The 47,471-nt window shown below is 47.5% G+C and carries 47 protein-coding genes, 2 tRNA genes and 2 pseudogenes (1 of these 51 only partly in view); 26 read left to right on the top strand and 25 right to left on the bottom strand.

From position 1 onward, the window contains the following. Positions 1-468 precede the first annotated feature (468 nt). From menH to NDA03_RS20110, 3 genes are all read left to right on the top strand, one after another. Complete coding sequence (gene menH, locus NDA03_RS20120; RefSeq protein WP_190430316.1) at positions 469-1,281, top strand: 2-succinyl-6-hydroxy-2,4-cyclohexadiene-1-carboxylate synthase; 813 nt, start codon at positions 469-471, stop codon at positions 1,279-1,281. A 314-nt stretch (positions 1,282-1,595) separates the two neighbouring features. After that, positions 1,596-1,982: a VOC family protein gene (locus NDA03_RS20115; protein ID WP_190413965.1), complete on the top strand. Its 387-nt coding sequence runs from the start codon at positions 1,596-1,598 to the stop codon at positions 1,980-1,982. Positions 1,983-2,274: 292 nt separating this feature from the next. Then, entirely contained in the window at positions 2,275-2,481 is a 207-nt protein-coding gene (locus NDA03_RS20110) for a hypothetical protein (RefSeq protein WP_190413967.1), read from the top strand. A 118-nt stretch (positions 2,482-2,599) separates the two neighbouring features. Here the strand turns inward: NDA03_RS20110 and NDA03_RS20105 are convergent, their stop codons facing one another. Together NDA03_RS20105 and NDA03_RS20100 are read right to left on the bottom strand one after the other, a co-directional pair. Continuing rightward, complete coding sequence (locus tag NDA03_RS20105) at positions 2,600-3,304, bottom strand: glycoside hydrolase family protein (protein ID WP_348238948.1); 705 nt, start codon at positions 3,302-3,304, stop codon at positions 2,600-2,602. A 2-nt stretch (positions 3,305-3,306) separates the two neighbouring features. Beyond that, positions 3,307-3,969 (bottom strand): NAD(P)H-binding protein, encoded by a 663-nt coding sequence (locus NDA03_RS20100; protein WP_348238947.1) that lies wholly within the window; start codon positions 3,967-3,969, stop codon positions 3,307-3,309. A 305-nt stretch (positions 3,970-4,274) separates the two neighbouring features. Between NDA03_RS20100 and NDA03_RS20095 the strand changes: the two genes are divergently transcribed. Beyond that, the gene (locus NDA03_RS20095) at positions 4,275-4,898 is read left to right on the top strand and encodes a DUF1997 domain-containing protein (RefSeq protein ID WP_348238955.1); all 624 of its coding nucleotides are present in this window, start codon (positions 4,275-4,277) and stop codon (positions 4,896-4,898) included. Positions 4,899-4,951: 53 nt separating this feature from the next. Here the strand turns inward: NDA03_RS20095 and NDA03_RS20090 are convergent, their stop codons facing one another. Further along, on the bottom strand, positions 4,952-5,422 hold the full coding sequence (locus tag NDA03_RS20090) for a DUF4079 domain-containing protein (RefSeq protein WP_190438099.1): 471 nt from the start codon (positions 5,420-5,422) through the stop codon (positions 4,952-4,954). Positions 5,423-5,574: 152 nt separating this feature from the next. Between NDA03_RS20090 and NDA03_RS20085 the strand changes: the two are divergent. Both NDA03_RS20085 and NDA03_RS20080 read left to right on the top strand, forming a co-directional pair. Beyond that, positions 5,575-6,334, top strand: a pseudogene (locus tag NDA03_RS20085) (ZIP family zinc transporter). Between the two features lie 72 nt (positions 6,335-6,406). After that, positions 6,407-7,885: an ankyrin repeat domain-containing protein gene (locus NDA03_RS20080; protein WP_348238946.1), complete on the top strand. Its 1,479-nt coding sequence runs from the start codon at positions 6,407-6,409 to the stop codon at positions 7,883-7,885. A 137-nt stretch (positions 7,886-8,022) separates the two neighbouring features. Here the strand turns inward: NDA03_RS20080 and NDA03_RS20075 are convergent, their stop codons facing one another. After that, positions 8,023-8,193 carry a hypothetical protein gene (locus NDA03_RS20075; protein WP_348232069.1) on the bottom strand — a complete coding sequence of 57 codons (171 nt, stop codon included), beginning with the start codon at positions 8,191-8,193 and terminating at the stop codon, positions 8,023-8,025. 707 nt (positions 8,194-8,900) lie between these two features. Between NDA03_RS20075 and NDA03_RS20070 the strand changes: the two genes are divergently transcribed. Both NDA03_RS20070 and NDA03_RS20065 read left to right on the top strand, forming a co-directional pair. Then, positions 8,901-9,902 carry a PEP-CTERM sorting domain-containing protein gene (locus tag NDA03_RS20070; RefSeq protein WP_348238945.1) on the top strand — a complete coding sequence of 334 codons (1,002 nt, stop codon included), beginning with the start codon at positions 8,901-8,903 and terminating at the stop codon, positions 9,900-9,902. A gap of 193 nt (positions 9,903-10,095) precedes the next feature. Then, entirely contained in the window at positions 10,096-11,916 is a 1,821-nt protein-coding gene (locus NDA03_RS20065) for an HTTM domain-containing protein (RefSeq protein WP_348238944.1), read from the top strand. 219 nt (positions 11,917-12,135) lie between these two features. Here NDA03_RS20065 and NDA03_RS20060 read toward each other — a convergent pair whose 3' ends face one another. Next, positions 12,136-13,056: a 2OG-Fe(II) oxygenase gene (locus NDA03_RS20060; RefSeq protein ID WP_348238943.1), complete on the bottom strand. Its 921-nt coding sequence runs from the start codon at positions 13,054-13,056 to the stop codon at positions 12,136-12,138. Between the two features lie 233 nt (positions 13,057-13,289). On the opposite strand from NDA03_RS20060, the pseudogene NDA03_RS20055 reads away from it, so the two are divergent. Continuing rightward, a pseudogene (locus NDA03_RS20055) lies at positions 13,290-13,802 on the top strand (GHMP kinase); the annotation flags it as partial. 534 nt (positions 13,803-14,336) lie between these two features. Further along, positions 14,337-15,254: a UTP--glucose-1-phosphate uridylyltransferase gene (locus tag NDA03_RS20050; RefSeq protein ID WP_348238954.1), complete on the top strand. Its 918-nt coding sequence runs from the start codon at positions 14,337-14,339 to the stop codon at positions 15,252-15,254. Between the two features lie 57 nt (positions 15,255-15,311). Here NDA03_RS20050 and NDA03_RS20045 read toward each other — a convergent pair whose 3' ends face one another. From NDA03_RS20045 to NDA03_RS20025, 5 genes are all read right to left on the bottom strand, one after another. Further along, on the bottom strand, positions 15,312-16,016 hold the full coding sequence (locus tag NDA03_RS20045) for a hypothetical protein (protein ID WP_190676877.1): 705 nt from the start codon (positions 16,014-16,016) through the stop codon (positions 15,312-15,314). Between the two features lie 62 nt (positions 16,017-16,078). Then, complete coding sequence (purH, locus tag NDA03_RS20040) at positions 16,079-17,638, bottom strand: bifunctional phosphoribosylaminoimidazolecarboxamide formyltransferase/IMP cyclohydrolase (protein WP_348238942.1); 1,560 nt, start codon at positions 17,636-17,638, stop codon at positions 16,079-16,081. Positions 17,639-17,933: 295 nt separating this feature from the next. Then, positions 17,934-18,458, bottom strand: a complete 525-nt coding sequence (locus NDA03_RS20035) for a photosystem I reaction center subunit XI (protein ID WP_190413986.1) — start codon at positions 18,456-18,458, stop codon at positions 17,934-17,936. 114 nt (positions 18,459-18,572) lie between these two features. Then, a complete protein-coding gene (locus NDA03_RS20030) occupies positions 18,573-18,701 on the bottom strand; it encodes a photosystem I reaction center subunit IX (RefSeq protein WP_190413988.1) in 129 nt (42 codons plus the stop codon). A gap of 36 nt (positions 18,702-18,737) precedes the next feature. After that, positions 18,738-19,235, bottom strand: a complete 498-nt coding sequence (locus tag NDA03_RS20025; RefSeq protein ID WP_190413990.1) for a Photosystem I reaction center subunit III — start codon at positions 19,233-19,235, stop codon at positions 18,738-18,740. A gap of 102 nt (positions 19,236-19,337) precedes the next feature. Between NDA03_RS20025 and tsaD the strand changes: the two genes are divergently transcribed. Continuing rightward, positions 19,338-20,390 carry a tRNA (adenosine(37)-N6)-threonylcarbamoyltransferase complex transferase subunit TsaD gene (gene tsaD / locus NDA03_RS20020; protein WP_348238941.1) on the top strand — a complete coding sequence of 351 codons (1,053 nt, stop codon included), beginning with the start codon at positions 19,338-19,340 and terminating at the stop codon, positions 20,388-20,390. 98 nt (positions 20,391-20,488) lie between these two features. Here tsaD and NDA03_RS20015 read toward each other — a convergent pair whose 3' ends face one another. Beyond that, positions 20,489-20,860: a hypothetical protein gene (locus tag NDA03_RS20015; protein WP_190413995.1), complete on the bottom strand. Its 372-nt coding sequence runs from the start codon at positions 20,858-20,860 to the stop codon at positions 20,489-20,491. A gap of 202 nt (positions 20,861-21,062) precedes the next feature. Continuing rightward, on the bottom strand, positions 21,063-22,031 hold the full coding sequence (locus NDA03_RS20010; RefSeq protein WP_348238940.1) for an alpha/beta hydrolase: 969 nt from the start codon (positions 22,029-22,031) through the stop codon (positions 21,063-21,065). Here NDA03_RS20010 and NDA03_RS20005 point away from each other — a divergent pair. Beyond that, a complete protein-coding gene (locus tag NDA03_RS20005; RefSeq protein ID WP_190683429.1) occupies positions 22,025-22,198 on the top strand; it encodes a hypothetical protein in 174 nt (57 codons plus the stop codon). The two genes, NDA03_RS20010 and NDA03_RS20005, sit on opposite strands and share 7 nt — an antisense overlap. Here NDA03_RS20005 and NDA03_RS20000 read toward each other — a convergent pair. Next, positions 22,195-22,920 (bottom strand): hypothetical protein, encoded by a 726-nt coding sequence (locus NDA03_RS20000; protein ID WP_190414000.1) that lies wholly within the window; start codon positions 22,918-22,920, stop codon positions 22,195-22,197. The two genes, NDA03_RS20005 and NDA03_RS20000, sit on opposite strands and share 4 nt — an antisense overlap. 929 nt (positions 22,921-23,849) lie before the next feature. Here NDA03_RS20000 and NDA03_RS19995 point away from each other — a divergent pair. The 6 genes from NDA03_RS19995 to NDA03_RS19970 all read left to right on the top strand — a co-directional run bounded on the left by NDA03_RS19995 (position 23,850) and on the right by NDA03_RS19970 (position 28,379). Next, entirely contained in the window at positions 23,850-24,377 is a 528-nt protein-coding gene (locus NDA03_RS19995; RefSeq protein WP_190414148.1) for a GNAT family N-acetyltransferase, read from the top strand. A 125-nt stretch (positions 24,378-24,502) separates the two neighbouring features. After that, positions 24,503-24,576, top strand: a tRNA-Pro gene (locus NDA03_RS19990). A 510-nt stretch (positions 24,577-25,086) separates the two neighbouring features. Continuing rightward, a complete protein-coding gene (locus NDA03_RS19985; RefSeq protein WP_190414006.1) occupies positions 25,087-25,860 on the top strand; it encodes a Tic22 family protein in 774 nt (257 codons plus the stop codon). Positions 25,861-25,966: 106 nt separating this feature from the next. After that, complete coding sequence (gene prmC / locus NDA03_RS19980; RefSeq protein WP_348238939.1) at positions 25,967-26,869, top strand: peptide chain release factor N(5)-glutamine methyltransferase; 903 nt, start codon at positions 25,967-25,969, stop codon at positions 26,867-26,869. Positions 26,870-26,911: 42 nt separating this feature from the next. Continuing rightward, positions 26,912-27,499, top strand: coding sequence for an L-threonylcarbamoyladenylate synthase (locus tag NDA03_RS19975; RefSeq protein WP_190527311.1), 588 nt, complete (start codon positions 26,912-26,914; stop codon positions 27,497-27,499). A gap of 37 nt (positions 27,500-27,536) precedes the next feature. After that, a complete protein-coding gene (locus NDA03_RS19970; protein ID WP_348238938.1) occupies positions 27,537-28,379 on the top strand; it encodes a HAMP domain-containing sensor histidine kinase in 843 nt (280 codons plus the stop codon). On the opposite strand, the gene NDA03_RS19965 is transcribed toward NDA03_RS19970, so the two are convergent. The 4 genes from NDA03_RS19965 to rplU form a co-directional block, all read right to left on the bottom strand. Beyond that, positions 28,363-28,824 carry a GNAT family N-acetyltransferase gene (locus NDA03_RS19965; RefSeq protein WP_348238953.1) on the bottom strand — a complete coding sequence of 154 codons (462 nt, stop codon included), beginning with the start codon at positions 28,822-28,824 and terminating at the stop codon, positions 28,363-28,365. The genes NDA03_RS19970 and NDA03_RS19965 overlap by 17 nt on opposite strands. A 270-nt stretch (positions 28,825-29,094) precedes the next feature. After that, complete coding sequence (hemB, locus tag NDA03_RS19960) at positions 29,095-30,072, bottom strand: porphobilinogen synthase (protein WP_348238937.1); 978 nt, start codon at positions 30,070-30,072, stop codon at positions 29,095-29,097. 236 nt (positions 30,073-30,308) lie between these two features. Further along, positions 30,309-30,614 carry a 50S ribosomal protein L27 gene (rpmA, locus tag NDA03_RS19955; protein WP_348238936.1) on the bottom strand — a complete coding sequence of 102 codons (306 nt, stop codon included), beginning with the start codon at positions 30,612-30,614 and terminating at the stop codon, positions 30,309-30,311. A gap of 51 nt (positions 30,615-30,665) precedes the next feature. Next, the gene (rplU, locus tag NDA03_RS19950; RefSeq protein WP_348238935.1) at positions 30,666-31,109 is read right to left on the bottom strand and encodes a 50S ribosomal protein L21; all 444 of its coding nucleotides are present in this window, start codon (positions 31,107-31,109) and stop codon (positions 30,666-30,668) included. A 264-nt stretch (positions 31,110-31,373) separates the two neighbouring features. Between rplU and NDA03_RS19945 the strand changes: the two genes are divergently transcribed. Beyond that, positions 31,374-34,058, top strand: a complete 2,685-nt coding sequence (locus tag NDA03_RS19945; RefSeq protein WP_348238934.1) for a pentapeptide repeat-containing protein — start codon at positions 31,374-31,376, stop codon at positions 34,056-34,058. Between the two features lie 314 nt (positions 34,059-34,372). Here NDA03_RS19945 and NDA03_RS19940 read toward each other — a convergent pair whose 3' ends face one another. Together NDA03_RS19940 and NDA03_RS19935 are read right to left on the bottom strand one after the other, a co-directional pair. Continuing rightward, the gene (locus NDA03_RS19940) at positions 34,373-34,966 is read right to left on the bottom strand and encodes a MarC family protein (RefSeq protein ID WP_190414150.1); all 594 of its coding nucleotides are present in this window, start codon (positions 34,964-34,966) and stop codon (positions 34,373-34,375) included. Positions 34,967-35,327: 361 nt separating this feature from the next. After that, the gene (locus NDA03_RS19935) at positions 35,328-35,540 is read right to left on the bottom strand and encodes a hypothetical protein (protein WP_190527550.1); all 213 of its coding nucleotides are present in this window, start codon (positions 35,538-35,540) and stop codon (positions 35,328-35,330) included. Positions 35,541-35,799: 259 nt separating this feature from the next. Here NDA03_RS19935 and NDA03_RS19930 point away from each other — a divergent pair, with 259 nt between their 5' ends. After that, positions 35,800-36,612 carry a carbon-nitrogen hydrolase family protein gene (locus tag NDA03_RS19930; RefSeq protein ID WP_190414025.1) on the top strand — a complete coding sequence of 271 codons (813 nt, stop codon included), beginning with the start codon at positions 35,800-35,802 and terminating at the stop codon, positions 36,610-36,612. A 211-nt stretch (positions 36,613-36,823) separates the two neighbouring features. On the opposite strand, the gene NDA03_RS19925 is transcribed toward NDA03_RS19930, so the two are convergent. The 4 genes from NDA03_RS19925 to NDA03_RS19910 form a co-directional block, all read right to left on the bottom strand. Then, entirely contained in the window at positions 36,824-36,949 is a 126-nt protein-coding gene (locus NDA03_RS19925) for a hypothetical protein (RefSeq protein ID WP_277878300.1), read from the bottom strand. A 178-nt stretch (positions 36,950-37,127) separates the two neighbouring features. Continuing rightward, a complete protein-coding gene (gene fba, locus NDA03_RS19920; protein ID WP_190414027.1) occupies positions 37,128-38,207 on the bottom strand; it encodes a class II fructose-bisphosphate aldolase in 1,080 nt (359 codons plus the stop codon). 367 nt (positions 38,208-38,574) lie between these two features. After that, a tRNA-Lys gene (locus tag NDA03_RS19915) sits at positions 38,575-38,646 on the bottom strand. Between the two features lie 82 nt (positions 38,647-38,728). Further along, entirely contained in the window at positions 38,729-39,598 is an 870-nt protein-coding gene (locus NDA03_RS19910) for an aldose epimerase (RefSeq protein ID WP_190682042.1), read from the bottom strand. Positions 39,599-39,948: 350 nt separating this feature from the next. On the opposite strand from NDA03_RS19910, the gene NDA03_RS19905 reads away from it, so the two are divergent. Together NDA03_RS19905 and NDA03_RS19900 are read left to right on the top strand one after the other, a co-directional pair. Continuing rightward, positions 39,949-40,191, top strand: coding sequence for a hypothetical protein (locus tag NDA03_RS19905; RefSeq protein ID WP_190414030.1), 243 nt, complete (start codon positions 39,949-39,951; stop codon positions 40,189-40,191). 727 nt (positions 40,192-40,918) lie between these two features. Then, positions 40,919-41,230, top strand: coding sequence for a DUF6679 family protein (locus NDA03_RS19900; protein WP_190414032.1), 312 nt, complete (start codon positions 40,919-40,921; stop codon positions 41,228-41,230). A gap of 78 nt (positions 41,231-41,308) precedes the next feature. On the opposite strand, the gene NDA03_RS19895 is transcribed toward NDA03_RS19900, so the two are convergent. Further along, positions 41,309-42,970, bottom strand: coding sequence for an MBL fold metallo-hydrolase (locus NDA03_RS19895; protein WP_348238933.1), 1,662 nt, complete (start codon positions 42,968-42,970; stop codon positions 41,309-41,311). 289 nt (positions 42,971-43,259) lie between these two features. Here NDA03_RS19895 and NDA03_RS19890 point away from each other — a divergent pair, with 289 nt between their 5' ends. Continuing rightward, on the top strand, positions 43,260-43,856 hold the full coding sequence (locus NDA03_RS19890) for a DNA-3-methyladenine glycosylase (RefSeq protein WP_190527321.1): 597 nt from the start codon (positions 43,260-43,262) through the stop codon (positions 43,854-43,856). Between the two features lie 8 nt (positions 43,857-43,864). Here NDA03_RS19890 and NDA03_RS19885 read toward each other — a convergent pair whose 3' ends face one another. After that, positions 43,865-44,437, bottom strand: a complete 573-nt coding sequence (locus NDA03_RS19885; RefSeq protein WP_348238932.1) for a sporulation/spore germination protein — start codon at positions 44,435-44,437, stop codon at positions 43,865-43,867. Positions 44,438-44,655: 218 nt separating this feature from the next. Here NDA03_RS19885 and mgtE point away from each other — a divergent pair, with 218 nt between their 5' ends. The 3 genes from mgtE to NDA03_RS19870 form a co-directional block, all read left to right on the top strand. Beyond that, positions 44,656-46,005 (top strand): magnesium transporter, encoded by a 1,350-nt coding sequence (gene mgtE / locus NDA03_RS19880; RefSeq protein ID WP_190425893.1) that lies wholly within the window; start codon positions 44,656-44,658, stop codon positions 46,003-46,005. Positions 46,006-46,053: 48 nt separating this feature from the next. Then, positions 46,054-47,100, top strand: a complete 1,047-nt coding sequence (locus tag NDA03_RS19875) for an aspartate carbamoyltransferase catalytic subunit (protein WP_348238931.1) — start codon at positions 46,054-46,056, stop codon at positions 47,098-47,100. 150 nt (positions 47,101-47,250) lie between these two features. Further along, positions 47,251-47,471: the 5' portion of a molybdenum cofactor biosynthesis protein MoaE gene (locus NDA03_RS19870; protein WP_190414042.1), read on the top strand. 274 nt of this gene lie beyond the right edge of the window; the window shows 221 of its 495 coding nt (coding positions 1-221); its start codon is at positions 47,251-47,253; its stop codon lies off the right edge, out of view.

Below are 47,471 nucleotides of genomic sequence, written 5' to 3'. Positions count from 1 at the left end.
CTCTTGCTAAATGTTTCAGAATTTGTAATTCTACATCCATTGCCCTACTTACCTTCCAGAGTTTTTTCTTTTAATCCTTTTATTCAGAATACTCGGAAAGTGACAGAAGAGGGATACTTTAGAAACGTAGCATAATTCCCAATAAAAACAATAAGACAATTTAATGTTTAAGTAAGAAAGAATAAAATATATTAATGTTTTTAGTGATGGCACTATGTTGGGGAAGTTGGAGGAAGCGATCGCACGGTTAACCTGGTTCGATTGCCTCTGTACACAGGGATAGCAAAACCTTCCTAATTCCGGAGTCGGAATTGCCAACGAATAGAGCAGCATAAATTCTACTGCATTGCTTGCAGCTCCAGTCAGGATAGCGATCGCAACTGATAGTGTTGGTGACAGAGGATGCGATCGCTATCCTGACGTGCATTACGATTAAGCAAATCAGATTTGAGTAAACAGTTGTAGAGGATGACGTTTGATTATCAATTTCACTATTCTTTGAGCGGTAGCGCAGATAAACCGATAATCCTGTTTTTACATGGCTTTATGGGTGACTGCAACGAATTTAATCAAGTTATCTCATTTTTGTCTGACCAATTTTGTTGTCTTGCTGTTGACCTTCCAGGTCATGGACAAACTAAGGTTATGGGTGGAGACGAGTGCTATGAAATGGCAAATACTGCCCAGGCTTTGCTCAACCTGCTAGAACAGTTAAGCATTGAAAAATGTTTTTTGGTTGGCTATTCGATGGGTGGACGATTGGCTTTATATTTGACCCTTCATTTCCCCGAACGTTTTCCTAAAGTTGTCTTGGAATCGGCATCTCCTGGGTTGAAGACCGAAGAGGAACGATGGAAGCGACTCCAGCGGGATCTAGAATTATCGCAGGAATTAGTAACGATTGATTTTTCAGAATTTTTAACAAATTGGTATCATCAGCCGCTTTTTGTTTCTCTCAAAAAACATCCGAAATTTGAGCAGATAATAGAGTCTCGGCTACAAAATAATCCCTTTGAATTGGCTAAGTCCCTAAGTAATTTGAGTACTGGATGCCAACCTTCTTTATGGGAAGCGCTCAAACAAAACCAAAACCCTATGCTTTTGCTAGTGGGTGAATATGATAACAAGTTTAGAATCATTAACTCAGAAATGGCGAAACTGTGTAAAGCAGCTAAGGTTAATTTAATTAGTAATTGTGGGCATAATATTCATGTAGAAAATCCAAGAGTATTTTTTGACAAAGTTAGCCAGTTTTTAGCTAAACCTGTATCAATTCAATAATATTTGTTAAGGTAATGCTTACCCTAAATACCATTTGGGTTTTGAGGCGCTGCCTTAACGCTCGCTCAATCGGGCTTAAAAAGGAAAGCTAAGAAATTTATATGTTACAAACAAAATGATAAATACCCCGCCTCCGCTTTTAGGTAGGAGGCTGGGGCGAGATTCTAAATGATAGCTATTTAAACCAATTTTATATTATAAAAAATACGGTAACTTCCACCTTTAATTAGTTTAAATTATTAATTTGACTTTTCCGAAGTAAAGTATTATCAGAAATGTAGTTTATTGGTTGCCGTTGTGCGGAATTTCATTTTATGGAAACAATAGGAATTCATCATGCCGCGATTATTTGCTCTAACTATGAAAAATCTAAAAAGTTTTATGTAGAGGTTTTAGGATTCTCAATTATCCAAGAAACCTTTAGAGAAGAAAGAAATTCTTACAAATTAGATTTGAGAGTTGGTCGCGGCGATCAAATTGAGCTTTTTTCATTTCCTAATCCTCCTCAAAGATTAAGTCACCCTGAAGCTTGCGGATTGAGGCATTTAGCGTTTGCTGTCAAAAATATAGATGAAGCTGTTTACTATTTAAAAAACCAAGGAGTGCAGGTAGAAGATATTAGACTTGATGAGATGACTGGCAAGCGGTTTACATTCTTTAGCGATCCAGACGGATTACCTTTAGAAATCTATGAAAAATAGCTTTATAGGCGCTTAAACTTATGTTGGCTAATCAATACTTGGTTTTTCTCTGACATCAAGCTCTTAAGGAGCTTTTAAGCTTAAGAAAATTATCACTGCTTTGGCAAACGTTGTTAAGTTTTTTTCTTAAAAACTTAACAACGTCCGGAAAAAAAGGAGCAAAAGCAAGGGTTTCTACGGAGAAAGGCGATCGCATTCCTCAAAAGTCCCTTAAAAAAACGGTGGGAACAGTCTATGAATTCAACTATCTATAGTAATAGATTGTTCGACCTCACCTCCTTTGGAGTCCGCCATGAATCTCCACCGCCCAGCTTTGTGCTTACTACCCGGTTTCAAAAAAAGTACAAGCAAAGGTTTCACAACCTTTGACTTAATCGCTCATATTTTTCTAATTGGGCTGGTGGTAATGGCTATGCCGATTTTTTTCAACACGTCAGCTCCAGAAGGAGGTGTTGCCTCTTCTAACCGCAAAACGTTGCTGATTCGGATGAATTTCTAGGAAGTCTACGTTACAAACAATGAGGGGAAAGATATCTTAGAGCAAGCTGAAGAGTGTGATGGATACTAAAGTTCACTGAACTAGATTAAATTTGGAAACCCGCACTCGCGTCGGTTTTTTATCCATAAGTTTGTAGCTCTTCTTTTAGCATTTGCTCATAAATTTCTGGCAACTTCCCACTCATAGAGTTGGTTTCTATCCCATAGCCCAGACTTGTCCAAGTGCCAGATAGCAGCCGCAACACCTTTTTTAGTTTCCCTTGACGCAGCAACTTGGAAATGTCTACTTTCCAGGCTTTCCGGTCACTCAGCCACGCATAAACTACAGCGTCCTGAAATTGTGGCTCAAAGCTATAAGAGTGCCAAAACATAAATTCTGAAGGCTGCGGGTGATAGCGCTGAGCCTTCTCAAGCCACGTCGTGTTGAGCATCTGATAGCGACCAGCAGCAGTAGAACATTTTCCCGTATTAGGGCCAACACCAATCGGGATGCACATCTGGGGATGCTGGCTGAGGTCTTGGACATACTGACCGCCATAGATGACCCGATAAGGCTGGGCAACATTTGCTTCACTAGCAGAAATTGTCCGCATCAAGGCACGGATATAAGGATCGCCCCCTTGCATTGCCAAGGGAGCGGTACCGTTTCCGTTCAGTGGAGCCACCGACGAGTTTCCGTAGGAGAAGCCGCGATCGCGTAGCTCCTCCCAGTCCTTCAAATAAAGCAACAAGCACAGCACCGCCGTCATGCTCAGCATTCCGATGAGAAAACTCCCGATCGCTGAAAACATACCGGCGAGAAAACGCCCGATGGCTGAGAACATAATCAGGCCACACTGGCAAACATCTGCTCCCAGCTTTTTTCCGGAGCCTCTGCCTTGGTAATGACTTCAACAATTTTATTGCGAGCCGATGGTTGAAATAGCGCTTCTACACACACCTTCGCGACCTTAGTACGGGGAATGCTGCCACTTAAAGACAGAGTGTCAGCCTTGTACATAGCGATTGGCTCTGAGTTCTCTTCGTTTTTAAGACCTCCAGGTCGCACAATTGTGTACGTCAACCCGCTTTTCTGAATATATTCCTCTGCTTGCTTCTTCCACACCAGAATCAGCCAGAACACATTCAGCGGATGCAAAAATTGAGAAGCTCCAATTGAAGAAACCAGCACAAAATGCTCGATTCCCTTTACCTTGGCGGCATCCACTAGATTTTTAGTGCCTTCGTAGTCCACCTTGTAGGGTCCAGTCGGGTCAAAGCCGGGGCTAGCACCTGTGGCGCACAGTAGAACCGTACTATCACCTAGGGCAGAAGAGAGGCTTTCTGGCTGTAAAACATCGCCAACTACCAATTCAGCGGCATCTGGTAGAATCTGTCTAGCTTTTTCGATGTCTCGAACCAACGCTCGAACAGGTATATTCCGCTGCACTAGCTCTTGTACAATCCGACGACCTGTCTCCCCCGTTGCCCCTGCTACAAATGCTTTCATTAATTTCTCCGTAAATTACCCGTGTCCAGTCTTTAGAATCGCAAGCTATGCTGAGTGGACAGAGAATTTTTTTTGGTTGGCAGTAAACTCTAACTTTTTAATTGTAGAAACTCAAAGGCGTTGTCGTCTTTTGTTGAAGAATTAGAATTTATGGAAACAATTCAGCCCATTGTGGGAATCCTGTATATAGAAAAACGGCAACCAGCGCAGGAGAGCAGGTGATGCAGTCGCAATTCTACGATCGTCAACCGTTTGAGGTACCGTTTGAGGTTAACTCAGGAATGTTGAATCCAGTATCCAGTCTCATGGATGCCGACAACGCAGCCCTAGAAGCCGCGAGTACAAATGAAACGACTCGATTTCATACTCACTTTGAGAGCTGCATGGAGATGTATGCCGATGCCGAAACGGTTGCTAAGTATCTAGATACTCACCACGGTTGGTTCTGCCGCTGCGCTCACCCCATGCAAGTAGAACCCCTAGGAGAGAATGGTTACGCTTTGGTAATCGGGCGTTTTGGTGCATTTGGTTATGAGGTGGAGCCAAAAATTGGCTTAGAACTGTTGCCACGGGATCAAGGTGTTTATCGAGTTCGGACAGTACCCGTTCCGAATTACGTGACTCCAGGCTATGACGTTGACTATGAGTCGGCGATGACATTAGTGGAAGTACCGGCAGATAGATTCGCCCCACATCAGGTATCTGCGATCACCTATGTTGAGTGGCATCTGGACTTGTCCGTTTATATTCAGTTTCCCAAGTTTATTCACAAGTTGCCTAAGTCTGTGATTCAAAATACGGGCGATCGCCTCTTGGCTCAAATTGTGCGACAAGTTTCTAAGTCTCTCACCCCCAAAGTCCAGGAAGACTTTCATACCAGTCTGGGCTTGCCCGTGCCTAAAAAAGCCAAGAAAAGGGCTAATGGCTAAATCCCTAATGGCTAATGGCTAATAGCAATTAGCCATTAGCATCCTCCCAAAGGCTACATCTTGCTGATGATTCTCTGCAAAATTTCTACACCGCTCACAGCTTGCCAGCCAAACAGCCCCAGAAGAACAATATTTAAAAAAATGTGGCTGTAACGTGCCCAATCGTGCCCCTTTTGCATATACGGAGAGAGTGCAGCAGAAACTGCAATCATCCCCGTCATGCCTAAACCTGCCAGCAGGTGAGGCCCGAAAAAGAGTTTTCCATTGTTGATATAGGTAACGCCCATGCCGATAAGCGTGCCTATCACCATCAACGCCAACAGCAATGAACCAACTTGGTAATGCCGGACGTTAAACCTGCCTTTGATTAGCTCTTTTTTGGCGTCCCCTTCAGCACTGCGAGTGCGTCGAACTAGAATCCCCAGATATAGGGCATAGAGGGATGTGCCCAGTAGCACCCACATCAAGGCGGGGTGAATAAAATTAAGCCAGGGTTTAATCGATACGGGGATTTCCAAGCTCATAAGATTCGGCTCATTAAGGAACTTTATAAAACTTATCATAATGGCTGTCTACCTTTGGGTAGTCGTCATGACTGCACCATAACCTCTGATGATTGAGTAGTAGAAAGTCTGCTGAACATTGCAGGGCTGGGATTTGCTAGGGAGGGCGTCTGATGTTGCCAGTCTGGTTACAGGCAGGTTTCTGGGGTTTGGTGGGGGGATCGGCGCTGCTATTGGGAGCCGGGTTGGGATATTTTGTGCAAATTTCCCCACGAGCGATCGCAGCCGTGATGGCTTTCGGTGCCGGGGTGCTAATTTCGACGCTATCTTTTGAGCTAATGGATGAGGCTTATCAGCGGGGTGGCTTCGATTCAACAGCAATTGGTTTCGTAAGCGGTGCTGCTGTCTACACAGGAGCAAACTGGTATCTGAATTATCAGGGTGCCAAGCATCGCAAGCGCTCTGGCAACCAACAAAAATCTCTTATAGGAGGCGAGTGGGAGCGGTTTAGCGATCGCTATCGGTGCCCTGCTTGATGGCATTCCGGAATCAATTGCGATTGGCGTCAGCATGATTCAAGGAGGAGTTGTTAGCTGGGTGACGGTAGCAGCCGTTTTTCTCTCGAATCTTCCCGAAGGACTCTCCAGCGCCGCTAGCATGAAGAAAGCAGGTCGTTCAGCTTGCTATATCTTTGGCGTGTGGGCAGCGATCGCGATTCTTTCCGGTATCGCCGCGCTTTTGGGCGATGTCATCTTCAGTCACTTCTCTGAAGAAATTATCGCCGCAACTATCGCCGTGGCAGCCGGCGCAATTCTGGCAATGATATCAGACACCATGATTCCAGAAGCTTTCGAGCAAGCCCATGATTTTGCTGGACTAATCACCGTTGTTGGCTTCCTCGTTGCCTTTGTCCTCTCCAAGCTTGGGGGTTAAGCGACACCCTCCTCTCAAAAGTATAATTTGAGGTGAAGTTGGCAATGCTGCGGAGGGGATCGGGCAACAGCGGTGAGTGCAAATCAAGACTTAATTAGGGCGGCGAAGCGGGGAGAAATTCAGCGGGTAAAAGCGCTAATCACCGCTGGCGCTGATGTCAGTGCGACAGACCGGGAGGGCACCACTGCTTTGATGTTTGCCGCCCAGAACGGCTACACCGAGATTGTCAGACTTTTACTGGACGCTGGTGCAAACGTCAATCAACTTAGACAACGATATCGTCTGACGGCTTTGATGATAGCGGCGGCAGCGAATCAGATTGACGTAGTTAGAATGTTAGCTGCCAAAGAAGCTGATGTGAATGCCGCTAACGAGGATGGCAGCACAGCGCTGATGGTGGCGGCGCTGAAAGGTTATGTTGACGTGGTGCAAATCTTGCTGGATGTGGGTGCCCAAGTCAATGTCAAAGACAACGTTGAGGATACAGCTTTGATGTTGGCGGCGCAGGAGGGCAAAACTAGGGTGGTGCAAGCCTTATTAGATGCCGGTGCTGAGGTGAATGGGAGAAGAGAGAATGATGGTGTCTCTCCCTTATTTCTCGCTGCTGGACTCGGACACGCTGAGACGGTGCAGGTTTTGTTAGAGCGAGGGGCAGATGCGAATGCCGAAACCAAGGACGGCAGAAGCCCCCTGATACAAGCTGCTGAGTTTGGTCGTTTAGAAGTGATTCAGCGGTTGTTAGCGAATGGCGCTGATGTGAATGCGAAAGATAAAGAAGGTGAAACCCCTTTAACTCTCGCAATCGATCGAGTTCATACGGATGTGGTGAGAGCATTGCTCGAGGGCGGTGCTGATGTGAATGCTCAAAACTCGGATGGCTCAACGGCGCTGATGGCTGCGGCAGCGATCGCTAACACTGATATTGTGACAGCGCTACTCGATCGCGGCGCGGATATTAATGCCAAAGATAAAGATGATGAGACCGCTTTAAACTTTGCCGTTGTCGAAGGTCATGCTGATGTGGTAGAAATTCTCCTCAGCCGAGGAGCAGATGTCCAGTCGCGAAATAAGTTGGGCGATACCGCTTTGATGGTGGCAGCATTGCATGGTCAGGGGGCGATTGTGGAAGCTCTGTTAAGAAAGGGCGCGAATTCTAACGCGGGGAATCTGGGTGAGACAGCGTTAACCGTGGCAGCATCGCAGGGACACGCTGACACGGTGAAAGTGCTGCTGGAGGGTGGATCTAAGCCCAATACACGAGTCAACGACGGGAAATGTGCCCTCATCAAGGCAGCTGAGCAGGGGCACGCGGGGGTGATGCAAGGGCTACTCTCGTCGGGAGCGGATATCAATCTTCAAGATGATGCGGGTGCAACTGCTTTAATGTGGGCTGTTCAGCGGGGTCATGCGAATGCCGTGCAGGTATTGCTGAAAGCTGGTGCGGATGTGAATTTGAAAAACCGGGGTGGCTACACGGCTTTGGCGATCGCCCAAATGAATCGATACAGAGAGATCGCGCGATCGCTCAAAGCATCTGGGGCTGTAGATTAACGCTTAAAAGCCTGTAGATGGTGCCAAGGAGTAAGGAAGTAGAGTGCAAGGCGGCGACACGCGATCGCGTGCCCAGCACTCTTACAGCATTTGTTGTAGAAATCTCTGCGAATCAATATTAAGCGGTAAATCGCTAATCAATTAGTGTGGAATGCTACTTTTCCATAACGGCTTCCCCTGCAATGCCGCTGAATCAAGACGACACTCCCTGTAGCAAGCTGAGGGATCGTTTTAGCACCCGGATCGGTGTGAGCGATCGCGCGATCTTCGTGTAGTTGTAGGTTGGGTTGAGGAACGAAACCCAACACATAGAAGCATTTGTTAAGCTTCGCTCCTTAATTCAACCTACCTTTGCTTTGAATTTTTAGCTTCTTCGTGAACCGTATTAGAAACTGCCTCGGCAACCGATTGTAAGTAGCCAGAACTGGCTACGCAAGAATCATCTGGGCTTAAATACACAACATGAGTGGGAACTCAAACGAGTCTGCGGTGTTCTATCTGTTTGAGGATGGCGTAAGCGATGAAAACGCTTTAAATCTCGCAGTGAAAAACAGCGATCGCCTTCTTAAAAAGCATCAATCATTTACGTGGAATCCTCATAGATTGTAAAGTAACGATAAAGAAAAATGCCTATTTATTTAAAGCTATCAATAAGTTACGTATAAACCCTGATATTTAATTTTAAGAAACTATAAACTTAATCTATTTTTATATAAATTTATTATAAAGCCTCAGTATAAACACCTTGCTTTAAATTAGAAGCTAACAAACTGCTTCGTTTTAACTAGGTAAATAAACTAAGTAAGATCTTCATCAGTAGAATCATGAAGTAGCGATAAAGAGCGTTGCCATTTTATTTAAAGATATCGAGAAACTACTGAGAATCTATTGTGGCTTAGAGGAGCCACTGATATATTGCGTACATTAGCTGAGCGTGAAATATGCAGGGCTAAAGAAAAAGCATTATCTACAAACGCCAATTTAATCTTGTGTCTTAACCAAGGAGATTTCATCGATGAAAGTAACTTCATTTTTACCTTCCGTTTTAGCAGCAGCTGGCATTGCTATTACATCCTCTTTTCTAGTACCAAGCTCGGCACAAGCCTTCGGCATATCTTTTGGTTCCACCAGTCAATCTTCTAATAACCCTGCCACTGGCGCATCAGCTTTTGTAGACTTCAGTTTTATTCAGGAAGGAAACAACGTTCGGCTTGGGCTGGATATCACCAACACTACTGGTCAAAGTATTTTCGGCGCTGGAGCCACTCAGTCTAAACTGACAGGTGTTGCGTTCGATCTCCTGGAAGGTTTGTCCGTAGTTAGCAACTCCTACATAGGCAGCAGTTTCTTCCCTACACTGTTACAAAACGTTAATTTTACCCCTTTTAGTAATCAAGTCGGTGACTTTAGCGTTGGTGTTGCTGATAACGGTAACTTTGAAGGTGGCAATGCTAATGGTGCCCTTCCTCAGGGCGGCAATACGTTTGTCAGCTTTTTATTAAGTGGTACAAACCTTGTTGCTGCCACACTTGAAAGCCAATTCCTGGCTGGATTCCAAAATAACACCCTTCAGGCGGCAGTTCGCTTCCAGCAGGTAAATGCTGGCGCTGGGAGTGACAAATTGCTAGGTGGTACTATTGTCGGCGGCACCACCGGCGGCGATACCACCGGCGGCGATACCACTGGCGGCGATACCACTGGCGGCGATACCACTGGCGGCGATACCACTGGCGGCGATACCACTGGCGGCGATACCACTGGCGGCGATACCACTGGCGGCGATACCACCGGCGGCGATACCACCGGCGGCGATACCACCGGCGGCGATACCACTGGCGGCGATACCACTGGCGGCGATACCACTGGCGGCGATACCACTGGCGGCGATACCACTGGCGGCGACACCACTGGCGGCGACAACGGTGGTTCAACAAAGGTACCAGAACCAGGCACTGTGGCAGCTCTAGCTTTAATGGTTGGAGGACTGAGAGTAGTGCGCCGTCGGAAATCTAACTAAACCATTCATTGATTAGTCATTGTTTCAATAAGCGATGGGGGTTGGAAGTTTAGTTGAACTTCCAACCCTAATTTTTGCTAACAAGGTGCCTTTGTATCGGTGGCACTGTAATTCGGATAATGAATGGCGATTTTGGCGACTTTTATAGAGATTTTAGTTATAACCGAATTGTCAATTAAGGGGCTAACGTTCTATGTTCTCCAAGGAGAAAAAATTTAAAAGTGGCTTTGAGAGGAAGCTGGAGCAACTATTTGGGTTGGATTTGCGATCGCTCGCGTTGTTTCGCATCGGTCTAGCGTTGCTCGTCGTTACCGATCTGATTAATCGTTCTAAGGATCTCAAAGCTCACTACACTGATTTTGGCATCCTTCCCCGCGCCCCACTGGTTGAACAATTCTTAAATCCTTGGTTCTGGTCAGTACATTTATTCAGCGGACAAGCTTTATTTCAAAGTTTTCTATTCTTATTGGCTGGATTTATTGCCTTTGCACTGTTAATCGGTTATCGGACAAGATTTGTCACCATCGTATCCTGGGCACTCTTGGTTTCTCTTCATAGTCGAAACCCAATGGTACTCAGTGCTGGAGACATCGAATTTCGCTTGTTGCTATTTTGGGCAATGTTTTTGCCGTTAGGGGCGTGTTATTCCGTGGATAGCGCCCTTAATTCATCCTCAAAAGCTTTGCCAGAGCGTATTTTGTCCGGTGCAACGGTCGCCTTGACACTACAAATCTGTTTTGTCTACTGGTTTACATGGGCGCTGAAGTCCGATCCGATCTGGTGGAAAGAAGGCAGCGCCGTTTATTATGCCTTGAGCATCGATCAGTTTGCGACCCCCATCGGTCAATTTTTCTTAGGATTTCCGCCGCCACTGCTCGTCTTTTTAACCTACACCACGCTGGGGATTGAGTTATTAGGGCCATTTTTACTGTTCATCCCCATCCGTACCAGCTTTTTCCGCTTGTGTGCGGTGGCGACATTTATCCTGTTACATCTCGGTTTTGGACTAGGACTAACCCTCGGTCTTTTTCCCTTTATCAGCGCGATCGCTTGGCTGGTTTTCATCCCTAGCGAGTTTTGGAATGGGATCTCCCAGCGCCTGCAAACTCCGCAACGTCAGGGACTAAAAATCTACTATGACGGAGAGTGTGGTTTCTGTAAAAAGACGGTATACCTGCTCCGCACCTTCTTAGTATTGCCAGGAACGCCACTGCTTTTAGCTCAGGATGACCCGGAAATTTTCGCGGACATGAAAACGCACAATTCCTGGGTAGTGGTCGATTGGGAAGGATACAAACATTTCAAATTTAAAGCGATCGCCTACGTCTGTCACCTATCACCCTTACTTCGACCTCTGACTCCCTTGTTGGAATGGCGTCCTGTGTTGTCTGTGGGTACGAAAGCCTACGAAATCATTGCCAACAATCGCCGCGCCGCCTCTAAAGTCACGACTCCTTTAAAGTTTCGTCCTCTGGAAGTGCGTTCTTCGTTGTTAACAGATATTATCGCCTTCCTCTTATTGCTTTGCGTCTCTTTGTGGAATCTCAGGACGATTGCTCCCTCTATCTTTAAGCTGCCAAGCGTGGTTAATTGGGTGACGCTTGTGTTGAGATTAGACCAAAAATGGAGTATGTTTGCTCCCTATCCACTTAAAGATGATGGCTGGTATGTCATTCCAGGTCAGCTTAAAAATGGCACCGAAATAGATGTTTTTAAAAATGGCATACCTGTAAGCTGGGAAAAACCACGTCTTGTGTCTGCGACTTATCCAAACGAGCGTTGGCGCAAATACATGATGAATCTTTGGAGCAAGGACAATTCCAAATATCGTCTTTACTATGGGCGATATCTTTGCCGAAATTGGAATTCTCAGCACCAAGGGTCACAGCAGCTTGATACCTTTTCTATTTATTTTATGCGTGAAAATACCCTGCCAAATTATCAAACCCCAACGGTAAAAAAGGTTCGCATTTGGAAGCATTCCTGCTTTAATCCATCCCCAGAAGATAACTAAGCTGATGTGCATTTCCAAATGCACATCAGCTTTATAATATGCGTTTTTTCGTTGCGTATACACTGGAAGCACTCTACATTTGTGTAGCTACACCCTTCCTTCAGGGTAAAGCTACACAAATATAGCCTGACGCAAACAAGCTAATTATTTGACGGTCAATGAGCCGGACTTGATATTAGACCGCCTTTGCGGTCTAAGTTTGTGTAACCAAGATAGCCGTTAGACATTATTTACTTGACGACGCACCCAGCCATTAATGGTGAATCGACTGTCTGCGAAAGCTTTAGAAGGACAAACCACAGGCAACACTTCGTGTAAATAGCGGCTCAGGAAAAACACAATGCTGTTGTTTTTCGGTTCAACTGTTTTAAACGAGTCTGATTGTACGTAAAAATTGTTTTCCACCTTACTGTCGTAAATCAGTAACTCTCCACCAGAAAAGGGTTTTGGCTCGCGATAAAAGTAATAAACATAAGTTAATTCTCTAGTGATAGTTTCAGGGCTGCCATTATCGTTATGAATTTTGAAATAATTCCCGTCATTATGGGAAGTTAACTGACTTTCAATATCGGAAACTTTAAAAGAAGGTATCCTTAGCTTTCTGAAGACATTTGGGAGAATCGCTTTAATTCGATTGACTACCAATTCAGAAAATTCAGGGAAGTAATAGAGAACCATTGAGCGACGATAGTCAGCCTCGTTTGTTGAAGTGCTAGTAGAAACAAAGTTTGACTCTTGTTCCCAAACGTAATTAAGTAAGCGGTTCTTTTCCTCCAAGGTTAAGAAATTATCAATTTGCACATATTCAGAAGGTAAAATATTTGGTAAAAAATCTACAGATTGAGGTGGTGGCTCTTCTATTGGCGGCAAGTTTTGTTGCACGTACAGGGGCGGTTCCGTAACGATGCCAACCAAGCGATCGCTCGGAAAAGACAGAGCCGCATGACCCTCATTGATGGGAATCTGAAATAAACAAGAAAATACCGCTTCCTGTTTTTGGGATTGAGCCACAATTGTTTTCAGCAGACTGTGGAGTACGGGTGAATCTGACTTGAGATAAATGGTGTACTCATGTCCTCCTGTTAGGAGAAGCTGAACTTTTACATCCTGTATGTTAGGCTGCTGTAGAGCCGATTGCATAAACGTTTCCTCTTCGATGTTGAAAAATTGAAGAAACTATCCTTGGGCTTTCTCCCTAGCTTCAGAGCAATTTTAACCAGTCGGTGCGATGTATTGACTGGTACCGAGACCCAACGGGGTGCAAAAAGCCGAATCATTGCGGTAGATAAATCGCGTAGATAAAAAGAGCGATCGCTTCAACGCTTGCTCACCACCCAGAGTAGTTTATTACTAGAGGGTGCGAAGATAGCAGCATGAAATTTATGAAAATTTTTGTTCCAGGTCGCCTGTGTCTGTTTGGCGAACACAGCGATTGGGCGGGAGACTATCGCCGCATCAATCCGAATTTAGAAAAAGGCTATACGCTGATCGTCGGGACTAATCAGGGGCTTTATGCCGAGGTTAAGCCTCATCCCACTCATCTGATTTTTCACGCTTCCCTGAGTGACGGCACCCGGAAAACGCTGACTCTGCCGATGGACGCCGAGGTTTTGCTTGCCGAAGCTGAAAAAGGTGATTTCTTTAGTTATGCCGCTGGCGTTGCCTACCAATTTGTGGCTCGTTACCGAGTGGACGGACTGGAAATCGACAATTATCTGACAGATTTGCCAGTTAAAAAAGGTCTTTCCTCCAGTGCTGCGCTGTGCGTCCTCGTAGCTCGTGCTTTCAATCGCGTGTATGACTTAAAGATGACCCTCCGAGACGAAATGGAGTTGGCTTATCTGGGGGAGATTACCACGCCTTCTCGCTGCGGACGAATGGATCAAGCGTGTGCTTATGGCGATCGCCCGATCCTGATGGTTTTTGATGGCGATTCGCCTAGCGGCGATAGCTTCGCTTCACGCTTGGATATTATTGAACTAAAAGTACCCAAAAACCTGTTCTTTGTAATTGTCGATCTCGGTGCTGGGAAAAATACTCAAGAAATACTCAGTAACTTGAATCAGTGTTATCCTTTCGCCAGTAACGAATCCCAAGAGAATGTCCAAAAATATCTTGGCTCCATCAGTTCTCAAATTACTCAAGAAGCAGTAGACGCCTTGCAAAAAGGAGATGCTGAACAAATTGGTATCTTGATGAAAAAGGCACAAATCGAATTTGACAAGCATCTGATTCCCGTCTGTCCTGAGCAATTAACAGCTCCCATCCTGCATAAAATCCTTGATTATGAACCCATTCAGCCCTACATTTGGGGAGGGAAAGGTGTTGGTTCCCAAGGGGATGGTACAGCACAATTTATCGTTAAAGACGAAGAAAGCCAGCAAAAAGTTATTGAAATTATTGAGCGGGATTTTCCTCAAATGCAAGGTTTAAAGCTAACACTTCATGCACGCAAAGTTCGCAAAGCTATAATTCCAGCCGGAGGTTTCGGAACTCGTTTATTTCCAGCTACCAAGGCGGTGAAAAAGGAATTTTTCCCGATTATCGATCGAGAGGGTCGTGCCAAGCCGGTAATTCTAGCAATTGTGGAAGAAGCCATCAGCGCTGGTATAGAAGAAATCGGGATTGTAGTGCAACCAGGCGATCGCGCACTTTTTGAGGAGTTCTTTAAAGCTCCACCTCCAGGCGAACTTTTCAAAAAATTATCGCCGCAAAATCAGGAATATAGCCAGTATCTACAAGATTTAGGCAGCAAAATTAAATTTTTGAATCAAGACAAACCAGAAGGCTATGGTTATGCTGTATTCTGTGCCAAAGAATGGGTGAAAGATGAGCCATTTCTGCTGATGCTGGGCGATCATGTTTACTCATCGGACACTGGAACATCATGTGCAGATCAACTTTTAGATGCTTACAAACAAGTTAATCAAAGTGTTGTTAGTTTAACGACACTTCCAGCAGAAAGCCTTCATAAATCTGGCTGTGTTACCGGAATTTGGCAGGAATCAAACTCAATCCTTTCAGTAACTCAACTTGCAGAAAAGCCCACAATTGAGTATGCACGCCAGCATCTTCGTGTAGAGGGAATGGCAGAAGATCAATTCTTATGTATATTCGGTTTATATGTACTCACACCGAAAATATTTGAATTTCTCGAAAATAATATTCAAAACAACTTCCGGGACGAAAAAGGCGAATTTCAGTTAACATCCTGTCTCGATCAATTGCAACAGCAAGAGGGAATGACCGGATATATTGTCAACGGTAAGTGTTATGACACCGGATTGCCAGATCCCTATCGCCAGACAATGATTGATTTTAGAAATGCACAGCAGTAGTTAAAAGGGTGAGCGATCGCGATAAAGCATCTGAACCCCGGCGATCACGATCGCTTATCAGCCGCTCCTCGCTCCCGTTAGATTACAGACTATCTCTGAGGCTAGTGCTGCTGGCGTCAACTTCTGTACTACTGAGAGTAAACGCTGTCTAAACAGTTCTACTTCTGCCTTAGCTGCTCTTATAGCAACCTCAAGTACGGAAGGTTTGACTGTGTATCGGGTAGCGGAGTTTGGGAGCTTTGAGCTAGACGTTTCGTGGTATCCGCTAATGCACAGATTCCCCGAAGCAAACCGAACAGAAACCCAAGGATGACCAATCCACAGCTCATCCCACTGCTCTCCACGATAGGTCATTGCCCCTTCCCACGCTGCTATGTCCTCTAAACCACTACAGCAGGTCGGCTCTATGACGATATCGTCGTTGCAACACAGGACATAGCCTCCAGAAAAGGAACCGATGCACTCTAGATCCGGACTCGAAGTGGCGATCTCTAGCTTCTCAAAATATGTTTCCACCAGATGTCTTAGGACAAATGGCTCAACTAATTGAGAAATTGGCACCAGCCAAGAACCAGGACGAATCGGTTCTATACTTTCGAGTTCCGAATCGGCAAGGCTCTCCTTCCAGTATCGATACCAAGCATGAGGATTTTCTACTACCCTACCGAGAGGAAGACTCCGTTCGCTATGACAATAGTCGCTTGGCGCGAACTCAATCACTGGTATTAAAGCAACCTGACCGCTAAGAGCAACGAATGGCATCACTTGAAAAGCCGCAAGCAATAGGTGAATTTACACAACTCAGATGCTCTCCATCTGACTGCTTAATGCAAGAAGTGACGGATACCTGTTAACACCATCACTAAACCAAGCTCATTAGCAGCCCTAATCGAATCTTGATCGCGCAGGCTGCCTCCCGGCTGAACAATCGCTACAATTCCCGCCGCCGCTGCTGTCCGCACCGAGTCATCGAAGGGGAAAAAACCATCGCTGGCAAGCGTGGCACCTGAGGATTTTTCTCCAGCTTGTTCTAAGGCAATTTTGACCGAACCGACGCGATTCATTTGCCCAGCACCCACACCTAAAGTAGTGCGATCGCGCGTTACAACAATCGCGTTAGACTTAACGTGTTTGCAAACTTTCCAGGCGAATAGTAATTCTTCCAGTTGTTCTGGGGTTGGTTGCTTTTCTGTGACGACTTGCCACTGGCTGGCGTTTTCCACCACGTCATCAGAAGCTTGGACGAGGAAACCACCGGCAATAACCTTAACTGTATTTTCTGGCCCAGCCGCCAAGTCTGGCAAAGTCAAAACCCGCACCTTAGACTTAGCCGCCAGAATTTCCTGTGCCTCTGGTTCGCATCCCGGTGCCACGACGCATTCTAAAAATGTTTTGGTCAGTGCTGTCGCTGTGGAGGCGTCAATCGGCTGATTTAGCGCCACAATCCCACCGAAAGCCGAAACCGAATCAGCATTAAAAGCTTTTTCATAAGCCTCCGACAAGCTATTTCCCAAACCTACGCCGCAGGGATTATTGTGCTTGATAATCGTCGCTGCTGGGGTATCGGGAAACTCGGCAATAATCCGCCGCGCTGCTTCCAAATCCACTAAGTTGTTATAACTCAGTTCTTTTCCCTGAAGTTTAGTCGCCGCCGCCCATCCAGACGCAACTGCCCCCGTTTGATACCATGCGGCAGGTTGATGGGGATTTTCCCCATATCGTAGAGATTGCAACTGTTGCCCAGAAAGTTCAAATTGGGTGGGTAGGGGCGATGTATGCGCCTCCGCCTCTACAGGGGATTGATGGGTAAGATAGGTTGCGATCGCCCTGTCATACCCCGCCGTATGCTCAAAAGCCTCTCGTGCCCTAGCCAGACGGAACTCAAAGGACACCTCCCCGCCCTGTTGCTGCAATTCCTGCAAGTAGGCATCGTACTGAGCTGGGTTAGACAAAACTGTTAGATGTTGGAAGTTTTTTGCAGAAGCCCGTATCATCGCTGGGCCACCAATGTCAATCTGCTCAATCGCTTCCGGCAACGTTACTCCCTCTTTCGCAATCGTCTGCTCAAAAGGATAAAGATTCACTACCACTAAATCAATCGGGCGAATTTGGTTCGCCTCCAAATCTGCCAAATCTTGGGGCACATCCCGACGCGCCAAAATGCCGCCATGAATCCGGGGATGCAGCGTTTTGACTCGCCCTCCCAAAATCTCCGGAGAACCCGTGTAATCGGAAACTTTCGTCACGGGTAGCCCAGCATCTTTAAGGGCTTTAGCCGTTCCACCACTGCTGATTAAATCAAACTCAAATTTTTCAACCAACTGACGGGCAAAGTCGATTAGCCCAGTTTTATCAGATACACTCAGCAGTGCTAGACGCGCCATAACTTCTAAAGTCCCTCTTTTTCCATTACTTAGGATAAATGCGATCGCCCTCATGCACAAACAGAGAACCCTGCCCTCACGGCATGGGCAGGGTTCTTGATTCAAAACAAAGTGAGGAGTTTAAGATAACCGCTTGCCTGGTGGCAAGAAAACGGTTGGTCAGTGGTTTGCCTCAGCCACGACGCCACGCATTTCTGGTTAAACAGATGGGTGGACGCGCAGTGGTAAGCCAGTCGTAACGAACGCTAGAAGACTTGTATAACAGGTGTTTCCAAGCTAGCGATCGCTACTGCTACTACCCAATTTTGAACAGACCTTGAAGCAGTTCCAAATTGGAAATCAGCAGGTAGGCGATTCCCGCACCACCAACTCCACCAATCAGAAAATTACTCGCAAACTCGTTCCAGCCTTCCTGACTATTGAGGGCGTCTGGAGGACGGGGCGTGGTAATCGTTTTAGTGGGGTTGGGGGGATTGCTAGAAGCGTAGAGGGATAGCCCAATCGTCAAAATGATAATCAAGCCAACCGTTGACAGCAAACCTGCCAGGTTCGCGACATCTGTATCGCGCAGAGGACCCAGTTTGGCGAAGGGACCAATCAACCAATAACCATGAGCCATACCAATTTCTAATGCTCGGCGTCCGGGTGACAGCCCTTTGCGATAGGCTGGCAAGTTATTGATGTAAGCCTCTGTGAAACCGGAAGAATTAATCGGCGTTGCTAAATTGCCAATTTGCGGATCGCCAGCTTCATGGACAACTTCCCGATTTCTGGGGTCGTTACGACGATCTTTCGAGTCGCTTATTGCTTGCACTTGCATAATTTCTTCACCTTTTGATGAGCTAGTGCCACTAATTATCGTTGGGTTAAAACTGGAGATGCTTCTATCGTTTGATACAGCATTTTTTAACCAGTCTTGAAAATCCTGCGATCTTTACGGCATTGGATGGAAAAGCAGGTCGGGGAAAATGTAGATAAAGACAGCCAAGAGACTAGCCTGAAGGGATAGCCACACAATAGCCAGAACCGGAGCTAGGGAAAGATACTTGAGGAAATACTGCATGAATCATTCTCCAAAACAGTCAATAATTCAACGTAACTAGCGAATTGAGACAGGAATCTCATCTTCTTTTGCAGTCAATTCACCCGTGAGCAATTCTTTGACTGCTGCCAAAGGCCAAGTGAAGCCACTTAGCATAAAACCAACAGCCCGGGGAACATCCAGTTGGATTTCTTTATACTCTGGGTTTGCCTCTTTTTTCACCGATTGAATATAGGCACGACCAACCCAACCAATCCAACCCGCAATATACAGGAACAGAATGCTGGGAATGATAAAGTCACCGGCACGATCCAGGCGACCATCTACAACCAAGTGGGGTAAACCCTCTGGGCCACACATTGCCTGAGAATAACGTTCAAAACGCTTGCGCCCTGAATCGGGGTCGAAGTTGGTATTGCGGGCGGTTGCAGCACGTTGCTGAAAAGCCTTGGACTGGCTGCATGGCACCAGACCTGATACGTTATCAGCCGATGCCGTTGGGGCAACGCTAAACCAAATACAAAGGGCAAAAATCAAAGCCAACAATCGTTTCATGGGATTGTTTCCTTTTGTTACAAAACGAAAACTTTTATGTACAAAACAAGGTCATTGTTTGTACGGAAGCAATCATGTATCGATATATTAAAGTACCAGTGAATGTCAACAGTATTAGCGATTGAAACAAGTTGTGACGAAACGGCGGTAGCGATCGTAAAGAATCGTCAAATTTGCAGTAGCATCGTCGCCTCACAAATCCCTGTTCATCGGCAGTATGGCGGGGTTGTGCCAGAAATTGCTTCCCGTCAACACGTCGAAATAATTAACAATTGTTTAGACAAAGCACTCGAAGAAGCGCAGATGGAGTGGGCGTCAATTGATGGTATTGCGGCAACCTGCGCCCCTGGTTTGGTGGGGGCATTGTTGGTGGGGCTGACGGCTGCCAAAACTCTTGCGATTGTCCATCGGAAACCGTTTGTCGGAGTCCATCATCTGGAAGGCCACATATACGCTACTTATTTGAGCGAACCTTCTTTACAGCCGCCTTTTTTATGTCTGCTGGTTTCGGGCGGACACACCAGCTTGATTTATGTAAAAGATTGTGGTGTGTACGAGACACTAGGAGAAACCCGCGATGATGCCGCTGGTGAAGCCTTCGATAAGGTGGCGCGGTTGTTAAATCTGGGTTATCCGGGTGGGCCGGTGATTGACCAACTCGCCCAAGTGGGGAATCCGCAAGCCTATCCTTTGCCGGAAGGGAATGTCGGGGTGCCAGGGGGCGGCTATCATCCCTATGACTCTAGTTTTAGTGGCTTAAAAACAGCTGTGCTGAGACTGGTGCAAAAGTTGCAGCAGGAAGCGTCTCCGTCGCTGCCGGTGAATGACATTGCGGCAAGTTTCCAAGAAAGCGTAGCGCGAAGTCTGACGCGGAGGGCGATCGCCTGCGCCCTCGACTACGGTCTTGACACCATTGCCATCGGTGGCGGTGTCGCCGCCAACAGTGGGCTGAGAAAACACCTGCAAGTCGCTACTGCACAGCGAAACCTGCGGGTGCTATTCCCTCCGCTAAAATTCTGCACCGACAACGCCGCCATGATTGCCTGTGCTGCCGCCGATCATTTGAATCGAGGTCATACTTCCCGATTGACTTTAGGCGTTCAGTCCCGGCTGCCAATTACTGATGTTATGCAGCTTTACCAAACTTCACAGTAGGAGTTTACATCCGGTTTTGAGGCGCGAGGATGCAATATTTTTCGGACAAAGCGATCGCGCAATTTCTAAACAGACCTTAAATCAGTCGATTCTCTCGATCATTTTGATGAGTAAGGATGCAATACTTTGGATAGCGCGATCGCCCGGTTTCTGTCTGAAAGCTGCTGCAAATTCAGCTGATTATTCTCATCTAAAAGATTTTCTTTCTGCAAAAGCTCATAAATTGTTAAAGACAGCAGCATTTCTACCTGATTCGCCCGACTGCTGAGCCAATGATGAGTCTCTGCATCCGAGGGAAAGCGCTCAATACACTCATTTGTGTAACGGCGAAACTCTCTGACATCATTTAAAAGCCGAACCAAATAACTAGGACACTCGCAAGCAATTACATCGGCTGCCTCGCAGATAGCCAGCAGATGTTCGTCAGTCAACTCCGAAGAAATTTGAATAGTCTGTTTTGGATCGATCATAATTTCAGCACAAGTATCAGGAAAGCCTTAGATTCATCAGTTGATTGTTCCCTTGCCACTCAGACTAATCACTACTCTTGTCGGATCGCTCATCGCGATCGCAGTCAAAATCTAAGAAGCGAAAATCAATATCGTTTTTTAGCAGGCACTCCTTTAATCTTAATAAAATTTAAAGATTTATGGTGCAAACAAAACATCTACCTTAAGCGAAGTTGCTAGAATCCGGATAATTAGCTATAATTTTGCGAATTTCGGTAGCAACTGTCTCTGGCTGCTCCACCATCGATAGATGTCCGCAGTCCGGAATTTCCATCACGTTCTCACCACAACCCTGAAATAACGGGTGAAAGCTTGCTAAGTGCCGCACATACTTCGGTTCCATTACCCTATCTTTAGCACCAGCAATAAAATAAACCGGCTGTTTTAGCCGTGACACCACCTGCGGTAAGCGATTGACCTCCGCTTCCGTCGTCGAATCCAGTAAAGTCCCCAGCGCCGCTTCCGGATGAGCCGTAATAAAATCAATCAGTCGCTGTCGTCCCCAGCACCGAGCAATTGGGCGCGCCACTTGCGCCCGCGTAAAAGGCAAATCAATCCCCGGTACATAGCACAGCCAATGGGGACGCCGTTTCAGAAGCTGCTGACCCGCAGCCCGAAATCGCTCGAAGGCCTCCTTCAGATAAATGCCACCTCCAGCATTAATGCAGACGACCCCCTTAACAGAATCAGGTTGCTGGTCTGCCGCCCAAAGGGCAATGCTGCCACCCAACGAATGACCAATCAGCCAAGCACTAGAAATATTCAGCTTCTGCAACAAAATACCGACTTCTTTGGCATAAGCAGCTGGAGTGTAATTCGAGAGGCTCAACGCAAGAGGCTCTGGAGAGCGAAGAAAGTTTTCCTCTTGCTGACTCTCGCGGACGACTTGCCGACTCTGCACCGGCATTTCTTGACGGGTGAACCCATAATTATCCAGAGGCTGAGAATCACCAAACCCCCGCAAGTCGTAAGACAAACACTGATAATCTGGTGCTATCTGCTCAATCAGGGGTTGCCAGTACCGACGGCTGAGGAGCCAGCCGTGGATAAAGACCAAGACAGGGGTAGATGATGCAATGGGAGGCGTCAAATCGTAGGTGTGCCGAACTCCCAGGATTTCGATAGTTGCCATATTTTGATCCTATCCCGAAGTTCTACCAGATTGGTGAAGAAGTCATTGTTATTGGTCATGGGCTACCCCTGCCTTACGAAACATCTGCTTGTAGGCGCGATCGCTTCGAGAAGCGTAAAGTAGGACTATTGGACAAAAGACTAATGGCTAAACATTCTAAACATTAAAATCTGCGCCCTAGCAATCGCTGACGCACGCTTTCAGCAATTTTTTGACCTAAATATTCCGGAATCACACTTTCGTTCGGTCCCAACAAGTAAAGAATCAAGCGGGTGCGTCCTCGCCAGACTAGCAAATTGGCATTGACCACCAGCAAATCCTCTTGCCAGATAGCGTACATCACCTTATAAAACAGACCCGGTTGGTTATCCGCCTCAATTAACAGCGCCGGAAGATGGAAAACAGGGTCTACATAAAATTCCGTTTCTACCTGCTCCAAACCGGCATCCAGATTAAATTCCACTGCCAGCATCTCTTCTACTTCAAAGCGCCCAGCCAAAGCTTCCCGAATGGCGCGACAGACATTTTCCGAGGTTTTGTCTGTCAGTGCTTTGCTGCCACGAGACACCACCAGTTTGATGAAAACTAGCATCGGAGGAGCGATTTGACCATATAGACTGAGACTGTGAATGGTCAGCCCGTATGCAGCCAGAACCCCAAAAATATCACTTAGCAGAAAAGATTGGTTGCGGTAAGCAAAATGTAGGGCACTTTTATTGCCTTCGGGTTTCAGCTCAATAACCGCTCTGGTGGTTTTATAGAGCCGATAGGCAAGCCTCAAGTTTTGTAGCTGAATCTCACTGCTGACAAACTGCTCGTAGAACTGAGGAAACGCCCGATTAAAGCGCTTCAGAAGTTCTAGTGTGGATGATTTCAAACCCGTGGCCATATATAGGGCTAAGACTCGCTTGCCAGGTTAAAAGCATTTTGGGAGATAGAGCCAAGTGCCCTTCGCCAAAGAACCTTCTCTTATGGTTAATCTCTCACAAATTTTCCTAAAAAAATTATCCACTCGATACCAACTCCCGGTGGAGTTGAGTAGATTGGTGCAAATAAAGATAACTGGTGCAAGTTCTCCCTTGCCCCTTAGTGAAATAACTCAACATTCGTCGTATCATGACTAGCTGCCCGTACATGATTTTCTTTGTTTTTGCTCACCTGTGCCAACGCGATGTGGCATCCAGGAAGTAACCAGTCAAAAGCTGCCTCTGTTTCTCAGTTCTTCTGTTGCTCTTGTCTCCAGTCATCAGCCAAAAACTTGTGCCTAGCTGCACGATGGCTTGGCGAGACGGTAGCTTCTCCCGACCGACAATTAAAGGAAATCGGGATTGCTGTGGAGCTGCGGAGTATTAACCCGTAGAATTCAGTCTAACTAATGTATTACCAGTATTGCCGAATGCGCCCTAAACCACACAATGCCGCACCCGCTCCAGATCGGGGAGTGCGTGTAATGGTTTAAAAGGTAGCGCAATTGTGTTATCATTTTTTTCGTGATGTTTGGGCTAGATTCGTTGAAATAAGAGGGATGGAGATACTGAGACTGTATCACTCTCCAAGAGTGTACGTGACTCCCCCGCGTCAATTGATTGCACGAGATTGATTCGTCCCTCAGATTGCTTCGTTTCTCGCAACCGGACACCGGAAGTAAATCCTGTAGAGATTAGATATTTGGTACTTGCAGGGAAACCTGAAAGTGTTGTATCTGGTTTCTTCGATCAGGAAGTCTCAGATCGCGTGTTAGCACGCGGTGCGAAGCACGGTTGGGAATTCCCCAGACTGCTGGGAACTGGAGAATGTAAATACCTTAACCACACCTGCATGGGTTTTTGGAAAAGCTTGTTTAGCGGTTCTGATGGTAGCACTGCGTCGAAGCCGACGCTGGGGGAGGGGGATGTTGTAGAAGGTACAGGCGATCGCACGGGCAGCGGCTCTCGGATATTTTTCAGCACCGAACGCGACATTGACCTTTATGAACTCGAAGAACTCTGCGATGCGGTCGGGTGGTCCCGGCGTCCGCTACGCAAGGTCAAGAAAGCAATCGAACATAGTTTTTTGGTAGTTTCGATGTGGGAAGTGCGAGGAACCCAGCGACGGCTGGTAGGCTTTTCCCGCGCAACTTCCGATCATGCCTTCAATGCCACCATTTGGGATGTGGTAGTTCACCCGGATTTCCAAGGCAAAGGACTGGGGAAGGCGTTGATGAAGTACGCGATCAAGAAGCTACGCAGTGAAGACATTAGCAACATTACTCTGTTCGCTGACCCCCAGGTGGTGGATTTTTACCGGGGACTGAATTTTATTGCCGACCCGGAAGGAATTAAAGGGATGTTTTGGTATCCAGATTAGTTTGTAAATTCTTTACTCCAAATATCGGCTAAATAAGCTATAATAACCAGAGGTCACTGGCAGGCGTGTCAGGGGAATTAAACACCCAAGACCCGATCGGCTGATAGCCAATCGCTGAATTTCACCGGGATGTAGCGCAGCTTGGTAGCGCGCCTGCTTTGGGAGCAGGATGCCGCAGGTTCAAATCCTGTCATCCCGATTTTTAGTAGTAAAAAGAGTTAGCCCCAAACCTGCCAAGGTTAGAGGGAATCTCAATAATTTTCGGGTGTGATGTCTGACACCCTGCTGAAATTCCCTTGAGGACTTCGGGAGGTGATTCATACAGATTTTTCCCTAGTAAATTGGGAGATAAGTTGGCTGACGATTGCCTGGAACTCATCCTAATCTTACATAGTCATAGAGGGTTACAATTCGCGATTCATTCCCTCAGTAATTTGGGAATTCCATTTCCGAGTATGCAGCATTGAGAATGAATAAATAGCGAGTTCAGGCATCAAATTGACCTTTGGTGCCAGGAATTAGGACATGGGGAGTTAAACAGTTCAAAAATGACAGTCGCAACAAAACAGTAGAATCGATAAAGTTTAGTTGGAAATAAACTTAGACCCATTCATTCGGGTACTGCTAGAGCGAAGAAACATTATCGCCTTGTCTCGACTCTATTATTGGTAAGGCGGGGTATTCAACGAAAAATTTTGAGGGAATTGTAATGAGATCATTAGTTCGATTGAGCGCAACACTGGGTTTAGTGGGAAGTGTTGTACTGGGAGCGCTGCCCGGTTTGGAAACGCTGCGGGCACTGGCATTGCCAGAACAACAGGTTCTAGAAAAGTTGCAAGCTGTGCCCGTGTTTACGATCACCGATCCTCAAGGTTCTCCATTAGTTGCTTCAGTGAATGAGGGGCAAAAGAAGACCGCAGTGGCAGGTGTTTTTATCAGCCAGCAAGATGCCCAAACATTTATCGAACGGTTGAAGAAACAAAATGCTCAACTAGCAAGTACGGTGAAGGTGGTACCCGTATCGCTGGGAGACGTTTACAAACTGGATCAAGCGAATGCAGCCAAGCCAGATGGTCTGGATTTTGCTTTCGTACCCACCCAGCAGCAGGTAGATTCAGCAAAAGCCATCCTGAGTCAAAGCGGCAAACCCGTGCAAAATTTTGATGGGGTTCCTTTGTTTGTGGCAAGAGGCGGAAAGGATAAGGGGTATTTGACCTTACAACGAGACAATAAACCCATCATTCCTTTCTTCTTTAGCAAAGAAGAATTACAGAGTATGCTGGATCGATTCAAACAGCAACAGCCAGCTCTGGCATCTACAGTGGAAATTCAGGTGGTGAATCTGGAGGGTGTAATTGAAACTTTACGCACCAGCAATAATCAGCAGCTGAACAACATTGTACTGGTTCCACCCAAAGCGTCAGTGGACTTTGTGCGATCGCGTGGTCCTGCCCCCGCGAATTCTCAGCAACAACGTCGCTAAAGCGGTAAATAGACAAAAGAATCAAAGATAAAAGATAAAGTATGAAGGATAAACTTCATACTTTATCTTTTATCTTTTTTCCTTGATTCTGGCGTTTTCCTTGGGTATGGTTTCAGGTATAGAACTTTGGAAGTGGCGCAACTGGGCGCGGGATGCTGCCAAATCCGCGGGCGTTGACCCAACAGAAGTAGACTGGTTGCTGCGAGAAGTCGCCGCTCTAGATCGGTTGGCGCTGCGGTTGGAGTCTTTCAAAGACAAAACCCAGATAAAATTACCGATGCCGTTGCCGGAGTTAACCCAGATGTGGCAACGGCGTCTGGATGAGCGGTTGCCAGTTCAGTACCTGGCTGGTATTGCTCCCTGGCGTCATTTTTCTCTGTTTGTTTCACCAGCAGTATTGATTCCGCGACCGGAAACAGAATATTTGATTGATTTGGCGGTTGCCGCTGCGGCTCCGGGCGGAGCCTCGCCGCCTTTACAGCAAGGACATTGGGCAGATTTAGGAACTGGCAGTGGCGCGATCGCTCTCGGACTCGCAGATGCCTTTCCATCTGCCACTCTCCACGCGGTTGATTATAGTCCGGCTGCTCTAGCGATCGCTCAACAGAATGCCCAGCAACTGGGTTTAGCGGCTCGCATTCAGTTTTACCAAGGTTCTTGGTGGCAGCCGTTGTTCGCCCTAAAAGGTCAGCTCAGCGGCATGGTATCAAACCCACCTTATATTCCCAGTCATTTGCTGCCTTCCCTGCAACCGGAAGTGGCGAAACACGAACCCCACCTCGCCCTCGACGGTGGCACAGATGGCTTAGATTGCATCCGCCATTTGGTAGAAACAGCGCCAGACTATCTGCGACCGGGGGGTATTTGGTTGATTGAGATGATGGCGGGACAAGCCGATACAGTTGTTCAACTGTTGCAAGATCGAGGCAGTTACTGCAAAATTCAAATTCACGCCGATTTAGCTGGGATTGAACGCTTTGCCTTAGCCTATCGGAAACCCGATGAGTGATGAATTTGAGGGGATTTATTCAAAACTCAAAACTCTAAAAAAATGACACAAGTTTCAATGGCAGCCTTGATAGAAGGCGCTCGTTCTGGGAGTTTGGTTAGCTTTCCCACCGATACTGTACCAGCACTGGCAGTGCAGCCGGATCGGTCAGAGTTAATTTTTGCAGCAAAGCAGCGGCGGCAAGATAAACCGCTGATTTTAATGGGCGCAAACGCTTTAGATTTGTGGGATTTTGTCAAGGGAAGTCCATCTGAATGGCAGATTTGGCAACAAGTTGCTGACCAATACTGGCCTGGTGCTTTGACTTTAGTGTTGCCAGCCTCAGCGTGCGTTCCTAAAGCGATGAATCCATCTGACCCGACCACGATTGGGTTGCGAGTGCCGAATTCTGGCGTCGCGCTCTCAATTTTGTCGCAAACTGGCCCCTTAGCAACCACCAGCGCTAACCGTTCGGGGGAGCCACCTTTGGAAACGATGGCAGAAATCGCAGCGCAGTTTCCCGATGTCCTGACGCTATTCTCCTCGGAGGAGGAAACAACACCGACGGCTGGCGTTCCTTCCACCGTCGCCAAATGGACGGGCAGCGGCTGGGAAATCTTGCGGCAAGGAGCGGTTAAATTGGTAGTTTAATCGACTCAGCTAATCAGCAAAACTGGTAATTATATTTATGTCCCAAGACGCGAATCCGGACGTGACAGCCATCCTGGAGGAACTCAAGCAAACCCAGATGGCGTACCACATGGCAACAGAAATGAGCCAGTTTAAAGCTGGGTTTTTGGCGCGGACTTCTCATGAATTGCGATCGCCCCTCAACAGTTTGATTGGCTTGCATCAGTTGATTTTGTCCGATTTGTGTGACAACCCAGAAGAAGAACGAGAGTTTATTGCTCAGGCTCACGCCTCCGCGCTGAAGCTGATGCAGCTCATAGACGAAATTATCGCCGTTGCCAAAACTCAACACGGCACCAGTCGGATAGAGATTCAACCCGTCGAGCTTGCCAAGGTTCTAGAGGAAGTCTACAACTTGACTCACCTGCAAGCAGCGAATCGGAGTATCCGCCTTGAGGTATCGCCACCCGATCGAGAGATTTACGTTCTGGCAGATCCGCGACGATTGCAGCAGGTGCTGCTAAATCTGGTCGATACCGCGATCGCTCGCATGGACGAAGGCAACATTCGGGTTTGGGTTCCCTCCTCACCAGCATCTGGGTACATCCACATCTGGATTGATGCCGAGTGCCCCGTTAGCGTCTGGAGCGAGCCAGTCGATTTGCTCAAAGAGCAAAAGACACAGGAGCTGGTAGGGGCACCCAGCAAAGGAGCACCCCGACAAATGCCACAGCTATCCGAGGGGATGAACTTACTGATTGCTCAAACCCTCATCGAAGTGATGCAGGGACGCCTGGAAGTAGTGGCAGCGCAACCAGCAGATACCTCTAATACTTCAGCCGCCCAGAATCTCACCCGGCTTCAGTTTTCTCTTCCCCTAGTACCTATTGAGACAACATAACTTCAGCAGGCAGAGGCTCGGTTAGGGGCTGGTTGTTATACAGCACCATCGTCGTACTGGGGTTGCTACATTCAAAACCGATGCGCGTGTAAAAGCCCTGTTGATAAGTCGTCATCAGGTAGACCCGCTCTACCCGACTGACACGAGGATGGCTCAAGACTGTTTCCACCAACTTGCGTCCGAGTCCTGCGCCTTGGTATGCCGGATGTACGACCACATCCCAGATAGTGGCACGGTAGACGCCATCGGAAGTCGCTCTGGCAAATCCAATCAGCTTGTTTTCATCCCAGACGCTAATCACAGGTTCGCTATTGGCGATCGCAACTTTTAAATCTTCAATTTGCCGGTTCTGTGCCCAGAAGGCAGCCAAGTGAAACAGCTCTTGCAGTTGTTGAAAGTCGATTTGTGATTTACGGTCACAAAATTGAATATGACTGCAATCCATCGTCATCAATAATTTAGAGTCTCGTACTGGCTCATTCTACTCATCAACCCGCTGGGGATTGGTGTTCAATTGCACCGAATTTCTGTAATTTGCCGCTTTTTTAGCGAAATCTACCGTTTAGCTTACTCATATCCAACCCTAAATCTGTACCGCCAGACGGATTCCTTTTGAACATAAGTAGCTAACTAAGAATGCTGGATGAAATGTGAAGGATGAAAATGCCTAGTTCTAGGCGAATCTGTTGTTTTTTTCATCCTTCACCCTGACTTCCTACAACCAACGGGCGGCATCTTTGGCGTGGTAGGTAAGAATCAAATCGGCTCCAGCTCGCTTGAAGCTGGTTAAAGTTTCCATCACGACTCGCTGTTCGTCAATCCAGCCATTGAGGGCGGCGGCTTTCACCATCGCATATTCGCCGGAGACATTGTAAGCGGCTACCGGCAAGTTGCTGGCTTCTTTCACCCGCCAAATGATGTCCATATAGGCGAGTGCCGGTTTCACCATCAGCATATCCGCCCCTTCTGCAATATCGAGTTCGATTTCTTTGAGGGCTTCGCGGGCATTGCCGGGGTCCATCTGGTAAGTTCTGCGATCGCCAAACTGCGGTGTTGAATCAGCCGCATCGCGGAAAGGGCCATAATAAGCCGAAGCATATTTGGCAGCGTAAGAAAGAATCGGTGTATCTTGAAATCCGGCTGCATCCAAGCCTTCCCGAATCGCCTGCACAAAACCGTCCATCATCCCAGACGGAGCGATAATATCAGCGCCAGCCTTAGCTTGAGACACTGCTGTTTTCTTGAGCAATTCTAGCGTCGGGTCATTCAATACCCGCCCCGTCAAGTCGCCCACTTCCAGATAACCGCAGTGACCGTGACTGGTATATTCGCACAAGCAAGTATCGGCAATGACCACTAAATCCGGCACCGCTTCTTTCACTGCTGTGGAAGCTTTTTGGACAATTCCGCAATCGTGCCACGCACCCGTAGCATCTACATCCTTATCTGCGGGAATGCCAAAAAGAATGATTGCGGGAATGCCGAGGTCATAGACTTCTTTTGCCTCTTCCACAATTTTGTCTACCGACAGCTGGTAGACCCCTGGCATCGATTTCACTTCCTTAGCAATGCCCTCTCCCGGTACAGCAAACAGAGGGTAGATTAAGTCACTCGTGGCAAGAACCGTTTCACGCACCATCCGGCGCAGCTGGGTTGAGGTACGAAGGCGGCGAGGGCGATGAATGGGAAACATGGCGTTAGTGTAGTGAATAGTTGTTAGTAACTAAAGCGGTCTAAAAAAGTAACAATTTGTCACATTGAGCCAAGCAAAATATTGAGATGAAATTTTTCGCTGGCACTCAGAATCACATATTACGTTTATTTTGACCAACCAGCGCGATCGCTGATAAAAAAATGCCGAATAAAAAGAGGGGCAATTTATAAATTGCCCCTCCTTTCTTAATCTATCCAACTACTAGGTCTGGATACTTATACCTGAGCCGGAACGGGTGCATTCTCAGGGGATGCTTCCGCCGCCGCTGGCACAGCGTAAACGCTTACCTTCTTGCGACTTCTGTCCTTCCGTTCAAAGGTGACGATGCCATCAATGAGGGCAAACAAGGTATAGTCTCTGCCTACACCGACATTATTGCCAGCGTGAAACGAAGTTCCCCGCTGACGCACCAAAATACTACCTGCTGTCACGGTCTGACCGCCAAAACGCTTGACGCCTAGGCGTTGAGCATTAGAATCACGACCGTTGCGAGTACTACCCGTACCTTTCTTATGAGCCATAATTTCCTCAATTGTTCTTACTACTTACTATTCTGCTGTAGTCTCAGCGATTTACTCGGTCGCAGCGCTCTCGGTATCTGTCTCATCAACAACCACTGTTGCCACAGCTTCTTGAGCTTCTGCTGACTCGTCAGCGCCGGAGGTTTGGGAAGCCTGTTGTTTGGAAGCCACCACTGAGCCATTGATACTGATGGAGTTGATCATCAGCTGGGTGATTTCCTGGCGATGCCCTTTCTTGCGGCGGGTTTTCTTTTTGGGCTTCATCTTGTAGACGATGACCTTCTTGCCGCGCCGGTGTCTCATCACCGTGCATTCTACCGTCGCCCCTTCGATGAAAGGTTGACCAATGGTCACATCGCCATCGTTCTGAACGAACAAAACCTTATCAATGGTAACTTGGGTGTCTGGTTCCGAGGGAAGCAGTTCGATGTCGTAAAAGCGACCTGGTTCGACTCTTAGCTGTTTGCCGCCAGTTTCAATAATTGCGTAACTCATGGGATAGTCCTAGGGGTTGCCGTACAGGTAGCTGAATAGGTGATTGTCAGTTGTCTTTAGTCTTTAGATTCGCTGCTATTGACCCATGACTAATGACCTCTTGACCAATAACCAACCAGCTTTTGGAATGTCTCAACCTGATCCGAGCAGGAATAGACAGACAATCTTTCATCATCCATGATTACCTGGAACTGTGTCAAGTTAGCGATCGCTCTTTCTCCAGAAAATATGAGAGATATCCAACTGAGGGCAGATGCTTAATCGTTGAGTTATCTTCGACTCATCAGCACGGAGAATAGCGATCGCATGAAGAAGCTCAAGCAGGTTTGGCAGTTTTTGAACACTGATATCCGGGAATTGGGGAAACCCGGAGATGTCGCTGAGACTGGGACAGAGATTACTAAATTCGCGCTGGAATTCGGGCTGGCTTTAGGTTTGTTCTCTGCAATTGCGGGTTCTGGGGGAATTCCTATTGCTATAGCAGGGCTATCAGGGACGAAACTAGCAATACAAGGCGTGAGGCTGTACCGCAAAAAGACCAATCAAGAGCCATCCCTAGAGGAATGGGTAGCGATCGCATCTCCCCTTGCTTATCTAGAAAGCTTTAATGAATTGGTGCAAAGTAATGACTTATTACAGCAAGTCAATTTACAACCAGCAAGTACAACCTCTCCCGCAAATATAGCCCAACAGCAAAGCGCAAAACTGGGGGAATTTCAACTCAATGAAACCATCGTTATCAACGCTCTTACCTGTTTTCATGAATCTGAATTAGCACAAATCTTGAATCAGTTATTGTCACTTCAACTGCAACAAACAGGAATAGCTCAATACCAAGCTTATATCATAACAAGTTGGGTAGCTTGGGGTACTCACCGGCATCTAAAAAAAGCTTTTGAAGATGCAGATATTTCTGTTAAGCAAAGGGCAAAAATATATATAGACATCCTAGTACAAAGCCCTGATAAATATGACAGTATCGATGCCTATCTGAAAGAGCAGATTGCTACAAAGCCCAATGAGCCAGTATTTACTGAAAGCTTCAATTACAGGGATATTTATGTGCCGCTGAAAGCCAAGCCAGTCAATAAAAATGGCAATGTAGATGACAGGGCAGAAGCTTTTGATTTAGAGACTTGGACAAAAAATACCCTCAACCATTCTTATAAGCAGGATAAAGTAATGTTTATCCAAGGAGGGCCAGGACGGGGCAAGAGCGTCTTTTGTCGGATGTTTGCTGATTTTGTGCGGCAGCATTTACATCCAATTTGGACACCCGTATTAATTCGATTGCGAGATATCCCGAAATTACAGCCGAGTTTTCGAGAGACTTTGCGAGAAGCTGTAAATGCAGATTTCGCGGAAAGTGATGATGGCTGGCTGACAGATAGAAATACCCAATTTTTGTTTTTGCTTGATGGCTTTGATGAATTGGTGATGGAAGGAAGAACCAGCGGCGGATTGGAAGAATTCTTGAAGCAAGTTGGGCAATTCCAACGAGATTGCCAACAGAGCAAAGATATGGGACATCGGGTTTTGATTACTGGTAGAGCCTTAGCTTTGCACAGCATAGAACGGCAGATGCCACACAATTTGGAGCGAGTAGAAATCCAGCCAATGGATGACGAACTCCAGCCGCAGTGGTTGACCAAATGGGAAACCCAAGTTGGTAAAGATAAAAGTTCCGCATTTCAGCAGTTTTTACGAGACAAATCCTGCCCAGATAGAGTGCGGGAATTAGCCAAAGAGCCGCTATTGCTTTATCTATTGGCAGCGATGCACCGGGATGGAAAATTGACGGTAGAGATGTTTGCGGGTGCTAGCGGTGTCGGCGCAAAAATTCTGATTTACGAGCAATCTTTAGAGTGGGTACTGACGGAACAACGTCCAGAATGGCTGAATCGAGAACTAACTGGACAGGAAACCGCCGGACTGCGACGGATTTTGGCAGAGGCGGGGTTGTGCGTCGTGCAGTCGGGCGGGGAATGTGCTGCCATAAAAACAATCGAGTCACGGTTGAAGGGAGATGACAGTGCAATTGAGTTGATTCAACAAGCTAGGGAACGACACGGCGAGGATGGGCTGAAAAATGCTTTGGCGGCTTTTTATCTCCAGCCTGCGGCGGCTGACAAGGGCGGTTCGGTGGAGTTTGCCCACAAGAGTTTTGGGGAATTTTTGTGTGCAGAACGGCTTAAAGAAAGTATAGAAGACTGGACGCGACCGGGAATAAAACGGCAGGAGTTTTATATGTCCACTGACCAAATGGACTGGCAAATCTACGATTTATTGGGCTATGGTGGGCTGACGCCAGAAATTGTGGAATACTTAATGGCTTTATTAGCTGTAAGTACAGAGTTTCAGCCCGTAAGACTATTTAAACGATTGGAGAATTTTTATCTGCGTTGGTGCGATGGAGAGTTTATCGATGCACCGCCAGAGAATCTGCCTCAGAAGAAGATGCGGCAAATGAGGGAGCAAACGCCAGAAGTCAAGTGGATTGGACTGCGACAGGTGGATATTTATGCAGGGTTAAATGTCACGATCTTGCTCTTAGAGTTACACCGCTATGCTCAGTTAAGAGATGACTTAAAACACGAAATTGCTTTCTTTCCCTGCGGTAAAAAAAATACTGATAGTTTTGATGAATATCGATTGCTTCGTAGCATCGGTTACAGCGAATGTATCGGCATTGGAGGATTTTTAGGGACAGTTGCTAAATTCCTCAGGGGCGCAAACCTCATTGACGCAAACCTCAGCGGCGCAGACCTCATCGACGCAAACCTCAGCGGCGCAAATCTCATCGATGTAAACCTTAGCCACGCAGACCTCAAGGGCGTAGACCTCATCGACGCAAACCTCAGGGGCGCAGACCTCAGGGGCGCAAACCTCAGCAGTGCAGACCTCAGCAGTGCAGACCTCAGGGGCGCAGACCTCGAAGACATTTTTTGAGCTAAGTATACGAAGTGGGAAGATGTAGCAGGTTTGGAAACAGCCAAGAATCTTTCAGAAGCGTTGAAGCAACAGCTAGGGTTGGACTAGATTTATCAGTTGAGAGGTGGGCGCTAGTGCGATCGCCTACCTCATCTCACCAAACGCGATCGCCTAGCGTTTGGGCGAAGCATTCGGGATATTAATCTACCTTTTTCCCACAAACTAACTCGCCCGAATGCTTCGCCCCTACATCAAGAATGCGATCGCCCTCTCTTCCCCTCTTCCTTCGCGTTCTTTGCGTCTTCGCGGTTCGTAAAAAACGCGATCGCATCTTAAGTTAGAAACAGTTCCCGAATTCCAGCACTGCCGATTTCGATTGCCAGCGCTGCTAACAGAAAGCCTAAAAGTTGAGTAATAATCACTGCACCTTCGGCACCGAGCAAGTGGTCAATCCGGTTTGCCAGACGCACAATCAACCATGTCACCAGCATCGCAGAGACAATCCCGACCACCACGCTGAGATGAGCATTTGGAGATTCAGACATCAACAGCATCACCGTCGTTAGCGTTCCTGGCCCAGCTAACAGAGGCAATGCCATCGGAGTAATCGCGATATCGCGCTGCTGCTCGACAATCGGTGTATCTAGTTCTCCACGTAGCATTTGTAGGGCAACTAAGAGTAAAAGCAGTCCCCCAGCAACCCGCAAAGACCCCATACTGATTTCTAAGTAATTTAGAACTGCTTTACCCCCAAAAGCGAATATCAGCAGCACCCCTGTCGCTACAATACTTGCCCGATTCACCACATTGTCTCTTTGCTCCGGTTCCATGCCCTTCGTCAGGACTAAAAAGATCGGTGCATTGCCCAACGCATCTGCCAAGACAAACACAGCTACAAAAGTTTTAACCAGAACAGAGATATCCAGCTCCACAGTTGACCCTTAGAAAATATTTCCTCTAACCGTAACGTGGATGCCTTGCTGTTTCGCCATTCCGAAGGTTGATCTCAAACGAGTCAGATGCCTCGTCCCAGCCGAGGACTCCAACTCATTCATAGAGTTGTCGTAGTGTCAACCAATAATATTCATTGTTATAATTTAAACCTCAATACAGTGAGAGAGCGATCGCTTAACCTCATCTGAGAAAGCGAGCGCCCGGTTTTTCCCTCTTCCTAAAGTGCCTAGATCCAGTGAATACTTTCTTTAAGCTGCGGTGACAAACGCGCAAGTGTTGCGATAGCGCGTCCGCGTGGCGCTGTGCTAATGCAAAATAAGTGAGCGCCCCCGTTTAAACTAAGGCAGAAACACGCCGAGAATGCAGCAATTCACGAGACTCTTGACGAACCCGACCTTCCATCGCCTCTTTTTGTAAGGTAATGAAAGCCATAAAGTCATCAAAGTCATACTTGGTTTTTAAAAGCTGACGTAGCTGCTCTTCGGCTTCAACCGTTAGATAGCCCGTTACCAAAGCTTGTTGCACAATTTTATTAATCCGACTCATTGCCATTGCTACCAGAACACACGATGATTTCAAAACAGCATCTTTGTCACTGAAGACGCGCATCCGGATGATTTGTGTCCGCATTCCTACTTAGCTGAGTAAATATCTCTCTAAATAAGTACCTTCGGTATAATCCACAGGATTGCTCGAACCAACCCTTCATCAATGCCTAGACACACAACAAAGGAATAATATATATTCTGATGTTCTCAGCTTCACCAGCATTTAGACTGATTTAGATGAAATTACGAGAGTGATAATGAAGCCCTATCTCGCCGCCGCCATACAAATGACAAGCCTGCCAGATGTGGAAAAAAATCTGGTTCAGGCAGAAGAACTCATCGAGCTTGCTGTGCGTCAGGGTGCTGAGTTAGTAGGCTTGCCAGAAAACTTCTCATTTTTAGGAGAAGAAAAGCAGAAGATAGCCCAATCGGAGGCGATCGCTACCCAGAGCGAAAAATTCCTCCGAACAATGGCTCAGCGCTTCCAAGTCACCATCTTGGGTGGCGGGTTTCCCGTTCCCGTTGACACCAACAAAGTCTACAACACCGCTTTGCTCATCGATCCTTCAGGGGAAGAACTCGCCTGCTACCAAAAAGTACATTTATTTGATGTCAATTTGCCCGACGGCAATACCTATCGAGAATCTAGCACCGTCATGGCTGGGATGCGCCTACCACCCGTTTATCCCTCCAAGCATTTGGGTTCCTTGGGACTTTCGGTGTGCTACGATGTCCGATTCCCGGAACTGTATCGGCACTTGGCGCAGATGGGAGCCGACATTCTATTTGTTCCCGCTGCCTTCACCGCCTACACTGGCAAAGATCACTGGCAAATCTTACTACAAGCCAGAGCTATCGAAAACACCTGCTATGTGATAGCACCGGCTCAGACTGGGCAGCATTACGCCCTGCGTCACACTCACGGACACGCGATGATTATTGACCCTTGGGGCGTTATTTTAGCGGATGCCGGAGATACGCCGGGAGTCGCGATCGCAGAAATTAACCCCTCTCGCCTAGAACAAATCCGCCGCCAAATGCCCTCCCTGCAACATCGGGTTTTTATCTGAGCCTTTTGGGAAAAAAATAGACCGGCAATGGCGCAAACTAATACCATTTTTCAGATTGAAAGATTCTAAATCTTTCAATCTTGTTTTAGCTTTGGTTTTCTAATCAAAAATCCCAAATCTAAAATCCAGAAATGTATAAAAGAAGCCCTCTTGTTAGACATTGCGCCAACCGCTGGTATTACCGAACGGCAAACAAGCCGCATCGGGCACCTTACTTACCAGTATTCTTGCGCTTGGGAGGAGTACTCTTTGGATTGCCAGTGACTTTAGGGGCACTACCATCCCGTCTGGCGGGCTTACCTAAATCGGGAGAAGGCTTAAATTTATTGTTAGCCATAAGATTGACAAACTCTTAAAAAGCAACGCTATGCATTTATACAAAGCAGCTATTCCCTGTTCCTGAAAGTTTGCCAAAAAACTCTTCTTACACACAAAAAAACGGGTGGCTTGGAAGCCACCCGACAAGAAAAATTTCAAATTTTAGATACTAGATTTATCCAAAACCTAAACTTTTCTTAGACAGTTACAGTCTTCTTGGTAACAGCATTCAACTCGCCTTTGGCATACTTAGCAGCAAACTCATCCAAAGTCATCTGCTTAATCTTGGTACCTTGACCAGCAGCACCGAACTGATGATAGCGATCGCTACAAACCTTCTGCATATACTTGATGGAAGGCTTGAGGAAGTGGCGGGGGTCAAATTCCTTAGTATTGCTAGCCAAGGCTTCGCGCACCGCAGCGGTAATCGCCAGACGGTTATCCGTGTCAATATTCACCTTACGGACACCGCTCTTAATGCCTTTTTGAATTTCTTCAACGGGTACGCCGTAGGTTTCCGGGATTGTACCGCCGTATTGGTTAATCAGGGCAAGTAAATCTTCGGGCACAGAGGAGGAACCGTGCATCACGAGGTGGGTGTTCGGCAGACGGCTGTGAATTTCTTCAATCCGGCTGATAGCCAGAATTTCGCCAGTCGGCTTGCGGGTAAACTTGTAAGCGCCGTGGCTGGTGCCAATCGCAACTGCCAAAGCATCCACGCCGGTTTGTTCTACGAAGGCAACGGCTTCGTCTGGGTCGGTCAACAGCTGGTCGTGAGAGAGAACTCCTTCTGCACCGTGACCGTCTTCCTTATCACCCATGCCTGTTTCTAGAGAACCCAAGCAACCCAGTTCGCCTTCTACGCTGACGCCAATTGAGTGAGCGACTTCCACCACCTTGCGGGTGACTTCCACGTTGTACTCGAAGCTGGCTGGAGTCTTCGCATCTGCCTCTAAGGAACCATCCATCATGACGCTGGTGAAACCGTGGCGCATGGCAGAGTAGCAAGTGCTTGGGGCATTACCATGATCCTGGTGCATGGCAATTGGGAGATGAGGGTAAGTTTCAACTGCCGCCAGAATCAGATGGCGTAGGAAATATTCTCCTGCATAGTTCCGAGCGCCACGAGAAGCTTGCAGAATCACGGGGCTATTTGCCTCATGAGCAGCCTGCATGATGGCCTGGATCTGCTCCATGTTGTTAACGTTATAAGCTGGGATTCCATAATCATTCTCAGCTGCGTGATCCAACATCAGCCGCATGGGTACGAGCGCCATAAATAGTCCTCCTATTGACTCGTCGTCAGTTACTTTGTTCTGGACAGCGAAATTATTACAATAATCTTAAGATAGTTTACCAGTCTCTAGGGAATTATCTTGATAATTCCGAGATAAGCAGCCAATACTGCATTTATAAGATTGCCTGATGGTGGAGGTTTAGCAAGAGCATTAGGCTTTTTAACAGGGTTTTGGTTTTGCTCTCGTTTCCAATTTATGTCTGGGAATGCTTTCTCTAGAAGGCTGTACTCTCAATAACGTAGATTCTCGTGGTTCCAGCTAGGAAATGAGAAAACTAATCGTTTGCCAGAGCGCTTCTCGCTTCTTGTCTTAATTTTCTTTAGGTATTTTTTTGAGTATTTTTTTATGGGTCGCCCGGGATTCGAACCCGGAACTATTCGGTTAAAAGCCGAGTACTCTACCGTTGAGTTAGCGACCCGAAAACTTCAGTTGTTTAGACAACGTTTACAACGGTAACACAGATTACTGGAATTAGGAAAGGGGTTTTGAAAAAAACTTTTTTATAAAAAAGTTACGGTCAAACAAACTGATGTCTCCAAACTGCCTCCCGGTTCTAGACGCAGTAGCTGCTCTCCGGTATTCAGAGCATTGCGGGGGGCACTCCAAGGCTCCATGCAGTAAAAGTCTTTGCCTTTGACCGTCCAGAAGACAAAGGTGGAATAAGGGTTGTCCCAACTAAGGGTGAGTTGCAACTGTCGGCTGGCGTCGGAGGCAGTGGCTTCTTGACCGCTCAGTTGCTTAAAGGCGACATCAATTTCATCTTGGTTAAAGTCAAAGGCACCCGTGAAGGGATGGGTTTGGCGGGTGCGCTGATCTTGGTATTCGGCGGCGGGAATTCCAAACTTGATTCCGGTTTTTTCGGGTGTCCAGAAGTAAGGATGCAGACCCGTGGAGAAGGGCATCGGCTCGGCTGAGTGATTGGTGTAGCGCTGCCGAATCTCTAGCGTGTTACCCAACAGACGGTAAGTGAAGGCGAGTTGAAAGTCAAACGGGTAAACGGCACGTGTCTGGTCGTTGCTGTTAAGGACAAGGGTAAGGCTCACTAGGTCTTGAGTCACTTGGTCGGTGACTTCCCAAGGCATATCGCGGGCAAAGCCGTGTTGCTTGAGGGTGTAGGGCTGACCTTGATAGGTGTATTGACTTTCGGGTAAGTTGCCGCAGATGGGAAACAGGATCGGAATCCCGCCTCTAACGCTCAAGTCTGGATTGGCAAACCGCTCTGCATCTAGGTAGAGGATTTCTTGTCCTTGGATGCGTAGGCTAGTAACGATACCGCCTCGCTCTGGAACGACCTCTAGATGGGACTGAGCGGCTTGGTCTGAGAGGATGTAGGTTTTGTAGAGCTGCTGCTTAGTGGCGATCGCGTACACCCGTCTTTTTCCGTTTCTATGGAGGATTTGCTGATTGTCTCAAACTTTAACAAACATTTCTTGAAATTCCCATATCTACTTTACACATCCTTAACAGTCGCTGCACTAAGCTGTTTTATACGGTCAATCTATCTATAGGATTAAATCGACAGCTTGCTCAGTAGAGAAGCAACCGCAGTAAACTCTTCTTTTGTCAAGCATCCGCTTGGTTTTGCCATTTGTGACCTCGATCACCTAAAAATACGGTCTAAAATCACAAAAAATGGCGGATTACCATCAATTCCTAATCTTGGAAAGTATTTCATACTCAAAGATAGATATCTCAGCAAATCAAGGATAAACAGGTCGCCATGATTCGCACACTTGTAAAGTCAGCTTTCCAAACAGGTTGCCTCAGCGTCGCTTCTGAAGGTCTGATTCGCCAAGTGTTAGTGATGAAAGGCTACCAATCGGCGGATTTAGAAGCTCTTGACACCTTACACCAGGCATTGAATGCCGGTAAGATTCAAAGAGAAGCACGGCAGAGCGTAGCGCTGATATCGCCTCGGATACAAGCCCTGAAACCGTTCTTTGATAACTACAAGGCATCGTGATCGCGGCACGGCTGCCAAAACGATAGAAAAACTTTGATATCAGTAGAATTTTTATTTATTCGCTGCCGACCTGGGCCAAGAATTATTAGAATGATTAATAAGAACTACCAATCTCAGCTAGGTGCGCTTCCTAAACAAAGCGAGAGTTAGGATGACTGAATTGACTGCTACAAGGTTGGACTGGTTGCCAGTCAAGGCTTTTTGTCACCAGTTGCCTTCCCATTACTCATCTCAAAAGACTCATTGATACTCGTAGCTGCCTTGATTCAAGTTTCCCTTAGTGGTAAAAACCCTGAATGAGGATGGGAGTGCGCGCATTCTACCAGAGGGAGTATCCTACAATCCCTATCTTAAATGCCGCAGGATTCAAGCTAAACTTTGAAATTAAATCGGCAATATCATCTAGAACGCTCACTTTGAACCCTTGTCCCTACCCTCGATTTCCACATCTTTCCAAAAATTGGCATGGGGCTGACCAAGAGGCTTCCTTGCCTATCCAAAATCGGCATTCCCAGGCTTTAGGGATGCAAAGCCTTGCGCCCCTAAGAAACCCAACCCAAATCCCACATTCCAGGCTTTTGGGAAAAATAGGTAAAGATAAGGACAGGAGCCTGGGAGAATGGCAGGATTCAACCCCGATTACGTTTGAGAGAAGCTGGATACCTAAAAAAAGGTATGCAGGCTCCATGAAGAATTGCACAACTTATCTGCTCAGGAGAAGCAACCCATGCTACACCGCAAGATTTATCAACTCTGTTGCGATGGTCGTGAGGTCTGTATTTTCTTGCGGGACCAACAACGCTGGATCGAACGCGCTCGCATCGTTGACATTGAAGGAGATTTAGTCACGCTCCGCTATGAAACCGAAGAAGAAGATGAAGCTTGTTCTTGGGAAGAAATGGTTCGCCTCGAAAGCATTGGTGCTGTGACACAAAAGCTGGCTTCAGTGCCCAGAGGCAATGCTGAACCACTTGTCTCTGACGATTGTCCGGAAGCCGAACAAATTCGTCCGCGTTTCCCCGACTCGAATCCAGACTGAGGAATTAAAAATGCAAAATCAAAAATTAGAAATGGGGGATGCTTCATTTTTAATTTTTGATTTCATTTCTTATCTTTTTCAATCTTCGAGGCTTTCTAGGTCGTCATCTGAAGGGGTTGGAGGCGGATGCGCCGGTTCAAAAACTGGACAGTATCCTTCAGGTGTCACCTTAAATCCATACAGGGGCGAGTCCTGATTCCAACAGCGCTGCCCCCGTTGGTGTAGGCAGTTGCCGCAGCACTCAACATTCATGGGGACTCTGGCGTCGCTGCTTTGGCTTAAAAGTTCTCGTTGGGATAATCCGCGCAATACCAGTTCCTCACCCTGCCACCGGGCTTCCACTAAACCAGTATCAGCAAAGTGTTGCCAACGGGGATCGGCAGCGATCGCCTCCGGTAGGGTGATGGTAACGACTGTTCCCAGTTCCGTCAGCTCCCCTTCGTAACTGGTTTCGGGTGCCGCCGGTTGCACAAACGTCTCGCCAATCGGGAGTTCTACCAGCGTCCCAGCCGGTGGAGAATGCAAGTGGTAACGGTTGTGCAACTCCTCCAACCCGGTTAAATCAGCCAGGTAGGTGGGAGAGGCATGAACAAAAATTACGTGCTGAGGACGGATATTGTGAATCACCTGGGTGGTTCCCAGCCCATCAGAATGCTGGGCAAGCAAATAGTTTTGTATCGTCAACGATGAGTAACTAGGCTCTTGGGAGAACCTGGGTTGCTGGGGCAGTAATAACACCCACGGCCCGGTGCCTGGTTGACAGTATTCTCTAAGATCGTGGTTTTCCTCAGTCAGGATAATGCATGGAGACTGACCGACAGAGGGACGTTGTTCTGGAAGCAACCGACGCACTCTGGGACGCACCCGTTCATCCCAAAATAGGGATTGATGACGGGCAAAATTTTGCACAGAGGCTGGGAGGTTGGTGAGAATATCCAAATAGGCATCGCAGCCAGCTGCCACGTTACCATCTACCCAGATATCGAGGTTGCGACCCGTGAATAAGTGGTGACTCCGCAAGAGCATCAAGAGTTCTTGCCCCAGTCCCAAAGTTGGCACGGGCATCAAGACAGAATTCGCTTGAGCGATCGCTTGATTAATTCGCTCTGCCAGCTGATTTTCTTGGTTCCGCCGGTGGGGATGACGCGCTGTGCCGTAACTGCCTTCCACAATTAGCACATCTGGCTCTAAGCCTCGCAATGCTTCTAGCGGCAACCCCTCCACCAGCCGCGAGTTTGAAAGGAAAAAGTCACCTGTGTAAAGTAGGGTGTAAGAGCGGTGGCGACTCGTGTAGGTCAGCAAGATGGCAGATGCGCCTGGTAAATGTCCGGCTGGGAATAATTCCGCACTCAATCCCTCTTTGAATTCGACAGGCGATCGCATCGGCAATGCCTGACACAATTGCGGCAGATTCTGCGGAGCTATCTCAGGCCAATTCAGTGGCAGCAGCTGGGTTGTCAATTCACTTGCATAGACTGGCAACTGAGGGAAGCTTTCATGCAGCGCCAGCAATCCCCTAGCGTGATCCGGATGGGCGTGGCTACACAGCACTAAATCTGCTGGAGGAATTCCCTCACCTTTGAGCGAGGAAATGTCCGCCAAACCACAGTCTAGGAGAATGCGGTGTGGCCCCATCCGTACCAGTAAGCAGACGCCTTCGTCGCCATGACCGACGCCATAGGGAAAATAGGCTAGTTCGTCATAGCCGTGAGAGGATACCGGGGGGGGTTGACTCATCATTCGATTTTCAATTTTAGATTTTGGATTTTAGATTCAATCCAAAATCATCGGAGGCTTAGAAACTCCGACCTCCGCAAACTCTAAAATCCAAAATTGACTGGCTAACAGCGATCTTAATGAGCAGAACCGTTTCCGTGATAGTTGTCTGAATCGTAAAATCCATTTTTAGTGCCAAAAAATAGGCACGATACGGTAAAAACAAGTGTTAAGGCTGCTAAAACTAGCTTGACATCCATGAGTTTTTATGAGTTGAACGGGGTGGTTTGGTATATCTTAAGTATATTTAACGATGAATCTGATTAAAAATACCCAAATTGTAGAAGTTTGTTGGCTAGATCGCCCATCCACTGAAGTTGCACCTGATTTGGTGGGCTGCACGTTGGTGCGACAGATGCCTGATGGAGAAATCATCCGAGGGCTAATCGTGGAAACGGAAGCCTATGGCCCTGAAGATCCGGCTTGCCATGCCTATCGGCGACGAACCGAGCGCAACTGGGTAATGTTCGGGCCAGCCGGGAGAACTTATGTTTATTTAATTTACGGAATTTACTACTGCCTGAACGTGGTCACAGACCAGGACAGCATTCCCAGTGCTGTCTTGATTCGGGCTTTGCAACTAGAGTCTATACCGCCCTGGATCAAAGAGAGCGATCGCTCGAAACCCCATCGAATCGCCGCTGGGCCAGGTAAACTCTGCCGCGCCTTACAAATTGACAGCATATTAAATGCACAAGTTTTACAACCCGGTCAACCCCTGTGGCTAGAGCATCGTCAGTCACAATTTATGCCGGAACTTGTTCAAACAACTCGGATTGGTTTATCACAGGGAATCGATTTGCCGTGGCGGTGGTATCTACGCGGTTGTGCTGCTGTCTCCAAACTTTAATCGAAACTTTAAAGGGAGATGTCTTGGCCCTGCTCTGTGAAGCGGACATCTTTTATCTTCCATTGAGAATTCGCAGTGAGGGTTTTTCTGAGGCTACCGAACAGAGCAAATTGTTCGCAGCTCGAAAGGGACACAAATTTCCGCTGGGAACCGGGTGCAATTCGCAAATCAACCGTGGCAACTCGATTGCTGGGATTCACGCTGACACGATACCCAGCTAAATTAAAGTCGGCGGTGTCCCGCTCCTCCAGAACTTTGCCTACCGCTGCTTGGACGCTTTCAACCGCTGAAACGTCTACTTTTTCCGGTACTAGCGCTTCACACTGAGTATCGGGTTGATAGATGGTGACGGTGACATTGTTTTTTGAGGGAGCGGTTGTTGTTGCTTGGCTAATCGCACCCGTCAACAATCGGCTGGCATCTGACGCTTTCGTCGTAGTTTTGCTGGCTTCAATAGCATGAGCAGGAGGTAAGCCAGCTTTGTCTCTTTCGCTGTTTGTCGGTAAAGAAGCGCAACTACTCAGACTGGCGACAATCGCTCCAGTTAATAGAGGAACCCAATAATTTTTTGTACGCCTCATCGCTTTTGAAATCTGTCTTTAGATAGATTTTTTGATAGCCCCCAATGGTAAATGGCACCTTGAGGGGATAGCATAGTTTTACTGATACTGCTGAGCAATATCAGTGTAGATTTCTGCGGAATTTATGGACCGAAGTCCATTAGGTGACAGTAGTAAGCTCCTCTAGCGCCTGGGCGGGTCAGTCTCTCCCAGCGCGGGGGGGAGACTAGGAGGTTTCTATGCTCACTCAGGAAGGACGTGTTGCACTGTCGGATATTGCTGACTTAAATCAGCTTAAGTCTGAGCTAAATCGCTTACCGGCGGTTGATGTAGGGGATTACATTGTCGAACTGCCCCCATCCAAGCGAGCGATCGCGTTTCGCTTGCTTAATAAAGCTCAAGCCATTGATGTCTTTGAATATCTGCCTCCGGAAGTGCAAGAAGAACTAATTGGTTCGCTGCACGATAACCAGGTGTGTCAGATTGTAGAGGCGATGCGACCGGATGACCGGGCGGAACTGTTTGACGAGCTACCCGCAGGCATTGTGAAGCGGCTGTTGCAGCAACTCAGCCTTGAAGAACGGCAGGCAACTGCCAGGATTCTGGGCTATCCCGAAGGCACGGCGGGTCGGGTAATGACGACGGAATATGTACGGCTGCGCGAAGGCTTAACGGTCGGAGAAGCCTTGAGCAAAATCCGTGTCAGTGACGAAGATAAGGAAACAATTTACTACGCCTACGTCACCGACGACAACCGCAAGCTCGTTCGGGTTGTATCGTTGCGGCAACTGTTGTTTTCGCTTCCCAATGCCCTGATTGGGGATATTGCGAGCGATCGCGTTGTCAAAACTTACACAGAAACGCCCCAAGAAGAAGTCGCGCAACTAATGAAGCGCTATGACTTGATCGCCGTGCCTGTGGTTGACCGCGAAGATAGGTTAGTGGGGATTGTCACCATTGATGACGTGGTAGACATTCTAGAAGAGGAAGCCACACAAGACATTCAGAAACTAGCGGGAGTCAGTGGCGGTGATGAAGCCGCCTTGTCGCCTCCTTTGGTGACGCTTCGTAAGCGTCTGCCTTGGCTGTTAGGGAATATTATTCTCTATGTCGGAGCCGCCAATGCGATCGCGCCTTTTCAGGGAACGATTTCATCAGTGCCCGTTTTGGCAATCATCATGCCAATTTTAGCCAATAGTAGTGGCAATGTCGGCTTTCAGGTCTTATCGGTGACTGTGCGCGGACTAGGTGTAGGTGAAATAACACCACAGGATACGCTGAAACTTCTCCGTAAGGAAATTCTCGCTGGCTTGGGTACAGCCTTGTCACTGGGTTTTGCCTTGGGTGCCCTTTCTTTGATTTGGTCTCCTGCCAATGAGCGATGGGTGGGGTTGGTTGCAGGACTGGTGATGGCTATCAATGTCTTGATGGCTGCCACCCTAGGGACTTTGCTGCCAATGGGTATCAAACGGTTGAACTTAGATCCAGCACTCATTAGCGGTCCGCTGCTGACTACGACGCTAGATGCATTGGGGTTCTTGACTTTCCTGACGCTAATCTCAGCGGCTTTGAATGTAGTATCTAGATGAGCAGTCAGTTGTCTTCTGTTCGTTGTTCGTTGCTACTGACCACACCTAATGGCTACCACTACCTGGACTCGTCACCACGTTCTTTCCTTAGCTGATTTCACCCCAATTGAATACGATACTGTGTTGCAAACTGCCGCCAGTTTCCGAGAGGTACTGTCGCGACGCACGAAGAAAGTGCCAACGTTACAAGGTCAGGTGGTAGCCAATCTATTTTTTGAATCCTCTACCCGCACCCGCAGCAGTTTTGAACTAGCAGCAAAGCGTCTCTCTGCCGATACGCTGAACTTTGCCGCGGCAACGTCTTCTCTAACGAAAGGAGAGACCATTTTAGATACGGCGAAAACCTATTTAGCGATGGGTGCGGACATGATGGTGGTTCGTCATCGGGAGGCGGGGGTGCCGCAAGCGATCGCTGCCGAAATGGATCGCTTAGGTTCAAAGGTGGGCGTCCTCAATGCCGGGGATGGTCAGCACGAACATCCATCCCAAGCATTGCTGGATCTTTTCACCATCTGTACCCTGTTAGACCCAGATCACCCGCGACTTGAACTGCTCAAAGATAAAAAAATTGCCATTGTCGGCGACATTCTCCACTCGCGGGTTGCCCGGTCAAATATCTGGAGTTTAACGGCAACGGGTGCGGAGGTTCACTTAGCAGGACCCCCCACGCTTCTCCCTCAGTTGTTTGCCGCCTATGGCGCTGAGGAGGGGAGCCAGGGAGCCGATCGCCCGTTACCAAGCACCCACGACCAATCCCCCATTCCCAGCCGCAAGCTTTTTCTCCACTGGGATTTGGAACCCGCTTTACAAGATGCTGATTTTGTGATGACGTTGCGGCTGCAAAAGGAACGGATGACGCAGCATTTGCTGCCGAGTTTGCGAGAGTACCATCAGCGGTATGGGATAACACGCGATCGCCTGAAACTCTGCAAACCTGACGTTAAGGTACTGCACCCAGGACCCGTCAACCGAGGCGTAGAAATTAGCTCTGACTTGATGGACGACCCCCAGTTCAGCTTAATCTCTCAGCAAGTGACTAGCGGCGTGGCTGTCCGTATGGCGCTCCTATATCTGATGGGCGGTGGCAAGGTTTAGCAGCCAGGGTTCTGCAAAATCTTGGGGTAGATCGACACAATCTGGAACAACACAATCTGAGACAACAAGTCCAAGGAGCGATCGCTTAGGGTAATGCGGGTGCTGGATCGATCAAAATAGATCCAGTTCCTTTCTCAGGATTTCAACGTGATGAATGGCGTCACCACTCTCCTAAACCTTCCCAATCAACCCTCCGCGAAAGATAGTTTTACGATTAGCTTCGCTCCCTTATCAATGGAGGAAGTCTACTCACTAGCGGACGATCCTGCCAACGGAGCCGTGGTAGTCATGAGTGGAATGGTACGCAATCAAACTGATGGGAAGCCGGTGGTTGCTTTGGAGTATCAAGCCTACGAACCGATGGCTTTGCA

Source organism: Trichocoleus sp. Lan, from assembly GCF_039961855.1.
In the GTDB taxonomy this organism is placed as follows: Bacteria; Cyanobacteriota; Cyanobacteriia; order Cyanobacteriales; family FACHB-T130; genus FACHB-T130.
Note: the sequence above shows the minus strand (reverse complement) of the source record. Positions and strands in the feature narration are given on the sequence as shown.

Coding starts and splice junctions, on each gene's coding strand:
- mgtE (WP_190425893.1), top strand. CDS start 44,656: ATGCTCACTCAGGAAGGACGTGTTGCACTGTCGGATATTGCTGACTTA.
- NDA03_RS20030 (WP_190413988.1), bottom strand. CDS start 18,701: ATGCAGTATTTCCTCAAGTATCTTTCCCTAGCTCCGGTTCTGGCTATT.
- NDA03_RS20105 (WP_348238948.1), bottom strand. CDS start 3,304: ATGTTCTCAGCCATCGGGCGTTTTCTCGCCGGTATGTTTTCAGCGATC.
- NDA03_RS20115 (WP_190413965.1), top strand. CDS start 1,596: ATGGAAACAATAGGAATTCATCATGCCGCGATTATTTGCTCTAACTAT.
- NDA03_RS19895 (WP_348238933.1), bottom strand. CDS start 42,970: ATGATGAGTCAACCCCCCCCGGTATCCTCTCACGGCTATGACGAACTA.
- NDA03_RS19965 (WP_348238953.1), bottom strand. CDS start 28,824: ATGGATTGCAGTCATATTCAATTTTGTGACCGTAAATCACAAATCGAC.
- prmC (WP_348238939.1), top strand. CDS start 25,967: ATGGTTTCAGGTATAGAACTTTGGAAGTGGCGCAACTGGGCGCGGGAT.
- NDA03_RS20000 (WP_190414000.1), bottom strand. CDS start 22,920: ATGGCCACGGGTTTGAAATCATCCACACTAGAACTTCTGAAGCGCTTT.
- menH (WP_190430316.1), top strand. CDS start 469: ATGACGTTTGATTATCAATTTCACTATTCTTTGAGCGGTAGCGCAGAT.
- NDA03_RS20025 (WP_190413990.1), bottom strand. CDS start 19,235: ATGAAACGATTGTTGGCTTTGATTTTTGCCCTTTGTATTTGGTTTAGC.
- NDA03_RS20035 (WP_190413986.1), bottom strand. CDS start 18,458: ATGCAAGTGCAAGCAATAAGCGACTCGAAAGATCGTCGTAACGACCCC.
- NDA03_RS20070 (WP_348238945.1), top strand. CDS start 8,901: ATGAAAGTAACTTCATTTTTACCTTCCGTTTTAGCAGCAGCTGGCATT.
- fba (WP_190414027.1), bottom strand. CDS start 38,207: ATGGCGCTCGTACCCATGCGGCTGATGTTGGATCACGCAGCTGAGAAT.
- NDA03_RS19890 (WP_190527321.1), top strand. CDS start 43,260: ATGAATCTGATTAAAAATACCCAAATTGTAGAAGTTTGTTGGCTAGAT.
- NDA03_RS19995 (WP_190414148.1), top strand. CDS start 23,850: ATGGGTTTTTGGAAAAGCTTGTTTAGCGGTTCTGATGGTAGCACTGCG.
- NDA03_RS20060 (WP_348238943.1), bottom strand. CDS start 13,056: ATGCAATCGGCTCTACAGCAGCCTAACATACAGGATGTAAAAGTTCAG.
- NDA03_RS19975 (WP_190527311.1), top strand. CDS start 26,912: ATGACACAAGTTTCAATGGCAGCCTTGATAGAAGGCGCTCGTTCTGGG.
- NDA03_RS20045 (WP_190676877.1), bottom strand. CDS start 16,016: ATGCCATTCGTTGCTCTTAGCGGTCAGGTTGCTTTAATACCAGTGATT.
- NDA03_RS19885 (WP_348238932.1), bottom strand. CDS start 44,437: ATGAGGCGTACAAAAAATTATTGGGTTCCTCTATTAACTGGAGCGATT.
- NDA03_RS20010 (WP_348238940.1), bottom strand. CDS start 22,031: ATGGCAACTATCGAAATCCTGGGAGTTCGGCACACCTACGATTTGACG.
- rplU (WP_348238935.1), bottom strand. CDS start 31,109: ATGAGTTACGCAATTATTGAAACTGGCGGCAAACAGCTAAGAGTCGAA.
- NDA03_RS20100 (WP_348238947.1), bottom strand. CDS start 3,969: ATGAAAGCATTTGTAGCAGGGGCAACGGGGGAGACAGGTCGTCGGATT.
- NDA03_RS19900 (WP_190414032.1), top strand. CDS start 40,919: ATGCTACACCGCAAGATTTATCAACTCTGTTGCGATGGTCGTGAGGTC.
- NDA03_RS20050 (WP_348238954.1), top strand. CDS start 14,337: ATGCAAGGTTTAAAGCTAACACTTCATGCACGCAAAGTTCGCAAAGCT.
- NDA03_RS19925 (WP_277878300.1), bottom strand. CDS start 36,949: ATGGCTAACAATAAATTTAAGCCTTCTCCCGATTTAGGTAAGCCCGCC.
- NDA03_RS19935 (WP_190527550.1), bottom strand. CDS start 35,540: ATGAGTCGGATTAATAAAATTGTGCAACAAGCTTTGGTAACGGGCTAT.
- rpmA (WP_348238936.1), bottom strand. CDS start 30,614: ATGGCTCATAAGAAAGGTACGGGTAGTACTCGCAACGGTCGTGATTCT.
- purH (WP_348238942.1), bottom strand. CDS start 17,638: ATGGCGCGTCTAGCACTGCTGAGTGTATCTGATAAAACTGGGCTAATC.
- NDA03_RS20065 (WP_348238944.1), top strand. CDS start 10,096: ATGTTCTCCAAGGAGAAAAAATTTAAAAGTGGCTTTGAGAGGAAGCTG.
- NDA03_RS19905 (WP_190414030.1), top strand. CDS start 39,949: ATGATTCGCACACTTGTAAAGTCAGCTTTCCAAACAGGTTGCCTCAGC.
- NDA03_RS19875 (WP_348238931.1), top strand. CDS start 46,054: ATGGCTACCACTACCTGGACTCGTCACCACGTTCTTTCCTTAGCTGAT.
- hemB (WP_348238937.1), bottom strand. CDS start 30,072: ATGTTTCCCATTCATCGCCCTCGCCGCCTTCGTACCTCAACCCAGCTG.
- NDA03_RS20015 (WP_190413995.1), bottom strand. CDS start 20,860: ATGATCGATCCAAAACAGACTATTCAAATTTCTTCGGAGTTGACTGAC.
- tsaD (WP_348238941.1), top strand. CDS start 19,338: ATGTCAACAGTATTAGCGATTGAAACAAGTTGTGACGAAACGGCGGTA.
- NDA03_RS19930 (WP_190414025.1), top strand. CDS start 35,800: ATGAAGCCCTATCTCGCCGCCGCCATACAAATGACAAGCCTGCCAGAT.
- NDA03_RS19970 (WP_348238938.1), top strand. CDS start 27,537: ATGTCCCAAGACGCGAATCCGGACGTGACAGCCATCCTGGAGGAACTC.
- NDA03_RS20090 (WP_190438099.1), bottom strand. CDS start 5,422: ATGAGCTTGGAAATCCCCGTATCGATTAAACCCTGGCTTAATTTTATT.
- NDA03_RS20095 (WP_348238955.1), top strand. CDS start 4,275: ATGGATGCCGACAACGCAGCCCTAGAAGCCGCGAGTACAAATGAAACG.
- NDA03_RS19985 (WP_190414006.1), top strand. CDS start 25,087: ATGAGATCATTAGTTCGATTGAGCGCAACACTGGGTTTAGTGGGAAGT.
- NDA03_RS20110 (WP_190413967.1), top strand. CDS start 2,275: ATGAATCTCCACCGCCCAGCTTTGTGCTTACTACCCGGTTTCAAAAAA.